Source organism: Nocardioides sp. T2.26MG-1 (assembly GCF_950101795.1).
In the GTDB taxonomy this organism is placed as follows: Bacteria; Actinomycetota; Actinomycetes; order Propionibacteriales; family Nocardioidaceae; genus Nocardioides.
In genome coordinates, this window is record NZ_CATNLZ010000001.1 from 851,697 (window position 1) to 907,967 (window position 56,271).

Genomic DNA, 56,271 nt, shown 5'->3' on the forward strand with positions numbered 1-56,271 from the left:
CGTGATGTGGGTGAAGCCCGAGGTCAGGATCTGCCAGTAGGCGCCGTCCACGAAGCCGGGCAGCCAGGTGCCGCCGCCACCGGTGCAGGCCGCGTCGCCGACCTGGATGTTGAGGAACCCGTTCTGGAGGTCACACGCGCCGTTGGGGCGCAGGCCGAGCAGGTCGCCCAGGCGGCTGCCCGCCCCGCCGGTGACCGTGATCGCGAACCAGACCGCGGCGTTGAGCGCGATCAGGACCGCGGAGGTCGCCGACGCGTTCGTCGGCCGCAGCCCACCGAACGCCGTACGCCCGGCGCGGGTGGTCTTGCGGCCCTCGGCGACGCAGTCGGGGCACTGGAATCCCACGGCGGCGTCGCGCATGCAGTCCGGGCAGATCGGCCGGTCGCAGCGCTGGCAGCGGATGTGCGTCTCGCGGCCGGGGTGCCGGTAGCAGGTGGGCACCCCGGCCGGAGGCGTCGACGGGTCGGTCACGCTGGGTCGTCCTCGGATCGGTGCCGGCTCGGTGCGGAGCTCAGCCGCGGATGATCTCGACGGTCTCGATCACGACCGGCTCGACGGGGCGGTCACCGGGACCGGTGGCCGTGCTGCCGATGGCGTCGACGACGTCGCGGGAGGCCTGGTCGGCGACCTCGCCGAAGATCGTGTGCTTGAAGTTCAGCCACGTGGTCGCGCCCAGGGTGATGAAGAACTGCGAGCCGTTGGTGCCCGGGCCGGCGTTGGCCATCGCGAGCAGGTAGGGCTTGTCGAAGGTCAGCTCGGGGTGCGGCTCGTCCTTGAAGGTGTAGCCGGGACCGCCGGTGCCGGTGCCGAGCGGGCAGCCGCCCTGGATCATGAACCCCTCGATGACCCGGTGGAAGCCGAGACCGTCGTAGAAGGGCCCGGTCCGGCCGTTGCCGGCGTCGTACGCCTTGGTGCCCTCGGCGAGGCCGGTGAAGTTGGCGACCGTCTCGGGAGCGTGGTCGGGCAGCAGGTTGAGCGTGATGTCGCCCCGGTTGGTCTTGAGAACGACCTGTTGGTCAGCCATGAGTGCCTCTCGCGTCGGGTGGGTACACCGCACAGGTGTAGTCGTGCCGTCCGATCCTCGCACGGCCCGCAAGCAGCCCGCCCGGCAGCCATCCCACTGTTCAGCCTCTGGTTCGCCCCCGGGTGACATGATCGAATGAGGCAGGACACGACGAGAGGAAGTGCCAGAGATGGGTCTGCGCAAGAAGAAGTCCCTGATCGACCAGGCCAGCGACACCGTCAACCAGTACGTCGACCAGGTGAAGCCCCAGATCGAGTCCGCGATGGCCTCGGCCCGAGAGAAGGCCGGGCCGGTCATCGCCGACGCGCGCACCAAGGCCGCCCCCGTCATCGCCGACGCCCGTGCGAAGGCGGCGCCGGTCATCGCCGACGCCCGGGCCAAGGCCGCGCCCGCGATCGCCTCCGGGGCCGCCCTAGCGGCGGAGAAGGTCGCCGCGGGCGCGAGTCTCGCCGCCGAGAAGGCCGCCGAGGCTGCGGAGACCGCGGCCGACAAGGTCTCCGAGGTCACCTCGCCGAAGAAGAAGAGGGGCGGCAAGGCGCGCAAGCTGCTGCTGCTCAGCGGTCTCGCGGCGGTCGCGGCGTTCGTGGCCAAGAAGCTGCAGGGCGGCGGCCAGAGCGACAACTGGCAGTCCTCCTACACGCCGACCCCGGCACCCAGCCCGGCTCCGGCAAGCCCCTCGGGCGGGCCGGCACCGACCGACACCCCCGACGACGAGGGTGGGGCGAGCCCCGACGAGGCGATCGCCGACCAGGCGGAGACGCCGCACTCGGTCACCACGCCCGACGAGCCGGCCACGGTCGTCGACGTGGACGAGCAGAAGTAGCCCGCCACACAGCACAGCTGCTCAGCAGCAGGTCAGCGCCGGCCCGGGGACAGGTCCTCGGGCCGGTTCTGCTGTATCCACGCGTCGATCTGCTCCCACCACGCGAACAGCCAGTCGATCCGCTCCTCCCGCCCGGCCGGGATCTCCGCGCGGGGCACCTGCCACCAGCGCATCACGATCCGCTTGTCCATCGGCAGCTCGCGCCAGACGTCCCCGACCGTGAGCAGATGGTCGAGCCCGGTGTGGGCGACCAGCACGACGTCGGCATCCGGGGCCGCGTCGAGCGCCGCGAGGAACCCGCCCGGCCGGGGCGCCAGCACGTGGACCATCCGCTCGGCCCGGGCGGCCATCCGCTCCATCCCGATCCGGCGCAGCCGGTCGATGGCCCGCTGCCGGCGCTGCGGGGTGAAGTTGCCGCCCTCGGGGAAGATCACGAACGCGTCGTTCTCGTCCAGCCCGGTGGCCAGAGCCGCGATCTGGTCCTCGAGCCGGTCCCCGTCCCCGGGGTTGGGCGTGATGAACCGCGCCGGGATCCGGTTGAGGAGCACGTCGATCGCGGGGTCCCACGCCAGGGTGTCCTTGAGCACCACGCGCGGCTCGCGGGAGTACCACGCCATCAGCGTGTGGATGAGCACGAACGAGTCGCCCGGCCCCGCGTGCCGGCAGCAGACGAGGATCGGCCGGCCCGGGTGCGCGTCGGGCGCCGGGCCCTCGGTCTCGATCCGCAGCCGCAGCACCCGCCGGGCCTCGCGGAAGAAGACCCACATGGTGCCCTGCACGAGGTCGTAGTGGATGCCCTCGTAGTACGGCGTGCGCAGCCGCCACCCGAAGCCCGAGGCGAGCCACAGGCCGAGCATCACCACGAGCAGCAGCGCCTCGCAGGTGAGGTACACGATCGCGACCCACATGATGCGCAGCGGCCGGAGCCGGCCGGGCAGCACCGGCGACAGCGCGGCGGCCCCGAACACCCACAGGGGCAGGGTCACCCACAAGAACCCGGTCAGCAGCACCACGGCGGGGGCGATCACCAGCCGCCGCAGCACCCGGATCACGCGTCGTCCGCCGACGCCGGCCCGAGGTGATCGTCGAGGTAGGCCACCGATGCCTCGTACGTCTCGTCGATGCGGGCCTGCACACCGGTGAAGTCTCGGCTGCCGAGCAGCGAGTCGTCGCGGCCCGACGTACCGCGCGCCGGGAGCACGTAGGCCTCGACGTCCTCGGGCAGCTCCTCCAGCTCGCGGATGAAGCGGTGCCGGCGGGCGATCTCGAACGACACCCGGGCCACCTCCCACGGCCGCCGGGGGACGGTCAGCGGGCGGTCGATCCGGCCGACCTGCAGCACGAAGACCCGGGCGGCGCCGAGGCGCACCGCGCGGCCGAGCGGGATGGAGTTCACGATGCCGCCGTCGAGGAAGTGCTCGTCCCCGACCCTGGCCGGCGGCAGGAGGCCGGGTACGGCGGCGCTGGCCACGACCGCGTCCACGAGCGGGCCGGAGTCGAACCAGTGCTCGGCGGCCCGCTCGATGCTGGCCGCGCACACCTGGAACCGGACCGGCAGGTCCTCGAACCTCAGGTCGCCGAACTCGTCCTGCAGCGCCTGCTTGAGCGGCTTGGCCGACCACAGGTGGGTGCCCGTCGACACGGCCCGCCGGACCGTGCGCAGCGGGCTGTCGCCGTACACCTGCTGGCTCTGGGGCTGGGACGTGCTCTGCCAGAGCTCGGTGAGCTTGCCGATCACGGCGGGGCTCGGGTCGCGGGCGACCATGGCGCCGTTGAGCGCCCCGACGCTGGTGCCGAGGACCAGGTCGGGCCGGATGCCGCGCTCGAGGAGCGCGCGCAGCATGCCGACCTCGACGGCGCCGAGCACGCCGCCGCCCCCGAGCACGAACGCCGTGGTCACGCGGTAGACGGTCCCACGAGCTCGGGGGTCTCGGCGCGGATCTTCTGGACGACCCGGTGCTCGACCCAGAAGATCAGCAGCGGGACCAGGCCGGCGATGAGCATCAGCAGGGTGAACGAGATCGACCAGCGCGCCCGGCGGGCGAGGAGGAAGGCGACCACGACGTAGATCATGAAGATCCAGCCGTGGAAGAGCCACAGGATGCTGAGGTCCTCTCCGAACTGCTGCAGGGTGCCGCCCTCGGTGAGGAGGTACTTCAGCGGCGCGGCCACGAGCGCGCAGACGGCGAGCAGCACGCCCACGACGAAGGCGAGCACCCGGTAGGACTGGAAGAGCTTCACGGGCTCAGCCTACGGACGTCGGCTCCGCGGGCTCGGGCGAGTCCCCGGCGGCGGTCTCCTCGCCCTCCAGGTCGCGCACCCAGCGCCACCAGATGAACACCGCGAACCCACCGAAGAACCACCACTCGATCGCGTAGAGCAGGTTGCGCAGGCCCGTGAGGGCGGCGACGGGCGGCAGCTGGTCGAGCGTGGCAGGCTCGAGCCCGGCCCCGGGCGTCTCCGCGACGCCGTACGCGCCGTAGAGGTCCTGGTCGACATGCTGGATGACGTCGGCGATGCGCAGCTGGGGCAGGACATCGTCACCCGGGTCGTCGTCGACCTGCCCGGTGCCCTGGGGCGGCTGCAGCCAGGCCTCGAGATCCGCGGTCCCGGTGGGGGGATCGGGGGCGTCCGCGGGGTCGGCCACCCAGCCGCGGACCACCGGGAGCGCCGCGGCGTCGCTGTCGCCCGCGCTGCCCACGGCGAGCGGGGTCACCACCCAGTAGCCGTCGTGCCCCTCGTGCTCACGGCCCGAGACGTAGACGGTCCCGTCGGGCACCCAGGTGCCGGTGACGGCCACCGGCTGCCCGACCCGGTTCCCGGGGAAGGGGTCGTCGGGGCCCATCACGTCGGCGAGCGGCAGCGGCGCGGCGTGGGTCAGGTCCGCGGCCTGCGCGCGGCGGTGCTCCTGCCAGGCACCGAGCTGCCAGAACCCCAGGCCCACGGCGGCCGCGACGAGCACCACGGCGAGCAGGTGCGCTCCCCAGTACCGCGGAGCGAGCGATCGGGGCACGCTGCCAGCGTACGCAGCGGCGGAATCCCCGGTGCACCGGGGAAGCTTCCGCTTCTCGGGGGTTGCAACGGCCGAGAAGCGGAGGAAGTGGCGGGGAAGTTCCCACCGGTGTGGTCAGACCACTTGACCACCGGTCAGGTCTCTGCCTAGCGTCCTCCCATGCCGCTGCAGCCCGTGAACCGCCGCTCCGTCCCCGACGAGGTCTTCGATCAGGTGCTCTCCGAGGTCGTCGACGGTGGCATCGGCGCCGGCGAGGCGCTGCCCAGCGAGCGCCGCCTCGCGGAGGTGCTCGGCGTCTCCCGCCCGGCCGTCCGCGAGGCGCTGCAGCGGATGGCGCAGACCCGGCTGCTCGACGTACGCCACGGCGGGGCCACCACCGTGCGCGACTTCCGCCGGTACGGCGGCCTCGACCTGCTCCCGCGGCTGCTGGTGCGCCGCGGGGAGCTCGACCCGGCCGTCGCCCGCAGCATCCTCGAGGCCAGGCTGGTCGTCGGGCCCGGTGTGGCCGCGCTCGCCGCGGAGCGCGGCGGACCCGCGTTGGAGGTGCTGCTCGGCGAGACCGTGGACGCGCTCGGTGGCACCGACGACGGGGTGGAGCGCCAGCTGCACGCCCTGACGTTCTGGGACCACGTCGTCGACGCCGCGGACTCGATGGTCTTCCGGCTGATGTTCAACAGCCTGCGCGCCGCCTACGAGCCGGCGCTCGTCGCGCTCGCCCCGCTGATGGCGGAGGAGGTCGGCCAGGTCGGTGCCTACCGGCTGCTCACCGCGGCCATCGGCGCCGGCGACCCCGAGACCGCCCGCGCGGCCGCCGACCGGGTGCTGCGCCCGGCCACCACCAGCCTGCTCACCGCACTCGCCGCGCTGGACGCGGACCAGGACCGGCCCTAGGGCCAGGAGGAGTCATGACCAAGTCGACGCCCGAGATCGAGGAGCTGGCCGCCCAGCGGCTGGCCGCCGACGAGCAGCGGATCACCGGTCCGCGCCGCACCAACATCTCGCTCGGCCAGGCCTGGAGCTCGTTCTGGCGGCACCCGTCCCCCTGGATGCTCGGCAGCTGCCTGCTGGCCGCGCTCGTGGGCCGGGTGGTCGTCGGCGGCGGCGCCTGGTGGGAGCTGGTCGTCCCTGTCGGCCTGGTCGCGGTGCTCCCCGTGGTCGAGTGGGTGGTGCACGTCGGGATCCTGCACTGGCGGCCGCGGCACCTCGGCCCGGTCACGGTCGACCCGCTCCTGGCCCGCAAGCACCGCGCGCACCACGCCGACCCGCGGGCAATCCCGCTGGTGTTCGTGCCGTGGCAGGTCGAGCTCTGGCTGTTCCCGGCGTACGCCGTCGTCGCGTGGCGGGTGATGCCGACCACCGCGAGCACCTTCACGCTGCTGGTCGCGGTCTTCGCGATCATGTCGTTCTACGAGTGGACCCACTACCTGCTGCACAGCGACTACCGGCCCCGCTCGCGGTGGTACCGCGCGGTGTGGCGCAACCATCGGCTCCACCACTACAAGAGCGAGCACTACTGGTTCACGGTCACCAGCGCCGGTACGGCGGACCGGCTGTTCGGCACCTACCCCGACCCGGCCACCGTCGAGACCTCGCCGACCGTGCGCGCCCTGCACTCCCGCGAGGGCCGCTGACCACCGCCCTCAGCCCAGGCGGTCCGCCAGGCTGCTCAGGTCGGCCAGCACCCGGCTCGCCCCCGCGGCCGTGAGCGGCGCCGCGGCGTGCGTGGTGGTGACGCCGACGACCTCGCCGACGCCGGCGGCGACCGCGGCTCGCACGCCCGCGGGAGAGTCCTCGACCGCCAGCGCGTCGGCGGGCGCAACCCCCAGCCGCCGGCAGGCCAGGTCGTAGCCCGCGGGATCGGGCTTGCCGTCGGTGACGTCCTCGGCCGTGACGACGACCTGCACGTCGGCCAGGGCCGCGAGCGTGCCGCCCGCCAGGCGACGTACCCACGCCGGTCCGGCGGACGTCACGATCGCCACCGGCACCCGGCGGCGAGCCGCCGCGGCGAGGAGCTCGGTGGCGCCGGGCACCGGGTCGGGCATCGCGGCGGCGTCGATGAGGGCCATCACCTCGCGAGCGAGGGCGTGGCCGTCCTCCCCCGCCCACGGCCCGGGCTCGGCCGCGAACACGTCCTCGGCCCGGCGGCCGGTGAACAGCGAGAGGTCCGGGACCGACCAGCCGCGCCCCTCGAAGAACCTCCGGTAGGCCGCGCGGTGCACCGGCTCGGTGTCGACGAGGGTCCCGTCGAGGTCGAGCAGCAGCGCGGCCGGCGTCCCCCGGTGGGTCATGGGGTGACGGTGAACAGGACCTCGCCCACGACGGCGACGGCACCGGCGGCCGGCCGCGGGACCGAGCCCTTCTGACGTTCCATGGCGACGACGGGGACCATCGTCGACATCCCCTGCTCGGCGATCGCCGCGGGGTCCCAGCGGACCATCGGGTCGCCGGCCGAGACCGTGGCGCCCTTCTCAGTGAGCAGCTCGAAGCCCGCCCCCTTGAGTCGCACGGTGTCGATCCCGAGGTGGACCAGCACGGCGACCCCGCCGGCGCCCATCACGACGAACGCGTGCGGGTGCACCACCATCACCTTCCCGGCGATCGGAGAGACCACCGTGACCTCGCCGGAGTCGGGGTCGGGATCGATGGTGACCCCCGGCCCCATCATCTCGGTGGCGAAGACCGGGTCCGGCGTCTCCGACAAGGGGAGCACCCGGCCCGGGCACGGCGCGAACACCGAGACCGTCACATCAGGTCCTCGATGTCCTCGGCGAGGTTGTCGGCCTCGGGGCCGACCACCACCTGTACGGCGTTGCCGCTGGCCATGACGCCGTGCGCGCCGGCGGCCCGGAGGGCCTTCTCGTCGACCTTGGAGCCGTCGTGGACCTCGGTGCGCAACCGGGTGATGCACGCCTCGATCTCGACGATGTTCTCGGCCCCGCCGAGTCCGGCGAGGATCTGCTCCGCCTTGCTGCTCATCTCGTGCTCCTCGGGTCCGTGGCCGCCCGGCCACTCCTTGACAAGGATGCCGGGTGTGACCATCCTCACTGGTACGTACCAGAACGTACCAACGATCCGACAGCGCGTCGAGGGGAGCTCCGTGGCGACGAGGCAGGCGAGTCAGGGGAGCCAGGCCACACGGGTGGTCACGGTGGGCCCGCGCCCCAAACACGCCCAGGTGCGCGACGCGCTCGCCGAACTGGCCACCACCGAGCTCGGTCCGGATGCGGCGATCCCGTCCGAGCGCGAGCTGATGGCGACGTACGCCGTCTCCCGCGACACGGTGCGCAAGGCGATCAACGCGCTCGTGGGCGACGGGCTCCTCGTCAAGGTCCACGGCCGCGGCACGTTCGTCGCCCGGCCCCGGCTGGAGACCCAGCTGCACCTCGCGTCGTTCAGCCAGGACATGCGCCGCCGCGGGTTCACCCCATCCACGCGACTCCTCGCGATCGAGCTCGCACAGCCGCCCGCGGAGGTGGCCAAGGCCCTCGGGCTCGACCGGACCGCGATGGCCTGGAAGGTGGATCGCGTGCGGCTCGCCGACGACGAACCGATCGCCCTCGAGAACGGCTGGCACCCGGCGTCCCTGCTCCCCGGACTGGACCGGCACGACCTGGGCGGCTCGCTCTACGAGCTGCTGGCTCACGAGTACGGCCTGGTCATCGACTCCGCTGAGCAGACGCTGTGGGGCGAGTCCGCGAGCGAGGTCGTGGCCGCCCGCCTCGACGCCCCCGCGCACACCCCCCTCCTGGTCTTCCGCCGTGTCTCGAAGGCCGGGCCGCGCCCGGTCGAGTACGTCGTGTCCCGCTACCGCGGCGACCGGTACGAGGTCCACATGTCGCTCGGTCGTGACAGCGACCCGGGCTCCACCACCGAAGGGAAGCAGCAGTGAGCACAGCAGATGCGGTCTCGGGCACTGAGCCCCGACGCCCCAGATTCAACCTCGCCCCGTTGCAGAAGTTCGGCCGCAGCCTGATGCTGCCGATCGCCGCCCTGCCGGCTGCGGCCCTGCTTCTGCGGCTCGGCCAGGACGACCTGCTCGGCAAGGATGGCCTCGAATGGGTCAAGGTGGCGGCCGTGATCGGGGCGGCGGGCAACGCCCTGTTCGCCAACCTCCCGCTGCTGTTCGCGGTCGGCGTCGCCATCGGCATGGCCAAGAAGGCGGACGGCTCGACGGCGCTGGCCGCGGTCGTGGGCTACCTGGTCTTCAAGGCCGTCGGCGACGCGATGTCGCCGTACATCCTGGACCTGGCGGACGACGGGACCCAGCCGCTGATCAACTACGGCGTCCTCGGCGGCATCGTGATGGGCCTGCTCTCGGCGTACCTCTGGCAGCGCTACCACCGGATCAGCCTGCCGCCCTACCTGGCGTTCTTCGGCGGCCGGCGGTTCGTCCCGATCATCACGGCGTTCGTGGCGATCGTCGTCTCGGTGCTGATGAGCCTGGTCTATCAGTGGTTCGACGCGGGCATCACCAACCTGGGCGAGTGGGTCACCGAGAACGACGTCATCGGCGGCTTCGTCTACGGCACCCTCAACCGGCTGCTGATCCCGCTCGGGCTGCACCACATCCTCAACAACCCGCCGTGGTTCGTCTTCGGCAGCTACGAGACCGGGGGCGAGGTCTACCACGGGGACATCGCCCGCTTCCTCAACGGCGACCCGACCGCGGGTGCGTTCATGACCGGCTTCTTCCCGATCATGATGTTCGCCCTCCCCGCCGCCGCGTTGGCGATCTGGCACGAGGCCCGTCCGGAGCAGAAGAAGGTCGTCGGCGGCATCATGCTCTCCGGCGCGCTGACGTCGTTCCTGACCGGCGTCACGGAGCCGCTCGAGTTCGCGTTCATGTTCGTCGCCTGGCCGCTCTACCTCATGCACGCGGTCCTCACCGGCAGCTCCCTCGCCCTGGTGAACGCCCTGGACATCAAGGACGGCTTCGGGTTCTCGGCCGGTCTGTTCGACTATGCGCTGAACTTCAACATCGCGACCGACCCGCTGTGGTTGGTCCCGATCGGGCTGGGGTACGCCGTCATCTACTACTTCAGCTTCCGGTTCGTGATCCGCAAGTGGAACCTGCGGACCCCGGGCCGCGAGGAGGAGGGTGAGGAGTCGTTGGTGATGGCGGATACGAGCGCCTAGTGCTCATCGGTGCCGACCGGGTCGTCACCCCGGCGCGCGTGCTCGCGCCGGGGTGGCTGCTCATCGACGGCGAGCGGATCGCGGCCGTGGGATCGGGCGATCCACCCGGGCCGCCCGACGTCGCACTCACGGGTGCCACCGTCGTGCCGGGCTTCATCGACGTGCACGCACACGGCGGCGGCGGGGCGTCGTTCGACGGTGGTGACGCGGACGCCGTGGCGACCGCCGTACGCACTCACCTGAGCCACGGCGCCACCTCGATGATCGCGAGCCTGGTGAGCGCCGACCAGGCCACCCTGCTCCACTCGGTACGGCGCCTCGCCGATCTCGCCGAGGACGGGCTGCTGGCCGGCATCCACCTGGAGGGGCCTTGGCTCAGCGCCCGCCGGGCCGGTGCCCACGACCCCAGCGTCCTGAGGGACCCCGCCCCCGCCGAGGTCGACGCGCTGATCCAGGCCGGCCGGGGACACCTCCGGATGGTCACGCTGGCACCGGAGCGGCCGGGTGGGCTCGAGACGATCCGGCGCCTCACCGCGGCCGGGGTCGTCGGCGCGATCGGGCACACCGAGGCGACGTACGACCAGACGTGCGCGGCCCTGGACGCCGGCGCAGGCGTCGGCACCCACCTGTTCAACGCGATGCCCGGCCTGCACCACCGCGCCCCGGGGCCGGTGGCCGCGCTGCTGGAGCACCCCGACGCGTACGTCGAGCTCGTCGCCGACGGCGTGCACGTCCACCCCGCAGCACTCCGGCTCGCCGCGCGCGCCAAGCCGCACCGCACGGTGCTGGTGACCGACGCGATGGCGGCCGCCGCGGCGGCGGACGGCGACTATCGGCTCGGTCGCCTCGAGGTGCGGGTCCGTGACGGAGTGGCCCGGCTGGCCGGCGGCGACACGATCGCCGGCTCGACGCTGACCATGGCGGCGGCCGTGCGGTACGCGGTGCGCGAGGTCGGGCTGACGATCCAGGACGCCGTCCGCGCGGCCACCGCGTCGCCGGCCGCGATGCTGTCGCTGCCGGACGTCGGGGCGCTGCTGCCCGGCTACCGGGCGGACGCGGTGGTGCTGGAGGGGGATCTCAGCGTGCGCCGGGTGCTGTCTCGCGGGCGCTGGGTCGGCTGACGTCTGGGTCGCTGCATCACCCTCTCCGGATCACGGCCCGCGCGGTCGCCGCGACGGCGAGGTCGACTCCTTCGACCCCGCCCCACCGCGCGCGTGTGGCACCGGCCAGCTGGTGGAGTACGTCGAGGGTCGCGCTGCGCGCCGGCGGCACCGAGGTCCGGTCGTACCCGCTGCGCCACCCGAGGGCGAACAGGAGCTCGCCGATCTCGGCGTGCCACTCCTGCCCCGGCGCGCCGCTGCCGACCACGGCCAGCGCCATCCAGCCCGCCTGCCGCTCGGCGTCCTTGGTGCCCAGGGGGAGTCGGCCGACGATGTGCCGCCACAGTGCCTGCGGGTCATGGCCACACCGAACGGCGACGGCGGTCGGGCTCAGTCGGCCCTTGCGGACACTGACCAAGCCGAGGGCGCGGGCGGTGTCGCGTACGACGGCAACGGGCGGCGTGTGGTCCTCGCGGTTGGCCTTGCCGATCCACCATGCGGCGATGCCGCTGCGCTCGGCGAACTGGGCGACGATCGCTGGCGGGAGGTAGCCCGCGGCGGTCAGCGCGACGCCGTCGCCGACGAGGTCGAGGAAGGTCCGATAGGTCTCGGTCAGTCGGCTCGCCTCGGCGTCGGTGACCTCGACTGGCCCGTGCGAGAGCGGACGAGCGAGCACCTCCCTCAGCAGGCGGATGCCACGGTGTTCGAGCTGCTCGGCCAGATCGGCCAGCTCCCCGGTGACCTCGACCGGCTCGGCGACCGCGGCTGCCAGGGCGGCGTTGACTTCGTCGACCTCGAACCGGTCCGGGTGCCAGTCGATCGGCAGCCAGTCGTGGGCGTGCGCGGCGCTGTCGAAGACCACGGGGAGCATCGCGTCGTCGTACCCACTGCGGACCCACGTGGCCAGCTCGTCGTGGCCGCCGAGGCCGCCGCAGTCCTCGGGTGGGCAGGCCATCCTCCCGCCGGTGCACCGCGCCACGGGCGGCGGCCCCTCGAGGACTGCCTCGACCACCAGCCGGTGGTCCCAGCCGTCGCCGAAGTCGTACTCGTACCAGAGCTCGTCGCCCACCCCGGCGACGAGCTGGTCGAGTCGCACGTCGTCCTCGAGCATCCCCTCGTCACCCTCGTCGAGATCGAACTGGGTGAGGAAGTACGGCGAGCGGTGATCTCCGCCGGTCCGGAACCGGTGCAGGTGGCTGTTCGTCCAGCCCATCGCGGCCTGGATGACGTCATGCACCCGCGGCAGGCCGAGGTCGCCGGGCAGCTCGAGCCGGCGCCACACCGGCGGCGTCGCGCCGTGCAGGTCGAGGCGCACCCGGAAGCCGCGGACGTCCGCCGGTACCGGGAGCACCGTCGGCGCCTCGTCACGCTCGAGCTTCTCGAAGATGCTGGACACCTGGCCGCTCCTCAGCGCCTCGAGGAGCGCCTGGGTCTCCTCGAGGCTGGCACTGGGCATCAGCTGCCGTAGCAGGCGCTGGACGTCGGTCGCTTCGGCCACGACGGTCAGTCAATCACCCTTGAGTCCGCGCTCGGCCGCATCCGCAGCGCGACAAGGACATCTCGAGGTTGTCCGAAGCGGCCACTTCCTCAGGCTTCGGCCACGGCCTAATCGTCGCCGCCGCGCAGCAGGCTCCCGACGATGGGCCGGTCCGAAACCCGTCCTGAGGAGAAGCAATGATGCGTACCACCCTGCGGAGACTGGTCCTGTTCGGAGCGGCACTGACCGCTGCCGTCGCACCCGTGCCCGCCGCGAGCGCGAGCGCCGGTGGCGAGTCGGGCTGGGAGCCGAGCTCGACGCCACCGTTCCACTTGGCGGCGGGCGAGAGCTGCTCGTTCGAGCTGCAGGCCGACGTCCTCTACAACCAGGAGATGACCCGCGTCGCGGAGCGGTACCCCGACGGCTCTCCCCGGGTGGTGGACACCCAGGGGTCGCTGGGCTTCCGCTTCACCAACCTCGACACGGGTGAGTCCATCCGCCGCGACACCTCCGGCACCCTGCACGCCACGATCCACGAGGACGGGAGCATCGACTTCCACTTCCAGGGCAACGGCCTGGCGGTGATCCGGTCGACGAACACGATCTATCAGCCGGGCGTGTACGTCGTGTCCGGGAACGCCGACTACGTCCGGCGCGCCGATGGACAGCGGGCGTTCACCGAGGTCGACGGCACCCTCGAGGACGTGTGCCAGACTCTCGACTGATGATCCAGCTGCGGCTCAGCGCCGCCGTACTGGCACGGACGAGGTTCGCGTACTCGCCGCTGGCCGAGGCGGCGAAGAGCCTCTACGTCGTGCACTCGGGCACCATCCATCCGCTCCATCGCGGCTGGTACGACCGGGTGCGCGGTGACCTGCGGCGAACCGACAGCGACCTGCTCCGGGCGGTCGTGCCTCCCGGCGGTCACGTGGCCGAGTTCCTCTTCGTCGGCGCCACCAGCATCGAGACCACCATCGAGGACCAGCTCCACCTGGTCGCGACCTGGCCGCACGCGCACTTCCTGTCCGAGCTCGAGCAGGCCTGGCGGGGGGTCGGCGTGACGCCGGCCGCCCGCCGGCAGCTCGAGGATCCGGACGCGCCCCAGCGCGTCGCCGAGGAGCTCGAGCGCTACTGGCAACGGGTGCTCGCGCCGTACTGGCCCCGGTTCCGCGCCCTGCTCGACGCCGATGTCGCCTACCGGCTGGATCGGTTGGCTCGCGGCGGCATCGGCGCACTGCTCTCCGACCTGCACCCGTCGCTGCAGGTCACCGACGAAGCCCTGCACATCAGGAGCGTCACCGACAGCGACATCGACGGGGACGGCCTCACGCTCGTGCCGTGCGTGTTCGTCTGGCCGCGGCTGTGGGTCGAGCTCGGTCTGCTCGGGGAGCCGAGTCTGACGTACGGCGCGCGCGGCATCGGCACCCTCTGGGCCGAGCGACCCGCCGAGCCCGATCGCGAGGACGCGCTCGGGGAGTTGCTCGGCCGGAGCCGGGCGGAGATCCTGATGGGCCTTCGGCTGCCGCGCTCCACGACCGATCTCGCCTACGAGGTCGGACTCACCGCCCCCACCGTGAGCGCCCACCTGTCCATCCTGCGACGCAGCGGACTCGTGACGTCATGGCGCAGCGGGCGCCGGGTGCTCTACCAGCGCACCGCACTGGCGTCGATGATGGTGTCCGCGGGCGCCGATGATGACCAGACGGAGGCCTCTGGCTGAGAAGCACCCGGGCCGCGAAGCAGGCCGCTACGGGAGGTTCCTCGAGCACTTGAGGGTCCGGCGTCAGTAGGCGAATACGTGGACGCTTAGCACGTCGATCTCCCGCCGGGGATCGCCGAAGAAGGCTCCCAGGCGGCGAGCGACAGTCTGGAAGGGGCGTTCGCGGGGCGAGCCGTCGCCCTTCCAGTTGTTGTGGGGGACGATCAGGAACAGGTGGTGGGCGTCGGTCGCGACATGCGCCTTCCATAAGTCCTTGAGGTCGTGGTTGTTGGTGATCGTCCCGCCGCGCTCGACCTCGGCGATGATCCCCCGTCCATCCGACAGTTCGAAGAAGAAGTCGGGTCTGGCATGGGTGACGAGACCGCTCTGCGGGGTCAAGACGACCTCTTCTCCGAAGCCGAGCTGTTCACGCAGCAGGATGGCGAAGTGGTCCTGGATCGCCTTGCTCTTTGCGCCATGGACGTGCAGGGTCGCGATCTCGGCCGTCGTGGCGACGATGTGCGCTGACAGTTTCTCAGCCAGGCGGTCAACGGCCTGCATCTCCACGGCCTGCTCAGGCGATAGGTTCGCCTTCACATGTCGCGCGTAGCCGTCCACCCGGCGCAGCTTCGCAGCTCGGCGTCGGAGAAGCTAGTTGCGCGTCTACGCGCCTTCACCGATCGCTCATCGCGCGCAGCAGTGGCGGCGGGAGATACAGGGACAGGACGAAGGAAACCGCACGGGGTGTCCCGCGGCTTCCCTGGTGGAGCCTAGGGGACTCGAACCCCTAACCCCCTGCTTGCAAAGCAGGTGCGCTACCAATTGCGCCAAGGCCCCGTGGTGGTCTCGACAAGCTCGACCATCGGGTGTGGTGCTCGACCGCCGGGTGTGCTGCTCGCAGCACAGGGAGGCCCGCAGGGGGCCGCCGGGGTCAGCGTCAGGCGCGGTCGACCGGGTCGGTCGCCTCGGCCCAGAGTGCCTGCTCCTGCTTGCTCTCGTCCATCTTGCGCTTGGCGAAGACGGCGCCGCCGACCGCCAGCAGGACGAGGAGGATCTTCTTCATCTGCACTCCCTGAGGTCGGGGGGTGAACCGCCCCGGCCGGGTCGGGGGGGTTCCAAAGGGGGGCGGAGCCCCCATTATGCGTGGGCCTAACAGGACTTGAACCTGTGACCTCTTCCTTATCAGGGAAGCGCTCTAACCGTCTGAGCTATAGGCCCGGGACCGAGGGGAGACACTACCGGACGCCCGAGGACTCCGACAAAACGAGGTACCTGGCGGCCCATCCCCGCGCGACACGCCGCTGCGTCCCGGCGTGTCGTGAGGGTTTCGGCTGTCAGCAGCCGAACCCCGCAACGGGTCAGCGGTCGTCCTCGGCGAGCGTGAGCTCGACGCCGCCGACCAGGGCCGCCGACATGTTGTAGAGGAACGCCCCGAGCGTGGCGATCGCGGTGATCAGCACGACGTCGACGACCGCGACCAGGATCGTGAATCCCATGACGCGGGACATCCCGACGTACTTCTCCACGTCCCAGTTGGCGGCGTCGTCGCCGCCGACCACGTCACGCACCGTGTCGTTGATCGAGTCCCAGACCCCGGCGGCGGACAGCACCGACCAGATGATGAACACCGAGACCACGGTGACGACCGCGAACGCGACCGCCAGCAGGAACGACGTCTTCATCACCGACCACGGGTCGACCCGGGTCAGCCGGAGCCGTGCCCGGCGAGGCGGCCGCTTGCCGGCGGCCGCCTTCGTGGCGGCCTTGCCGGACTCGGGTCGCGCGTTGGCGCGGTGCTCGTCGGCGGCGTTGCTCAGCTTGGCCGAGATCCGTTCACTGAGGGGCGCGCGTACGGCCGTGTCCTGGCGGTCGGTCATCAGCCGTCACTCTCCCCGTCGGTGTCCGGTCCGGTGTCACCCTCGCTGGCAGTCTCACCCGTCACCTCTGACGCGCCAGACGCCTCGATTGTTGCATCCGTACCCCGATCGGACGACTCGTCAACCTCGACGCCGTCGCCGTCCTCGTCCGAGGCGACCTGGTCGTCCTCGAGCTCCTCCTCGCGTGCCTCGACCGATCGGGCCACCACGGCGACCGCGTCACCCGACTTGGGCGTCACGAACTTCACGCCCATCGTCGAGCGGCCGGTGGGCCGGAAGTCGGCGTTGATCGGGCTGCGCACGACCTGGCCGTTCTGGGTGATCGAGAGGATCTCGTCGCCCTCGACGACGATGAACGCACCGACCAGCTGGCCGCGGTCCTCGTTCTGCAGCGACATCGCCTTGATGCCGAGGCCGCCACGCGACTGCAGGCGGTACTCCGAGATCCGCGAGCGCTTCGCGAAGCCGCCGTCGGTGATCGTGAAGACGTACTGCTCCTTGACGTCGGGCAGGTCGCCCGCCGCCGTGGACTCGCCCGCCGCCGAGGCCTTCGCCTCCGCGGCCTCCTCGGCCGCGACCTGCTCGGCACGGATCACGGACATCGAGAGCAGGGAGTCGCCGGAGCGGAACTTCATGCCCGCGACACCGGAGGTGGCCCGGCCCATCGGGCGCAGCTGGCTGTCGTCGGCCGGGAAGCGGATCGCCTGGCCCTTGCGGGAGACCAGCAGGATGTGGTCGTCGGCGTTGACCAGCTCGGCGCCGATCAGCTCGTCGTCGTCCTCGCGGAAGTTGATCGCGATCACCCCGGCCTGACGCGGGCTGTTGTAGTCGCCGAGGCGGGTCTTCTTCACCAGGCCGTTGCGGGTCGCGAGCACGAGGTACGGCGCCTGCTCGTAGTCGCGGATCGCCAGCACCTGCGCGATGTTCTCGTCGGGCTGGAAGCTCAGCAGCCCCGCGACGTGGCCGCCCTTGGCGTCGCGCGACGCCTCCGGGAGGTTGTAGGCCTTGGTGCGGTAGACCCGGCCGGCGGTCGTGAAGAACAGCAGCCAGTGGTGGTTGGTGGTCGCGATGAAGTGCTCGACGACGTCGTCGCCGCGCAAGCTCGCGCCCCGCACGCCCTTGCCGCCCCGCTTCTGGGTGCGGTACTGGTCGGCACGGGTCCGCTTGGCGTAGCCGCCGCGGGTGATGGAGACGACGAGGTCCTCGTCGGGGATCAGGTCCTCCATCGACAGGTCGCCGTCGGCCGCGATGATCTGGGTACGCCGCTCCTCGCCGTACCGCTCCACGATCTCGGCCAGCTCGTCGGCGACGATCTGCCGCTGCCGGGAGACGTTCGCGAGGATGTCCTGCAGGTCCGCGATCGTGCGCTCGATCTCGGCCAGCTCGTCGATGATCTTCTGGCGCTCCAGCGCCGCCAGGCGGCGCAGCTGCATGTCGAGGATCGCGTTGGCCTGGACCTCGTCGATCTCGAGCAGCTCGATCAGGCCCTGGCGGGCGTCGTCGACCTCGGGGGACCGGCGGATCAGCGCGATCACCTCGTCGAGCATGTCGAGGGCCTTGACCAGGCCACGCAGCACGTGGGCGCGCTTCTCGGCCTCGGCGAGGCGGTACTCGGTCCGGCGCCGGATGACGTCGATCTGGTGGATCACCCAGTTGCTGATGAACTGGTCGATGGTCAGCGTGCGCGGCACGCCGTCGACCAGCGCGAGCATGTTCGCGCTGAAGTTGGTCTGCAGCTCGGTGTGCTTGAGCAGGTTGTTGAGCACGACCCGGGCGACCGCGTCGCGCTTGAGCACGACCACCAGCCGCTGGCCGGTGCGGTCGGAGGTGTCGTCGCGGACGTCGGAGATGCCCTGCACCTTGCCGGAGTCGGCGAGCTCGGCGATCTTCAGCGCGAGGTTGTCGGGGTTGACCATGTAGGGCAGCTCGGTGATCACCAGGCAGGTGCGGCCCTTGGCGTCCTCGTCGACCTCGATCACCGCGCGCTGGGTGACCGACCCGCGCCCGGTGCGGTAGGCCTGCTCGATGCCCTGGCGGCCGACGATCAGCGCGCCGTTGGGGAAGTCGGGGCCCTTGATCCGCTCGATCAGCGCGTCCTGCAGCTCCTCGCGGCTCGCGTCGGGGTGCTCGAGCGCCCACCGCGCGCCCTCGGCGACCTCCCGCAGGTTGTGCGGCGGGATGTTGGTCGCCATACCGACCGCGATGCCGGCCGAGCCGTTGACCAGCAGGTTGGGGAACCGCGCCGGCAGGACCACCGGCTCCTCGGAGCGCCCGTCGTAGTTGGGCTGGAAGTCGACGGTGTCCTCGTTGATGTCGCGGACCATCTCCATGGCCAGCGGCGCCATCCGGCACTCGGTGTACCGCATCGCCGCGGCGGAGTCGTTGCCGGGCGAGCCGAAGTTGCCCTGGCCCTGCACCAGCGGGGCCCGCATCACCCAGGGCTGCGCGAGGCGGACCAGGGTGTCGTAGATCGCGGAGTCGCCGTGGGGGTGGTACTGACCCATGACGTCGCCGACCACGCGCGAGCACTTGGAGAACCCGCGGTCGGGGCGGTAGCCGCCGTCGTACATCGCGTAGAGCACGCGGCGGTGCACGGGCTTGAGCCCGTCGCGTACGTCGGGGAGCGCTCGGCCGACGATGACGGCCATCGCGTAGTCGATGTAGGCGCGCTGCATCGAGGTCTGCAGCTCGACGGGCTCGATGCGGCCGCCGGGGCCGGGGCCCTCGGGGGGAGTGCTGCCGCCGTCGGTGGGAGTCTCGGTCACGATGGTTCTTTCTGGTCGCTTCTACCGGTATCTAGCGCATCTTCTAGACGGCTAGATATCCAGGAATCGGACGTCCTTGGCGTTGCGCTGGATGAACGAGCGGCGCTGCTCGACGTCCTCGCCCATCAGGATCGAGAAGATCTCGTCGGCGTGCGCGGCGTCGTCGAGCGTGACCTGGAGCATGAGGCGCTGCTCCGGGTCCATCGTGGTCTCCCACAGCTCCTTGGCGTTCATCTCGCCCAGACCCTTGTAGCGCTGAACCGGGTTCTCCTTGGGGAGCTTCTTGCCCGCCTCCTGCCCGGCCCTCAGCAGCGCGTCGCGCTCGGAGTCGGAGTAGACGAACTCGTGCTCGTGCGGCTTGTTCCACCGCAGCCGGTACAGCGGCGGCTGGGCCATGTAGACGTAGCCGCCCTCGATCAGGGGCTTCATGAAGCGGAACAGCAGCGTGAGCAGCAGCGTGTTGATGTGGTGGCCGTCGACGTCGGCGTCGGCCATCAGCACCACCTTGTGGTAGCGCAGCTTGTCGATGTCGAACTCTTCCTGGATGCCGGTGCCCAGGGCGGAGATGATCGACTGGACCTCCTGGTTGCCCAGGACCTTGTCGATGCGGGCCTTCTCGACGTTGAGGATCTTGCCGCGGATCGGCAGGATCGCCTGGACCCGCGGGTCGCGGCCCTGGCGGGCGGAGCCGCCCGCGGAGTCGCCCTCGACGATGAAGACCTCGCACTCGGCGGGGTTGGTCGACTGGCAGTCCGACAGCTTGCCGGGCAGGCCGCCGCCGCCGAGCAGGCCCTTGCGGGAGCGGGCCAGGTCGCGCGCCTTGCGGGCCGCGATCCTGGCCGACGCCGCGGCCTGGGCCTTGCGGATGATGTCGCGGCCCTCGGCCGGGTTCTGCTCCAACCAGGCGCCGAGCTGGTCGTTGACGACGCGCTGCACGAAGCCCTTGGCCTCGGTGTTGCCGAGCTTGGTCTTGGTCTGGCCCTCGAACTGCGGCTCGCCCATCTTGATGGAGATGATCGCGGTCAGGCCCTCGCGGATGTCGTCACCCGAGACCCGGTCCTCGGGCTTCTTCATCAGGCCCCACTCGAAGCCCCAGTTGTTGACCAGCGAGGTGAGCGCCGAGCGGAAGCCCTCCTCGTGGGTGCCGCCCTCGTGGGTGTTGATGGTGTTGGCGAACGTGTGGACCGACTCCGAGAACGAGGTGTTCCACTGCATCGCCACCTCGAGGCTCATGTGGTTCTCCACCGTCTCGGGGGTGTGCGCCTCGAACGCGATGACCGTCGGGTTGGCGGCCTGCTTGCGCCGGTTGAGGTGCTCGACGTAGTCGACCAGGCCGCGCTCGTACTTGAAGACCTGCTCGAGCGCGCCGGCGTCGCCGCGCTTGATCGCGTCGTGGCCGGCGTCGTCGATCTCGTTGTCGACCGTCTCGTCCTCGACCGCGTCGAGGATCTCGGCGGCCGCGGGCCGCTCGTCGCGCACGACGATCTCGAGGCCCTTGTTGAGGAAGGCGTACTCGCGGATCCGAGCGGTGATGGTCTCGAGGGAGTACGTCGTGGTCTCGAAGATGTCGGGCGAGGCCCAGTAGGTGATCGTGGTGCCGGTGCGCTCGCCCGGCTCCATCGCACGGACCTCCTCGAGGGGGCCCTCGGGCACGCCGATCGCGAAGCTCTGGCGCCACAGGTGGCCGCGGTTGCGCACCTCGGCGACCACGCGCGAGGACAGCGCGTTGACGACGGAGACGCCGACGCCGTGCAGACCACCGGAGACCTTGTAGCCGCCGCCGCCGAACTTGCCGCCGGCGTGCAGCACGGTCAGTGCCAGCGTCAGCGCGGGCAGCTCCTGGCCGGGCGCGGTGTCGGTGGGGATGCCGCGGCCGTTGTCCTCGACGCGGACCGCGCCGTCGGCCATCAACGTGACCACGATGCGGTCGCAGTAGCCGGCGAGCGCCTCGTCGACCGCGTTGTCGACGATCTCCCAGATCAGGTGGTGGAGGCCGCGCTCACCGGTCGAGCCGATGTACATGCCCGGCCGCTTGCGGACCGCCTCGAGCCCCTCGAGGACCTGGATCGCGGAGGCGTCGTACTCGACTCCGTTGGGTCGGCGGTCGGCGGTCTCCGGTGCGGCCTCGTCGGCGGGGGTCTCGATCGGCGTCTCTGCCGGCTTCTCGATCGGGGTCTCGTCCGACACACACACCTCTTCGCGACGGGCCGCCGGCTCGGGGCCGGGGCGGTGACACACACGCACGTACCTGTGACATGCACGTCTCGGTGACATGCACAGGGCCGCCGCACGACAGGCTGACGACCCAACGGCCATGATAGCGCTCTGAGGGCCGTATCCCACGTCCATACCCCCGACCCTGGGGACAACGGCGACGAAAAGAGGGCCCTGAGCGGCTCGTGAGGGCCTCCGGGAGCGCCGAGCAGGGGTGGTGGTGGGTCCCCATACCTCCGAGCGCCCCGCAGATCGGCACACCGGCGCTCCGGCGGCCCGCTCCCGGATCAGCCGTAGGTGTCGCGGGGACCGCGCCCGTCGCGCACCGACCGGGGGCCCTTCTTCCAGCTCGGACCGTGCGGTCCGAGCACCTCGATGAGCGTCACCGTGCCGTGGCCGAGCTCCTGGTTGAGCCGGCGTACGACGGTGGGCGCGAGCAGCCGCAGCTGGGTCGCCCAGGCGGTCGAGTCGGTGCGCACGACGAGCCGGCCGTCGGCGAACGACTCCGGGGTGCAGTGCAGCGCGATCTCGGCGCCGACCAGCTCGGCCCAGCGGCCGATCACGCCGTGGACCCGGAGCTCGAGCGCCCAGCCGTGGTCGTCGACCAGCCGCGACAGCGTCGTGTCGAGCAGCTGGGGGTCGCGGTCGTCGGGGTGCGCCCCGGTGACCCGGCCGCGGCCGGGCGCGTCCTTCTTGCGCATCCTGCGGCGCGCGGCCGGGGTCGACTTCGCGGTCGCCCGGGTCAGCGCCTTCGCCAGGTCCAGGCCGTCGTCGTGGTGGACCTGCACCTCCTCCGGCTCCGGGGGAGGCAGCCCGCCGCCGGTCGTCTCGTCGTCAGTCGCCATCGACCCGGACCACCTCGCCGTTGCCGACGGTGAAGCGCGTCCCCGCCAGCGCGGCGGGCACGTCGGCGGCGACCGCGGCGGTGACCAGCACCTGCTCCGCGCCGGCAACCAGGTCGGCGAGCTGGGCCCGGCGCTCGGTGTCCAGCTCGGCGAACACGTCGTCGAGGATCAGGATCGGGTCGTCGCCGTCGGCGCGCAGCAGGTCGTACGACGCGAGGCGCAGCGCCAGCGCGAAGGACCACGACTCCCCGTGCGAGGCGTAGCCCTTCACCGGCAGCCGCCCCTCGCCCGGCCCGTGCCCCAGGCTCAGCAGCAGCTCGTCGCGGTGCGGCCCGACCAGGGAGACCCCGCGATCCAGCTCGTCGCTCCGGCGGCGCTCGACCTCGGCGAGCATCGCGTCGGCCAGGTCGCCGCGGCCGGTCCGGCCCTCGACGTCGAACGACGGCTTGTAGTCGATGTCGGCGTCGTCCCGGGTCGCGCCGCGGGCCACGGTCTCGTAGGCCTTGCCGACGTAGGGCCGCAGCGCCTCGACGAGGTCCAGGCGCTCTGCGAGCAGCTCCGCGCCGACCCGGGCGAGGTGCTCGTCCCAGACCGCGAGGGTCTCGGGCGGCGCCGACCGGCGGCCGGCCTGCCGTGCGGTCTTGAGCAGGGAGTTGCGCTGGCGCAGGATCCGCTCGTAGTCCGCGCGGACGCCCGCCAGGCGGGGTGCGCGCAGCACGAGCAGGTCGTCGAGGAACCGGCGCCGGTCGGACGGGTCGCCCTTGACCAGCGTGAGGTCCTCGGGCGAGAACACGACCGTGCGCACCAGCCCGACGAGGTCGCGGGCCCGGGGGAGCGGCGACCGGTTGACGCGGGCCCGGTTGGACCGCCCCGGGTTGACCTCGATCTCGAGTACGGCGGTGCGCCCGTCACGCACGACCGCCGCGCGCACCACAGCCTGGTCCGCGCCGGCCCGCACCAGCGGCGCGTCGCTCGCCACCCGGTGGGAGCTCAGCCGCGAGAGGTAGTCGATGGCCTCGACCAGGTTGGTCTTGCCCTGACCGTTGCGGCCGATGAACGCGGTGGCACCGGGGGACAGCTCGACCTCGGCCGTGGCGTAGGACCGGAAGTCGTGGAGCGAGAGGTGCGCGACGTACACGGCCGTGCGGATCAGCCGGGGTTGGCGTCGCCGCCGACAGGCGGCTCGGTGTGCACGGCGTGGCCGCCGAACTGGTTGCGCATCGCGGCGACCGCCTTCATCGCCGGGCTGTCGTCCTGGCGAGAGGTGAAGCGGGCGAACAGCGACGCGGCGATGACGTGCATCGGCACGGCGTTGTCGATCGCGGCCTCGACGGTCCACCGGCCCTCGCCGGAGTCCTCGGCGTAGCCCGCGATCTTGTCGAGGTGGCCGTCCTCCTCGAGCGCGGAGACCAGGAGGTCGAGCAGCCAGGAGCGGATGACGGTGCCGGACCGCCAGGAGTCGAAGACCTCGGTGACGTTGTCGACCAGGTCGACCTTCTCGAGCAGCTCCCAGCCCTCGGCATAGCTCTGCATCATGGCGTACTCGATGCCGTTGTGGACCATCTTCGCGAAGTGCCCGGCGCCGGGCTTCTTGCCCGCGTGGACGAAGCCGCCCTCGTCCGGCTTGAGCGCGTCGAGAGCCGGCTGCACCTTGGCGAGGTCCTCGTCGGATCCGCCGCACATCAGGGCGTAGCCGTTCTTGAGTCCCCACACGCCTCCCGAGACGCCGCAGTCCACGAAGCCGATGCCGCGGTCGGCGAGCAGGTCGGCGTTGACCTGGTCGTCGGTCCACTTGCTGTTGCCGCCGTCGACCACGAGGTCGCCCTCGCCGAGCAGGCCGGCCAGCTGGCGGATCGTGTCCCGGGTCGGGTCGCCCGACGGCACCATCAACCAGACGACCTTGGGGGAGGGGAGCCGCTCGACCATCGCCTCGAGGCTGTCGGCGTCGGCCAGGTCGGGGTTGCGGTCGAAGCCGACCACCGTGTGCCCCGCGTCGCGGAGCCGGGTGCGCATGTTGCCACCCATCTTGCCGAGGCCGACGAGTCCGATGTCCATCGCTGTTCCAATCTGCCGAGGCGCGGTCGGCCCCAGCCTAGGACCCGTACCCGAAGGCTCAGCTCAGCAGACGACGCGGCATCAGCAGGTAGCGGAACGACGAGTCGCGGTCGCCGTCGTCGACGGAGCCGCTGATCACCACGGGCTTGGACGCCTGGGTGAAGGCGAGCTCGACCACCGGCTGGTCGATGGCGGTGAGGCCGTCGAGCAGGAACTGGGGGTTGAAGCCGGTGGTGATGTCCTCACCGGAGATCGTCGCCTCGATCGACTCCGAGGCCTGGGCCTCGTCGCCGGATCCGGCGTCGAGTGTCAGGACGCCGTCGCTGAACGCCAGCTGGACGGCGGTGTTGCGCTCGGCGACGAGCGCGACGCGCTTGACCGACTCGACCAGCGCGGCCTTGTCGACGAGGGCGGTGGTCTGGTGCTCGCCGGGGAACAGGCTGCGGACCTTGGGGAACTCCCCGTCGAGGAGTCGGGTGGTCGTACGGCGCAGCCCGCCGGGTCCGTGGCCCTCGAAGCCGATGATCCCCTCACCGGAGCCGGTGGTCGCGAGCGCGATCGTGACCTCGCCGCCCCCGGTCAGCGACTTGGCGGTGTCGCCGAGCACGCGGGCCGGGACCAGCGCAGCGGCCGACTCGTCGGGGGTGCGCGGGCTCCACTCGAGCTCGCGCAGCGAGAGCCGGAACCGGTCGGTGGCCAGCAGCGAGATCGTCGAGCCGTCGATCTCGATCCGCACGCCCGTCAGCACCGGGAGCATGTCGTCGCGGCCCGCGGCCGTGACGGCCTGGGCGACAGCGTGGGCGAAGGCCTCGCTCTGCACCGTGCCCGTGGCGGCCGGCATGTCGGGCAGCGACGGGTAGTCGTCGACCGGCATGGTCTGCAGGCTGAACCTGGCCGAACCACAGGTCAGCGAGACCCGGGCGCCGTCGAGGACCATCTCGACGGGCTTGGCCGGCAGGCTGCGGCAGATGTCGGCCAGCAGCCGGCCGCTGACCAGGGCCTTGCCCTCGTCGCTGACGTCGGCGGCAAGGGTCGCGCGGGCGGAGGTCTCGTAGTCGAAGGTGGAGAGCACCAGGCCGTCGTCGCTCGCCTCGATGAGCAACCCGGCGAGCACGGGGACGCTGGGTCGAACGGGGAGGCTGCGAGCAGCCCAGGCGACGGCATCGGCGAGCACGTCGCGCTCGACGCGGAACTTCACGATGGTTCCTTCTGGTCGGCTCGGTGGAGCGGGGGGTCGAAGTCTAGGAGCAGGGGGACTCCGGTGGCTTGCTGGGATGCCGATCCTGCCATGCGGGGCCGACGCGTGGGAGTTGTCCCCAGGATGGGTCCCGGATGGACTTTCTCGGGGGATCGATCTGTCTGGAGGTACGGAGTAGTCATAGCGTCGGTGGAATCTGTGGACAACTCCCGTCCGCGCAGGTCAGCGCGGCGATTCGTCGTGCACAGGGGTTGTGGAACCAGACGGGGACGGCTGGTGGTCCGTGTGGAACCGGTCCCGACCGGGACGCACGAGAGGCCGGTCCTCCACAGGCTCTCCCGTGGTGATCGGCCTCTGCGCACCGCTGCGTGCACATCTGACAGCGGTGTAGTTCGGGGGCGCGTCGGAGCGTCGGCTACGCGACCGCGAGCGTCACCTCGATGTTGCCCCTGGTCGCGTTCGAGTAGGGGCAGATCTGGTGGGCCCGCGCCGCGGGGTCGCGGGCGACGACCTCGGTGCCGGAGACGTCGACGCCCGCCCGTCCCGCGACCAGGCGCAGTGCGGAGTGGAAGCACGCGGCGTACCCGGCGGCGAAGAGCTGCTCGGGGTTGGTGGCCCCGGCCGGACCGCCCATCTCGGGCGGCATGCGGACGTCGAGTTCGAGGATCGCGTCGGAGGACTGGACGTGACCGTTGCGGCCGCCCCCGGTGGCGACGGCAGCGGCTGCACCGGCTGCTGGACAACCTGGAGGCGAGCCGCCCCGGGCTCAGCCCTGGCGCGCCTGGAGCTTGACCCGGTTGGTGAGCTCGCTGACCTGGTTGAAGACCGCGCGGCGCTCGGCGAGCAGCTGGTTGATCTTGCGGTCGGCGTACATGACCGTGGTGTGGTCGCGGTTGCCGAACTGGGCGCCGATCTTGGGCAGGGAGAGATCGGTCAGCTCGCGGCAGAGGTACATCGCGATCTGGCGGGCCATCACGAGGTGCCGGCCGCGGCTAGGTCCGGTCAGCTCCTCGATGGAGAGCCCGAAGTAGGCCGCGGTCTGGGCGATGATCAGGGCGGCGGTGATCTCGGGCTCGCCACCCTCGGGGATCAGGTCCTTGAGGACGATCTCGGCCAGGGTCATGTCGACCTCCTGGCGGTTGAGGTTGGCGAACGCCGTGACCCGGATCAGCGCGCCCTCGAGCTCGCGGATGTTGGTCTGGATCTTGGACGCGATGAACTCCAGTACGTCCGGCGGGGCGGTGAGCCTGTCCATCGCGGCCTTCTTGCGCAGGATCGCGATCCGGGTCTCGAGGTCGGGGGGCTGGACGTCGGTGATCAGGCCCCACTCGAAGCGGTTGCGCAGCCGGTCCTCGAGCGCCTCGAGCCGCTTGGGGGCCCGGTCCGAGGTCAGCACGATCTGCTTGTTGGCGTTGTGGAGGGTATTGAACGTGTGGAAGAACTCCTCCTGGGTCTGGGTCTTGCCCTCCAGGAACTGGATGTCGTCGATGAGCAGCACGTCCACGTCGCGGTAGCGGCGCTTGAAGCGGTCCTGGCGGTCGTCACGGATCGCGTTGATGAACTCGTTGGTGAACTCCTCGCTCGACACGTAACGCACCTTGGCGCCGGTGTAGAGCGAGCGGACGTAGTGGCCGATCGCGTGCAGCAGGTGGGTCTTGCCGAGGCCGGAGTCGCCGTACACGAGCAGCGGGTTGTAGGCCTTGCCCGGCGCCTCGGCCACCGCGACCGCGGCGGCATGGGGGAACCGGTTGGAGGACCCGATCACGAACGTCTCGAACGTGTACTTGGGGTTGAGCCGGGTCTCGAGGGAGGTGGGCCGGCTGCCGAGGTCGGTGGGCTCGGGCGGCGGTGCGGCGACGACCGGGGCCACCGGCGGCTGCTCGATCCGCAGGTTTGTCGACAAGTCACTTTCTTGACTTATCGACCTCTCGACACTCTCGGGGATCGGCTCCGCGGACTCCTCCAGCTGGGGGTTGACCGTGACGGCGATCCGGATCTCGCGCCCGAACCGCACGGTGAGGGCGTCCTCCAGCTGGGCGCGCAGGCGCCCCTCGAGCTGGTTGCGCGTGAAGTCGTTGGGCACCGCCACGATCGCGGTGCTCTCGTGCAGCGTCACCGGCTCGCTGGCGCGCAGCCAGGCCCGCTGGTTGGGCTGCAGGTCGTCCACCACGCCGCGCCAGGCGACGCTGAGATCCGAGGTGCTCTGGTCCACCGCTCCCGCTTTCTGAGTCGTCTCCCGGTCGTCTTGCACGTGGGCCGGGACCCCATCGTCGGGGACGCTCACCGGTCCCCGCAGGAGAACCGGCGACCCGGAGGCACCGCCGTGCGTCCACAACTTTGTCCACAGGTTGTGAACCCGATCCCCTCCTTGTGGAGAGAGTCGGTCCGAGACCATCCCGCGGCCGTCTCGGATCGACATCTGTGCAGGTCAGGGGCGGTATCTCGCCGATGTGGCGGGCGTCACACGACCTGGTGGTCCGGGGGGCGACGAGGATGACGGGGAACCTCGGTCCCACTGAACGTAACAAGGCGTGCACGCCCGCGGCAAGCCGTCATCCACAGGCCGGTGCAGCCCGAGCGACCGGGTGGCCCGGGCGGGGCCGACGCTGGTTTGACCCTGTGGATCGCCAGCGCGTACCGTTGCTCGGTCACCCGGTGTCGACCGGTGCCGCATGTCCACGAAAGAGCAGTCCCCCCAAGGGGCCGCGTCGTGGGTGGGCGGTGCCAGCCGAAAGGCGCCTCAGGTGCTCCTCCCGGGGCACCGCACTGCCGCTCCGGCCCGGCGTGACTGCCCTGACCCACGATGGAGAGAACCCCGTGAGCAAGCGTACGTACCAGCCGAACAACCGCCGTCGCCACAAGGTGCACGGCTTCCGCCTGCGCATGCGTACCCGTGCCGGCCGCGCGATCCTGTCCTCGCGCCGCCGCAAGGGTCGCAAGAGCCTCGCCGTCTGACGGCCGGCTCTCCGCCCGCTCTCCGCGTCGGCCTCGTGCTGCCCGCGGCGCACCGCCTCACTGACGGCGCCACGTTCCGCGAGGCGATCCGTTCGGGTCGGCGCGCCGGATGCCGCACGCTGGTCGTCCACCTGTGGGTCGGCGATGCCAGCAGCGATGCCGGCGTTCGACCGGCCCGCGTCGGGTTCGTGGTGAGCAAGGCGGTGGGCAACGCCGTCGTCCGCAACCAGGTGAAGCGACGCCTTCGACACCTCGCCCGGGAGCATGTCTCGACGCTCCCGGGCTCTGCTGTGCTCGTGGTCCGGGCACTCCCGCCCGCGGCCACGGCCGGCTGGGCGGAACTCGGCGCCGACCTCGAGCGTTGCCTCCAACGGACCCGCGCGGAGGTGACCAGGTGAGGTACGACCCGGTCCGCTACCTGCTCATCGGCCTGCTGCGGGCCTACCGGCTGCTGATCAGCCCGCTGTACGGCCAGGTCTGCCGCTATCACCCCTCCTGCTCGGCGTACGCCCTGGAGGCGGTCGAGAAGCGCGGCAGCCTCGTCGGTGTCTGGCTGTCCGTGCGCCGCCTGGTGCGGTGCCACCCCTGGGCCGCCGGCGGCTACGACCCGGTCCCGACTCGCACGTCCCGCGTCACTGCGCGGTCCTCTTCCTCACCCCAGCAAGGAGCCTGATCCGTGGGAGCCCTCGGCGCAATCGGCCACTTCATCATGACGCCGCTGTACTACGGCATCTCCGCCGTCCTGGTCGGCTGGCACTGGCTGTTCAGCGAGGTCCTCCGGATGGACCCCGACGGGGGCGGCACCTGGGTGCTGTCCATCATCGGGCTCACCCTGACCGTGCGCGCGCTGCTGATCCCGCTGTTCGTCAAGCAGATCAAGTCCAGCCGCAACATGCAGCTCATCCAGCCCAAGGTCAAGGAGCTGCAGAAGAAGTACGGCCACGACCGGGAGCGTCTCGCCCAGGAGACGATGAAGCTCTACAAGGAGACCGGGACCAACCCGTTCGCCTCCTGCCTGCCGATCATCATCCAGATGCCGATCTTCCTGGCGCTCTTCCGGCTCCTCGACCACCACGCGGCCAACGGGTCGGGCATCGCCTTTCTCAGCGAGAAGCTCGCCTCGAGCTTCGGCAAGTCCGAGCTGTTCGGCGCGATCCCGCTGAAGGCGACGTTCCTCAAGCCGGAGGGCTCCACGGCGGTCCAGATCGTCGCTGCCCTCCTGGTGGTGGCGATGACCGCCACGACCTTCACCACGCAGCGCCAGCTGATGAGCAAGAACATGCCGCCGGACGCGCTCAGCGGCCCGTACGCCCAGCAGCAGAAGCTGCTGCTCTACGTGCTCCCCGTGGTGTTCGCGGTCGGCGGTATCGCGTTCCCGATCGGCGTGCTCTTCTACTGGACGACCTCCAACCTGTGGACGATGGGCCAGCAGTTCTACGTGATCCGCAACAACCCCGCCCCGGGGACCGCGGCAGCGAAGGCGAAGGCCGACCGCGACCGCGCGAAGGCGCTGCGCCACGGCCACGGTGCCGTGGCCGAGGGGGTCGCGACCGAGGTGGCCGAGGTCGAGGCTCCGCGCACCCAGGGTCGCCAGCAGCCGAAGAAGCAGTCCCGGGAGCAGCGGAAGAAGGCTGCGCCCCCGCGACCGGTGGCGGGCGCGAAGCCCAAGGCCCAGGCGCCGACGAAGCCGAAGGGCCAGCCCAACACCAAGCCCAAGAAGCAGGCGACCACCCCGCCGGCCAAGCCGAAGGCGAAGCCGAAGACCAAGCCCGATCCCGAGGGGGAGCAGCAGTGAGTGACGACGTGATGAGCGACGAGACGCCCGAGACCGCCGAGCAGGCGGCCGACGGCGCGGCGGACGAGACCACCGACGAGGTGCTCGACGAGCTGGCCGACACGGACGACCGCGACGAGGCCGAGGAGTCCGAGGAGGCTGCCGCGCCCGCCTCGCGCGCGTCGCGGGTCGAGCAGCTCGAGCAGGAGGGCGACATCGCCGCCGACTACCTCGAGGAGTTCCTCGACATCGCCGACCTCGACGGCGACCTGGACATGGACGTCGAGGGCGATCGCGCCGCGGTGTCGATCGTCGGTGCGGACCTCTCCCAGCTGGTGGGCGCCCGCGGCGAGGTGCTCGACGCGCTGCAGGAGCTCACCCGGCTCGCGGTCTACCGCGAGACCGGCGAGCGCTCCCGGCTGATGCTCGACATCTCCGGCTACCGCGCCCAGAAGCGTGAGGAGCTCGTGAAGCTCGCGGAGGAGACGGTGGCGCGCGTCCGTGAGTCGGGCGAGAGCGTGCGACTCGACCCGATGTCGCCGTTCGAGCGCAAGGTCGTGCACGACGCCGTGGCGGCCGCCGGCTTGTCCTCGGAGTCCGAGGGCGTCGAGCCGCGACGTCGCGTGGTGGTGCTCCCGGGCTGATGTCCCCCGACCATGTTTCACGTGAAACGCCCTCCGCGCCCGACGTGGCCCGGAGGGTGTTTGCGTTCGAGCGCCTGCCGCTGGCCGAGCGGTACGCCGAGCTCCTCGCGACCGACGGTGTCCTTCGCGGGCTGATCGGTCCCCGCGAGGCGCCCCGGCTCTGGGAGCGGCATCTCGTGAACTGCGCGCTGCTCGCCGACCAGGTCCCGCAGGCCGCCACTGTCGCCGACCTCGGATCCGGGGCGGGGCTCCCTGGCCTGGTGCTCGCGATCGCCCGGCCCGATCTGCGGGTGACGCTGGTCGAGCCGCTGCTGCGCCGGACCACGTTCCTGGAGGAGGTGGTGGCGGACCTCGGCCTCGGCTCGTCGGTGGAGGTGGTCCGCGGGCGTGCCGAGGCCCTCCACGGTGCACGACGCTTCGCGGTGGTGACCTCGCGCGCGCTGGCCCCCCTCGACCGCCTGCTGGGCTGGTCGATGCCGTTGGTGGAGCCGACCGGTGCGCTGCTGGCCATGAAGGGGTCCTCGGTGATCGAGGAGATCGCGGCTGCTCACGACGTGCTGGAGCGGCTGGGCTGTGCGGAGCCGGAGGTCCGGGTGCTCGGCGAGGACGCCGGGTCGTCCACCACCCAGGTGGTCCGGGTGGCCTGGGCAGATCCGGGACGGGTATCTTGGCCAGTTGCGACACCGCCCGCGGGCGGCGGTCCCCAGCAACGCGCGGGACGCAAGCGCGGCACATCGAACCGGAGGCGTGGGGCGTGACCGAGTTTTCCACCGGTGCTGAGTCGTCGGCTGAGCGTGGTTCTCCACAGGAGGAGCCAAGCTATCCACAGGCAGACGACTCCCGGCCGATCGACCCGAAGCCCGATGTTTCACGTGAAACCGATCCGCCGGGTCCCCTGATCGCCGGCTACCCGGTGCGCACCGCGGCCGACATCGCCGTGGCGGCGCCGGACTTCGAGCACGACCACGCGACGCCCCTGGCCCGCGCCGCCGAGCACGTGGTGCTGGCCCGCCACGGGGCCCGGCTCCGACCGGCGATGGGACGTCCGGCGGCGACCCGGATCCTGGTGGTCGCCAACCAGAAGGGCGGCGTCGGCAAGACCACGTCCACCGTGAACGTCGCGGCCGCGCTCGCCCAGCTCGGGCAGCGGGTGCTGGTCATCGACCTCGACCCCCAGGGCAACGCCTCCACGGCGCTCGGCGTCGAGCACCACCGGGGCGTCCCCTCGACGTACGACGCCCTCGTCGACGGCGTCGCGCTCGCCGACGTGGCGACGGTCAGCCCCGAGGTCGACGGTCTCACCGTGGTGCCGGCCACCATCGACCTCGCCGGCGCCGAGATCGAGCTCGTCTCCGTGGTCGCCCGCGAGAGCCGGCTGCGCCGGGCGATCCTGGGACACCCGGAGGTGGGGACCGCTGCCGAGCTCGGCGACGAGCGACTGGACTACGTGCTCATCGACTGCCCGCCGTCGCTGGGACTGCTCACCCTGAACGCCCTGGTCGCCGGCAACGAGATGATGATCCCGATCCAGGCCGAGTACTACGCGCTCGAGGGGCTGGGGCAGCTCCTCGAGACCGTCGAGATGGTCAAGGCGCACCTGAACCCGACGCTCGACGTGTCGACGATCCTGGTGACGATGTACGACGCGCGGACCCGCCTCGCCGCGGGCGTCGCCGAGGAGGTCCGCGACCACTTCGGCGACCAGGTCCTCAAGACCACGATCCCGCGGTCGGTGCGGGTCTCGGAGGCACCGTCGTACGGCCAGACCGTGATGACCTACGACCCCGGGTCCCCGGGGGCGCTGTCCTACCTCGAGGCTGCGCGCGAGATCGCGATCAAGGGAGCCGCGTCATGAGCACCCACCGTCCCCCGCAGCGCCGGGGACTGGGCCGGGGTCTGGGGTCCCTGATCCCCACGTCCCCGCAGCACGAGCAGGGTCCGGACGGGGCGGCCGGAGCGGACGACGCGCCCGGCCAACTCGCCCCGGGCTCGGACCTCGAGCTCGCGCCCGTGACCGGAGCGCACTTCGCCGAGGTCCCGGTGGGCCAGATCCGGCCCAACCGGGTCCAGCCGCGCCAGGTCTTCGACGAGGAGGCGATGGCCGAGCTGGTCCACTCGATCAAGGAGATCGGGGTCCTCCAGCCGATCGTGGTCCGCCGCCACGGTCCCGAGGACTACGAGCTGGTCATGGGTGAGCGGCGCTGGCGCGCCACCCAGCTCGCCGGCCTGGAGACCGTGCCCGCGATCGTCCGGGACACCGACGACGACGCGATGCTGCGCGACGCCCTCCTGGAGAACCTGCACCGCTCCCAGCTGAATCCGCTGGAGGAGGCCGCGGCGTACGCCCAGATGCTCGACGACTTCGGTTGCACCCACGAGGAGCTGGCCGGCCGGATCGGCCGCTCCCGCCCGCAGATCAGCAACACGATCCGGCTGCTCAAGCTCAGCCCCGCCGTGCAGCGCCGGGTCGCCGCCGGGGTGCTGTCGGCCGGTCACGCCCGGTCGTTGCTCGCGATCGACGACGCCGACCTCCAGGACCGCCTGGCGCAGCGGGTGGTCGCCGAGGGCATCAGCGTCCGAGGCCTCGAGGAGATCGTCGCCCTGCGCGATGTGAACCGGCCGGCCGCCCGCACGGCGCGGGCCAAGCCCGTCGCCCCCGGTCTCGCCGACCTCGCGGAGCGGCTCTCCGACCGGTTCGAGACCCGGGTCAAGGTGGACCTGGGCCGGGCCAAGGGCAAGATCACCGTCGAGTTCGCATCCCTGGACGACCTGCGCCGGATCGTGGACATCATGGACCCGCGCAACCGCACCGACCGCCCGATCTAGAGATACGTCGACCTAGCGATAAGTCGCTTTGTCGACAAAGAGACCTAGCGGCCCGGCTGCTTCTGCGCCTTGCGTTCGGCCCGGCGCCGCCTCTCCTCGGAGTCGAGCCGCGCCGCCTCCTCGAGCGTGGGCGCGCCTCCGCCGTACGACGCGGGCAGCCACCAGGAGCCCGGGGGCTGCTCGGCGGCCGGGTAGGACCGGATCGTCTCGTCGAGCAGGCCCGCCATCACGGACTTGAGCTCGGCGGTCTCGGCGACCGGGTCCGCGCCGGTGGGGTGCAGCGGCTCGCCGACCCGGATCGCGATGGTCTTGCCGCGCGACAGGTCGCGCGGGTGGTCCTTGGTGAGCATCCGCTGGGTGCCCCACAGGATCACCGGCAGCACCGGTACGCCGGCCGCGGCCGCGATCCGGACGGCACCGGTCTTGAACTCCTTGAGGACCATCGCCCGGGAGATCGTGGCCTCGGGGAAGATCCCGACCGCCTCCCCGGCGCGCAGGTAGTCCACCGCGGTGTGGAAGGACGCCAGCCCCTCGCCGCGGTCGACCTCGATGTGGTGCATCGAGCGCATCACCGCGCCGCCCACCGGGTGGTCGAAGATCTCCCGCTTGGCCATGAACCGCACCAGCCGGCCCGAGGGGTTGGCCGCGAGCCCGCCGTACACGAAGTCGACGTAGCCGATGTGGTTGCACGCGAGCAGCACGCCACCCGAGCGGGGCACGTGCTCGGTGCCGGTCATCACGAAGCGCTGGCCGAGCAGCCGGAAGCCGGTCTTGGCGGCCAGGATCACCGAGGGGTAGGTCAGGTCGCGCATGTCAGGACCGACCGCCCCGGGCCACGGCCGCCTGGACCATCGAGGCGCAGACCTTGCCGAGGTCGAGGCCTGCGGCCTGGATGGCCAGCGGCACCGTGGAGGTCTCGGTGAACCCCGGGGCGACGTTCACCTCGAGGAACCACACGCGGCCGTCGTCGTCGACGATGAGGTCGGAGCGGGACACGTCGCGCAGCCCGAGCACCTCGTGGGCCAGGAGCGCGACGCGGGCGACCTCCTGGGCCAGCTCGTCGGTCAGCGGCGCGGGCGTCACGAACTCCGTGGCGCCGGCGGTGTAGCGGGCGGTGTAGTCGTAGACGCCGCCGTCGGGCTGGATCGCCACCGCGGGCAGCGCCCGGGGACCGGAGCCGTCGTCGACGACCGGTACGGCGACCTCCAGGCCGACCACGAACCGCTCGAGCAGTGCGACGTCGCCGTACGCGAAGGCGTTGACCATCGCGGCGGGCAGCTGCTCGGCGGTGTGGACGACCGTGCAGCCCAGCGCGGAGCCGCTCTTGGTGGGCTTGACCATCAGCGGGAGCCCGAGGCGCTCGATCAGGGCGGCCATCACGGCCGCGGCGCCGAGCTCGCGGAACGTCTCGTGCGGCAGGCACACCGACTCGGGCGTCAGCAGCCCGGCTCGGGCGACGACGGCCTTGGCGACCGGCTTGTCGAACGCGACCCGGCAGGCGGCCGGCGGGGCGCCCACGTAGGGCACCTCCAGCAGCTCGAGGACCTCGCGGATCGCACCGTCCTCGCCGGTCTCGCCGTGCAGCATCGGGACCACGCAGTCGGGGCGGTCGTCTCGCAGGGTGGCGAGCAGCGCCGCGTCGACGTCGCGCTCGGCGACCTCGAGCCCGGTGCTGCGCAGCGCTTCGGCGACCCGGCGGCCCGAGCGGAGCGACACGTCCCGCTCGTGGGACAGGCCGCCGGCCAGGACGAGCACCTGGGCGTGAGACTGCGAGGTCGGCGGCGTTGTCGGGGGCACTTCTTCTCCACTCACGAGGGGGGTTCAGGTCAGGTCGGAGCTGGGGGCGTCGTAGCCGCTGCGGGCCTCGAGGCCGGATGCGGGGGCGCCCGCCCCGAAGGTCGCGCGCAGCTCCATCTCCGCCTCCAGGACACCGGCGAGCCGGCGTACGCCCTCGCGGATGCGCTCGGGGGTGGGGTAGCAGAACGACAGCCGCATCGAGCTCGAGCCGAAGCCGTCGGCGAAGAATGCCGTGCCGGGCACGTAGGCGACCCGGGCGGTGACGGCGCGGGGAAGCATCGCCTTGGCGTCGATGCCCGGCGGGAGGGTCAGCCACACGTAGAAGCCGCCGTCGGGGACGTTCCACCGGCAGCTGGCCGGCATCAGGTCGTCGAGCGCCTCGACCATCGCGTCGCGGCGCTCGCGGTACATCTCCCGGAACTGCTTGATCTGGCCCTGCCAGTCGTGACCGGAGAGGTACGCCGAGACCGCCATCTGAGAGAACTGCGGCGGGCAGAGGGTCGCGGACTCCTGGGCCAGCACGAGCTTCTCGCGCACCGCGTGCGGGGCCAGCGCCCAGCCGACCCGGAATCCGGGGGCGAAGGTCTTGGAGAACGAGCCGAGATAGATCACGCCCTCGGCCTCGTCGGCGCGCAGCGCCCGCATCGGCTCGTGGCTGAAGCCCAGGAGGCCGTACGGGTTGTCCTCCAGCACCAGGATGTCCTCGCGGCGGCAGATCTCGAGGACCTCGTGCCTCCGCGCGGCGGAGAGCGTCACGCCGGCGGGGTTATGGAAGTTCGGGATCGTGTAGAGGAACTTGATCGTCTTGCCGGCGGCCTTGGTCGCCGTGATCGCCTGCTGCAGCGCCTCGGGCACCAGACCGTCGGCGTCCATCTCGGCGTGCACCACGCCGCACTGGTAGGCCTTGAACACCCCGAGCGCACCGACGTACGACGGCGCCTCGCAGATGACCACGTCCCCGGGGTCGCAGAAGATCCGGGTCACCAGGTCGACCGCCTGCTGGGAGCCCACGGTGACGACCACGTCGTCGGGATGGGCCTCGATGCCCTCGAGGCGCATCACCTCGCAGATCTGCTCGCGCAGCTCGGGCACGCCCTGGCCGGAGCCGTACTGCATCGCGACCGGTCCCTGGGTGGCGACCAGCTCGGAGATCACCCCGCCGACGACGTCGAGCGGCAGCCCCGAGATGTTGGGCATCCCGCCGGCGAGCGAGACGACCTCGGGACGGGAGGCGACCGCGAACAGGGCCCGGATCTCGGAGGCGGTCATGCCCGCGGTGCGCGCGGCGTACCTGTCGACGTAGGAGTCGAGACGGGTGCTGGCGCGGACGGGCTGGCTCTCCATGACCCGTCTAGCATGAAGGATGCCGCGGCGGCTCGCAGCACCGGGACCGCGGAGTGGGAGGTTTTCGGTGTCTCGCAAGATCGTCCGGCTCACCCTGGACCACCTCGACACGTTCGCCACGCCCTGCCGCTCATGCCTGTTCTGGGAGCTCGACCCGGTGCGACGGGACCGGGTCGAGGGCGAGGCCGCCTGCGCCGCCAAGGACGCCTGGGTCTCGGAGGTGCTGCGCGAGTGGGGGTCGTGCGGGCGGGTCGCGCTGGTCGACGACGTCCCGGTCGGCTACCTCATCTACGCGCCCGAGGCGTACCTGCCCGGGGCCGCCGGCTTCCCGACCGCGCCGGTCTCGCCCGACGCGGTGCTGCTCACGATGGCGTACGTCGACCCCGCGCTGCGCGGCGGCGGGCTGGGCCGGATGCTCGTGCAGGGCATGGCCCGTGACCTCGTGCAGCGCGGCGGGGTCGCGGCGGTGGAGGCCTTCGGGGACACCGCGGGCCGCAGCGGCCGACACCTGCTGCCGGTGGACTTCCTCGGCAGCGTCGGGTTCAAGACCCACCGGGCCCACGTCACCACGCCACGGATGCGGATGGACCTGCGGATGGCCCTGAGCTGGAAGGACGAGGTCGAGGCCGCCCTCGAGCGCCTCGTCGGGGTGCTGCGCCCGGCGCCGAAGCCCAAACCCACCGCGCCGGCGCCGAAGGCGACCCGCGGCTGAAATCACATCGACCCGCCCGAAACTTTCGGGCGGGTCAACGTGGAGGCTGGTGGGTCAGGCGATGAAGTCGGCCAGCTCGTTGAGGATCGCGGCCTTGGGGCGGGCGCCGACGATGCTCTTCACGACCTCGCCACCCTGGTAGAGGTTGATCGTCGGGATGCCGGTGACCCGGTAGGACGATGGGGTGACGGGGTTCTCGTCGACGTTCATCTTGAGGAAGGTGATCTTGTCACCGTGGGTCGCGGCGATCTCGTCGAGGATCGGCGAGACCTGGCGGCACGGGCCGCACCACTCGGCCCAGAAGTCCACCAGGACCGGCTTGTCGGACTTGAGCACCTGAGCCTCGAACTCGGCATCGGTGACGGCGGCGATGTTGCCCACGGGGATTCCCTTTCGTTGAACGCTGAGGTCTACAGATATCGAACACCACGCCGGGGACGGATGTTCCCCGGCGCACCGGGTGCCGAGGGTCAGGCGCCGGCCATCTCCGCGTCGGCGCGCGCCTGGGCGTCGGCCGGGCTCGCGGCCGCGTGGTCGAGCTCGGCGAGGTAGCGCTCGGCGTCCAGCGCCGCGGCGCAGCCGGTGCCGGCGGCGGTGATCGCCTGCCGGTAGTGGTGGTCCACCAGGTCGCCGGCCGCGAACACGCCCGGCAGGTTGGTGCCGGTCGAGGGGTGGCTGGCGACGACGTAGCCGTTCTCGTCGAGGTCGACCTGGCCGTGCAGCAGCTCGGAGCGCGGGTCGTGGCCGATCGCGATGAACAGGCCGGTCGCCGGGAGGTTGCGGGTCTCGCCGGTCACGGTGTCGCGCAGCGTCACGGACTCGAGCCGGTCGTCGCCGTTGATCTCCTCGACCACGGAGTTCCACTCGATCTCGAGCTTGGGGTCGGCGAAGGCCCGCTCCTGCATGATCTTGGAGGCGCGCAGCTCGTCGCGGCGCACGATCAGCGACACCTTCGAGCCGAACCGGGTGAGGAACGTCGCCTCCTCGATCGCGGAGTCGCCGCCGCCGACGACCGCGATGTGCTGGTCGCGGAAGAAGAACCCGTCGCAGGTCGCGCACCAGGAGACACCGCGCCCGGAGAGCTCGTCCTCGCGGGGGAGGCCGAGCTTGCGGTAGCCCGAGCCCATCGCCAGGATCACCGCACGGGCCCGGTAGGTGTCGGTGGAGGTCTTGACGACCTTGACGTCACCGGTGAGGTCGACCTCGACGACGTCGTCGGCGACCAGCTCGGCGCCGAACCGCTCGGCCTGCGCCCGCATCTCGTCCATCAGGGCCGGTCCCATGATGCCGTCGCGGAACCCGGGGAAGTTCTCCACCTCGGTGGTGTTCATCAGCGCGCCCCCAGCGGTGACCGACCCCTCGAAGACCAGCGGCGCCAGGTTGGCCCGGGCGGTGTAGAGCGCGGCGGTGTAGCCGGACGGGCCGGAGCCGATGACGATCACGTTGCGGACGTCGGACATGGAGGACGACTCTCCCTCGGAGATGGATGGGGCGCAGTGGACCTGCGCTCGTAGAACCGAGCGTAGGGGAGGATTCTTCCCGGGCCGGGGCCGGCCGGCGCCTAGCTCGCTAGCGGTCGGGCAGGGTGATCGAGCGGGTCGGCTCGTCGCGGCCGCACAGGAACAGGTCGACCACCTGGGTCTCGCCGCGGGCCTCCCGGAAGACCAGCCCGCCGAGGTCGCCGTCGTAGCGCACCGGCACGAGCAGGCCGGCTCCCCAGCCGCGCGTGGAGCAGCTGGGCGACAGGACGCGGCCGAAGCTGAGCAGCGAACCGTCGAAGTCCTGGCTCGCCGAGGCGCTCTGGTCGGCCATGGTCATGTTCTTGGCGTCCACCTGGAGGCGCCGCACCTGGGCGCCGAACCGGTCCGCGGCGAGCCGCACCACGCGGGACTGGTACCCCGCGACGCCGGAGCCGAGCTCCGTCTTGCCCGGCTTCTCGGCCGACTCGGCCTGATCCCGGTCGGCGGTGCCCGCGTCGTCCCGCTGGCTCTCGGAACCGGCCGCCGGCTCGGGCGCGGCGCCGGCACCGTCCGCGGAGCTCGAGTCGGCGCCGTCGCCGGTGACGGTGAGGTCCGCCTGGTCGATGCCCACGCCGACCGCCACGACCGCGGCCGCCGCGACCAGGAGGTGGCGCACGGTGCGCCGGCGTCGGGCCGCGGCGAGGTCGGCGGCCCGGACGACCGAGTGGTCGGAGGCACGGCGGGGGCCGGCCCCGTCCTCGGACGCAAGGTCGGCGAGCACGCCGTCGAGCCGGGCGGCGACGTCGTCGGGCATCGGCTCGGTGTGCCGGGCGTCGGCGAGCAGCCGGCGGACCTGCTCCTCGGCGGGGGTCAGGCCGGGCGCCAGGTCGGGGTCGTGGGGCACTGCTGTCACCTCCTCGGGTGCGTGCTGGTGGCGGGCGGGGGGCCGGGCGGCGCGTGACGCCGGTCAGCTGTCGACCGGTGGCCCCCGAGGTGCGTCCGTGGATTCGACGGTCCGCAGCAGCCGCGGGTTCCCGGGCGCGGGGTGTCCCGGGTCACCGGGCGGGTCGGCGAGCAGCGGACCGAGGAGCTCGGCTAGGCGGACCCGGCCCCGCGAGCAGCGGGACTTCACGGTGCCGACCGCGCAGTCGAGCACCTGGGCGGCCTCGGCCACCGAGTAGCCCTCCATGTCGACGAGCACCAGGGCCGCGCGCTGCTCGGGCGGGAGGGCGGTGAGCGCCTCGATGACCAGCCGGCGCCGCTCGCTGCGGACCGTGAGGTCGGCCGGGTCCTCGGTCGCGGGTGTGGCGGAGGCCGCCGACCCGCGGTCGCGGTACTCCTCGAGGTCGTCGGGCAGCACCTCGGTGCGGCGCACCTTCGCCGCGCGGATCCGGTCGAGGCAGGCGTTGACCACGACCCGGTGCAGCCAGGTGGTCACTGCGGCGTCCCCGCGGAACGTCCCGGCCCGGCGGTACGCCGCGATCAGCCCGTCCTGGAGTCCGTCCGCGGCGTCCTCCCGGTTGCCCATCGTGCGCACCGCGACCGCCCACAGCCGGTCGCGGTGGCGCGTGAACAGCACCCCGAACGCGTCGGGGTCGCCGCCGACGTGGGCCGCGAGCAGCTCGCGGTCGCTGGGCTCGTCGTGGTGCTCGCTCATCCGCGGACCGTCACCTCGGCGACCGCGCCCCGGTAGCCGCCGGGGATGACGGGGAGGGAGGTGAGCCAGACGGTGAGGTAGCGCCCCGACGGGCTGCCGTCGATCGTCTGCCGGCTGCGAGCGGCGTCGGCGGTGCCGGTCGCGACCGGCGTCAGGTCGGCGACGGCCTCGGGCGCCTGGTCGGTGAGGTAGAGGGAGTAGCGGGTGGGGGCACCGACGAACGTCAGGTCGACCGAGGCGACCGAGTGGTCCGCGCCGAGGTCGAGGACCAGGCCGACGCCGTCCTTCAGGCCGCCGGGGCCGAAGTTCTGCAGGTAGGTCATGGTCCGCCAGGACGTTGCCGGATCGCCGTCGACGGCCAGCCCGGCCAGCTGCGGGTTCTCCTCGGGCGGGTTGCCCTGCGGGTCCAGGTCGGTGGCGGTGATGCCGGTGAGGGGCACCGGGGCGCTGCTGGTGGCCGGAGCCGTGGGGCGGGAGTCGTTGCTGTCGTCGGGTACGGCGCCGAGCGGTGTGCGGCCGCGGCCCAGGTTGAAGGCCACGACGATCGCGACCAGCAGCACCAGGCAGCTCGCGATCACCGCGGCGAGCCGCAGCCAGTTGCGTCCCGGCATGGTCTCGTCGGGCTCGTCGGGCTGCGCGACGACCGCCCCGGTGCCGGTCGACGGGCCGTCGTCCCACGGCCAGAACGACCCTCGGGAACCCGTGCCGGTGTGGTGGTGGCCCGGCCCCGAGGCGTTCCGCGGTCGCCGCGCCGGTCCGTCGGCGGGCTCGGGGGCGAACAGCGGTCGCTCCGGGGGCTCCTCGAACGGTGGCGGCGGCGGGGCCGGCTCGGCGCGGGCGGCGATCCAGGACACGTCGTCGGTGAGGTCGTCGAAGATCGGCAGCCCGGCCTCGGTCGGCAGCTCGGTGGAGAGCGGCGGGTCGGGACCGCGGTCGGGCTCCGGCTCGGGCTCCGGGTCGAGATCGGGCTCCGGTTCGGGCACCCGGACGCGCTCGCGGACCGGCGGGTCGGTGATCGCGGGCAGTGAGATGGTCTCGGTGTCGCGGTGCCCGGCCGCGGCCTCGGCCTCGGCCAGGCCGGTGGGGTCGCCGACGAACTCGGCGAGGTACTCCCCGATGCCGCGGGCGGTCGCGAGGTCGTGGGTCTCCCGCAGGCGGGCGCCCCAGCCGCCGGCGTACGGGTTGACCACCTCGTCGCACAGGGCGTCGAGCGGGCGCGGGATGCCGGCGCGCAGCTGGCGGGGCCGGAGCACCCGGCCCTGCTCGACCGGGGCGCGCGGCACGTCGGAGGGGGAGACCCCGGGCCACTTGCCGGTCAGCGCGCTGTAGAGCAGCCCGCCGAGGTCGGTGACGTCGGTGGACACGCGACCCGGGGGCAGGCCGTGCATGGCGGCGTCGACGGCGAACCCGATCAGGCGGACGGCGCCGCCGTGGTCGACCAGGACGTTCTCGGGGACCAGGCGACCGTGGGCGACGCCGGCGGCGTGGCCCTCGGCGATCGAGCCGGCCACCTCGGAGACCAGCCAGGCGGCGCGCCGGGCGCCGAGCGGGCCCTCGTTGGCGAGCATGATGTCGAGGGAGTCGCCCGAGCCCCACTCGTTGACGACGTAGCAGAGCCCGTCGGCCTTGTCCGCGTCGAGCACCCGCAGGAGCCGGCGGTCGTGCACCATCGCCGAGCGTCGGGCGGCCTCGAGCAGCGGGGCGGCGCGCTCGTCGTCCTCGGCGATCACGTGCAGCGCGACGTGGCGCTCGAGGACCCGGTCGTGGGCACGCCAGAACCGGCCGCCCCCGCTCTCGGCGAGCAGGTCGACCAGACGGTAACGGTCGGCGAGCACGTCGCCGGGCCGGATCGAGCTCGGCACTGCGCTCCCCTCGTCGCGTTCGGCTTCCACGGCCGGTGGCCCCGAGGGCCATCGTAGGGCGGATCGAACCTCAGCTGGGGACGCGGCTGCGGCGCACCCGGCCCAGGATCGTGTCGACGACCGTGGTGACCTCGCGCAGATGGAGCACTCGGGCGAGCGCGACGAACACGACCACGTCGACCGCCGTCACGCAGAACGCCCACACCGCGGCGATCGCCCAGTGCGGGTCGTCGGCGACCAGGTGCAGGAGGTACGCCGTGCCGGCCGCCGCGGCCGTCGAGAGCCCGGCGGCGATCGCGGTGCGGACCAGGAACCGGACCAGCCGGTCGGTGCGCAGGCCGCCGACCAGCCGGTGGAGGACGGCGTACGAGATCGCGGCGCCGACCAGGTACGACGCCGTGTAGGCGAGGACCAGGGCCGGCGAGGTGTGCTCGGCGTCGGTCGTGCGGACCAGCAGCAGGGCGGCCGCGATATTGGTGGCCCCGACCGCGCACTGGATCCAGAACACCGTGCGGGTCCGCTCCAGGGCGTAGAAGCCGCGCAGCATCAGGTAGTGGACGGTGAAGAAGGCCAGGCCGGCACCGAAGAGGCCGAGGGACGGCGCGTACAGCTCGTAGCTTGCGGCCGCGGCCCCGTGGCCCCACACGACGTTGGACAGGTCGGTCGCGATGACCGGGAGCAGGAGCGCGAACGGCAGCACGACGGCGAGCGCGCTGCGCAGCGTGTCGGTGAGCGAGCCCGCCAGTCCGCGCAGGTCGTTCTCGGCCGCGCGAGCGGAGAGCCGCGGCAGGATCGCGGTCGCCAGCGACACGGTCACCACGGAGTGCGGGACCATCATGATCAGGAACGTCGAGGAGTAGATCGAGTAGCCGGTGCCGTCCGCCGAGCTCGCCGTACCGCTCGAGGCGAGCCGGACCACCACGGTGTAGGCGACCTGGTTGACGATGACGAACAGCACCGTCCAGACCCCCAGCCGCAGGGTGTGCCCGAGACCGGTGCCACGGAAGTCGAACCGGGGCCGATAGGTGAAGCCGGCCTTGCGCAGGTAGGGCACCAGGATCACGAACTGCGCGGCGATGCCGAGGGTCGAGCCGAGGCCCAGGACGAGCTCCTGGTCGGAGCTGAACGCGCCGAGCACGTCCTCCGCGGGCCCGAAGACCAGGAGGTAGACGGCGAGCACGCCCACGGAGATGACGTTGTTGGCGATCGGTGCCCACATCATCGGGCCGAACCGTCCGCGGGCGTTGAGCACCTGGCCGACCAGCACGAACATGCCGTAGAAGAACACCTGCGGCAGGCAGTAGCGCGCGAAGTCCACCACCGAGTCCCGCTGCGCCGCCAGCGCGGGCTCGTTGAAGTCGGAGTCGAGGAACAGCCGCATCAGCCACGGCGCCGCGACCACGAGGAGCACGGTCACCGTGCCCAGGAAGAGGGCGGCGAGCGTGATCACCCGGTTGGTGTAGGCCTCGCCACCGTCGGGATCGTTGCGCATCGCGCGGACCAGCTGCGGCACGAGGACCGCGTTGAAGATCCCGCCGGCCAGCAGGATGTAGAGCATGTTCGGGATCGTGTTCGCGATGTTGAACACGTCGGCGTGCAGCTGGGCGCCGAGCGCCGCGGCCAGGAGCGTCGAGCGGACGAAGCCACTCATCCGCGACACCACGGTGCCGGCGGCCATCACGGCACTGTTGGCGAGGACGCGGTCCTGCTCGGACGCCCGCTCCGCGCCCTGGGCGTCGCTCATGAGCGGGCCGCCGTCCGGATCCGGCGGACGAGCCGCATCAGGATCGCGCCGAACAGCAGCGCCACCCCGGTGCCCATGATCAGCCAGATCACGTTGCTCACCCGGTTGGCACGGATCGGGAGGTCGTCGGAGGAGCCGAGCGGCACGTCGTCGACGTCGGTGAGCTGCAGGGTCACGTTGCGGATGCCGACGCCCGACGAGGAGGCGTTGAGCAGCACGGTCGTCCGGCTGTCGGCGGCGATCTCGATCGTCTCGGTCGGCGCGACCACCTTCAGGGGCGGGTCGGCGACCGCGCGGACCTTCACGCTGACCGCCTGGTCGAGGGAGTTGCTCACCGTCGCGGCGAAGCGGCCGCTGCCGCTGGAGAGGATCACCGCCTTCGGGGCGTCGATGCGGACCCCGCGCAGCCGGGTCTCGATCCACGCCCGCGACTGGTTGGCCGAGGCCTGCGTGCTCTGGGGCCGGCGCCGGCTGGAGTAGGAGGTGTCGGAGAGGGCCTCGTCGCGGACCTCGTCGGCGACCTGGTCGTTGCGGGTCAGCAGGTTCTGCAGGGTCTCGCCGGCCTGGACCAGGTCGCCCGCGGCGGTGAACGCGTCGGCGTCGAGCTCGAGCCGGCGCTGGCCGTCGGGGTAGTGGAGCCGGTCGGCCGGTACGTCGAGGCCGGGCCGGCGGGAGATCGCGTCCACGCTGGTGAGGTCGAGCCAGTCGACGTCGAGGCCGGCGAAGAACCCGCTGGTCGACTGGGAGGACCACGTGGTGGGCAGGGTCACCACCAGGGGCTTGCGTCCGGGGGTGAGCAGCCGGACCGCGGCCTCGCTCAGGATCCGCTGCCGAACCGCGAGCGGGGTCATCCGCCCGGTGGGCCCGGGGCCGCCGGAGGCCGCGCCCGACGACGACACCACGAGGGTGCGGCCCTCGGTCCGGGCCACCGACGGCGCCTTCGCCCCGATCAGCCGGTCCGTCACCAGCACGGTGCTGCCGGGCTCGGCCAGCCGGATGCCGCCGGCGTCGATGAACCCGCTCGGGGACGAGACGACGGGCGAGGTCGGCAGCCCCCACGGCTCGAGCCGGTCGCCGGCGCGCTTGCGGGCCGTCCGGTAGGCCGCCGGGTCGTACTTCGCCGCGGCGGCGACGTCCACGTCGCCGTACGGGAGCGAGAGGATCTCGTGTCCCTCGAGCCCGTCGTGCAGCGCCTCCAGCCAGTCGGAGCCGGCGGTCGCCGCCTCCTGGAGCTCCGGGCTCAGCTCCGTCTCTCCGTCGCCGCTGTCGCCGGCGTCCTCGGACGGCGAGGCGCTCGCGCCCGGTGAGGCGGACCCGCTCTCGCCGGGGTCGCCCTGACCGTCGCCCTCGTCGCCGGTCGTCGGGCCGAGGGAGCGCGGCGGGTTGCCGGCGACCAGCCGGCGGACCGCGTCGGGCACGGCGGGGTCGACCAGCCACGTGATCGGCGTGGAGCCGGCCGCCAGGCCGAGGTCGACCAGCGAGCGCAGCGGACCGCCGGAGCCGAGGGTGTAGGCCCAGCCGCCCACGTCGCCGATGCTGCCGTCGGGTGCGTGCGTGACCTGGTGGCGGATCGGCACGACCAGGGCCGTCTGGACGGTCTTCTGGGCCTGGTTCTTCCGGGGCGGCTCCACGAGAGGGAGGAACGTGCGGGCCCGGCCGTCGGCGAAGTCGTCGGTGCCGGCGTCGGTCGTCCCGAGGGCGTGCACGCCGAACCAGTACACGCCCTCCGCGTCGACCTGGAGCTCCGCGCGCGGGATCAGCAGCGAGTACGTCGCCGACGCACCCGGCGCGAGCTCGTCGACCTTGTTGTAGGTCCCCTCGGTGAGGATGCGGCCGCCCAGGAACGCGTCCTGGTCCGTCTCGGCCGCCTCGGCGAGCTCGGCGGACGTGGTCATCGGCTCCTCGGAGACGAACGCATAGATCCCGATGTCGGTCCAGGTCTCCACGTCACGGTTCGTGACGGTGCCGGTGACCCGGATCGGGCCGTTCTTCGGGATCGTCGACGGGGAGAGTGTGTCGATCGTCACCGCCAGCGGGGTCGCGGGCGCCCGCCGGGCCCGTGGCGCCTCGGCGTGGGCCGCGGTGGGCGACAGGACGAACGCCGCGACCGAGGCCACCGCCGCGAGGGCAGGCAGCAGCGACAGCGGGCGAAGCACGCCACGACTGTAGTGGTCCGACCTGTGCGTCTCCGGGCGGCCGGGCCGGGGACGGGCGCCACAGCCTCTAGACTCGACTCCCGTGCCCGAAGCCCCGCCTCCGTCCCTCTCCATGGTCGACGCCCAGCGGGCGGTCACCGAGGAGCTGGACCGGATCGCGCCCGTGATCGACGCGCTCGGCGAGCGGTTCGCCGCGGCGGGTCACGAGCTGGCGCTCGTCGGCGGGCCGGTGCGCGACGCGATGCTCGGCCGCCAGCACAACGACCTCGACTTCGCGACGTCCGCGCGGCCCGAGCAGACCGAGGCGCTGCTCAAGGGGTGGGCCGACGCGATCTGGGACATGGGCCGTGCGTTCGGCACCATCGGCTGCCGCAAGGACGACTGGCAGGTCGAGATCACGACGTACCGCTCCGAGGCCTACGACCCGAGCTCGCGCAAGCCCGCCGTCGACTTCGGCGACACCCTGGCCGGCGACCTCGGGCGCCGCGACTTCACCGTCAACGCGATGGCCGTGCTGGTGCCGGGACGCGTCGTCGAGGACCCGTACGGCGGGGTCGTCGACCTGGCGCACCGGGTGCTGCGCACCCCCGGTCGGCCCGAGGACTCCTTCTCCGACGACCCGCTGCGGATGATGCGGGCGGCGCGGTTCGCCGCGCAGCTCGGCTTCGGCGTCGACCCCGCGGTCGTCGAGGCGATGACCGCGATGGCGTCGCGGATCGAGATCATCTCCGCCGAGCGGGTCCGCGACGAGCTGGTCAAGCTCGTGTGCGCGCCGTACCCACGCCTCGGGTTGCGGCTGCTCGTCGACACGGGCCTGGCCGCGCTGGTGCTGCCCGAGCTGCCCGCGCTGGCGCTGGAGCGCGACGAGCACCACCGGCACAAGGACGTCTACGAGCACACGCTCACGGTGCTGGAGCAGGCCATCGACCTCGAGCCGCGGCTGCCCGGTGGCGGGCCCGACTTCGTCGCCCGCTTCGCCGCGCTCATGCACGACGTCGGCAAGCCGCGCACCAGGCGGTTCGTCGACGACGGCACCGTGACCTTCCACCACCACGACGTCGTCGGCGCCAAGATGACCCGCAAGCGGATGAAGGCGCTGCGCTTCTCCAACGACGAGATCGAGGCGGTCAGCAAGCTCGTCGAGCTGCACCTGCGCTTCCACGGCTACGGGACCGGTGAGTGGACCGACTCCGCCGTACGCCGCTACGTCCGCGACGCCGGCGACCAGCTGGAGCGGCTGCACGTGGTGACCCGGGCGGACTGCACGACGCGCAACCAGCGCAAGGCGGACCGGCTGCGGCGCACGTACGACGACCTCGAGGCCCGGATCGCCCGGCTGCGGGAGCAGGAGGAGCTCGACTCGCTGCGCCCCGACCTGGACGGCAACCAGATCATGGAGATCCTCGGGGTCGGACCCGGTCGCCAGGTGGGCGCCGCCTACAAGCACCTCCTCGAGTTGCGCATGGACCGCGGCCCGATGAGCGAGGACGAGGCCCGGGCCGCGCTGCTGGCCTGGGCCGCCGAGCAGGAGCAGCCGCCGTAGGGTGCGGTCATGACGGAGTCACCGATCGCTGAGCAGATCACCGGGGACGTGGCCGCGGGGTACCGGTTCGAGGGCCCGGCTCTCGAGCTCGGCGGGCTGATGCTCGACGCCGACCAGCTGGTCGACGTCCCGGTCCGGATCCCGCTCGCCATGCTCAACCGGCACGGCCTGGTCGCCGGCGCGACGGGCACCGGCAAGACCCGGACGCTCCAGCTGCTGGTCGAGCAGCTCAGCGCCCAGGGGGTGCCGGTCTTCGCAGCGGACATCAAGGGCGACCTGTCCGGCCTGGCGCAGCCGGGCGAGGCGAGCGACAAGCTCGCTGCTCGCGCTGCGAGCCTCGGGCAGCAGTGGACCGCGACCGGCTTCCCGGTGGAGTTCTACGCGATCGGCGGGGTCGGGTCCGGGCTGCCGCTGCGGGTGACGATGAGCGCGTTCGGCCCGACGCTGCTCAGCAAGGTGCTCGGCCTCAATGACACCCAGGAGTCCAGCCTCGGCCTGGTCTTCCACTACGCCGACCAGGCGGGCCTGCCGCTGCTCGACCTCGCCGACCTGCGCGCGGTGCTCACCCACCTGCTCAGCGACGAGGGCAAGGCCGAGCTCAAGGCGCTCGGCGGCCTCTCCTCGGCGACCGCCGGCGTCATCCTGCGCGAGCTCATCGGCCTCGAGGACCAGGGCGGCGACGTGTTCTTCGGGGAGCCGGAGTTCGAGTCCGCCGACCTGCTCCAGCTCGCCGCCGACGGCCGCGGCCTGGTCTCGCTGGTCGAGCTGCCGCAGCTGCAGGACCGGCCGGCGATCTTCTCGACGTTCCTGATGTGGCTGCTCGCCGACCTGTTCCACGACCTGCCGGAGGTCGGCGACATCGACAAGCCCAAGCTCGTGTTCTTCTTCGACGAGGCGCACCTGCTGTTCGCCGACGCGTCGAAGGCGTTCCTCGACCAGGTCGCCCAGACCGTGCGGCTGATCCGGTCCAAGGGCGTCGGGGTGTTCTTCGTGACCCAGAGCCCCACCGACGTGCCCGACCCGGTGCTCGCCCAGCTTGGCTCCCGGGTCCAGCACCAGCTGCGCGCCCACACCCCGAACGACGCGAAGGCGCTCAAGGCCACCGTGGCGACGTACCCCACGAGCGGGTACGCCGACCTCGGCCAGGTCATCACGAGCCTCGGGATCGGCGAGGCCGTGGTGACCGTGATGAACGAGCGGGGCGCGCCGACTCCGGTGGCGTGGACCCGGCTGCGTGCCCCCGAGGCGCGGATGGACCCGTGCGATGCGGACGTGGTCACCGCGACGGTGGCGGCGAGCCCGCGCGCCGCGAAGTACCAGGCGAGCATCGACCGCGAGTCCGCCCGCGAGATCCTCGCCGACCGGCTCGAGCAGGGTGCGGCCAAGCAGGAGCAGGAGGCCGCGCCGCCTCCAGCTCCCGACGCGGGCCGGCACATCCCGGTGCCGAAGCCGCCGAGGGGTGGCTCCAAGCAGGCGCCGAAGGACGACAGCATGGTCGAGCAGGTCGTGAAGTCGGCGGCGTTCAAGGACTTCATGCGCACCGCGGCCCGCGAGATCGCGCGCGGGGTGTTCAAGACCGGGCGGCGCTGACCGCGGCGACTCGTCAGGTCACGTCGCTGCGCTGGAGCGCGTATGCCCCGGCGACCCCGAACGCGACCGCCCAGCAGGCGAGCACCACGCCGGCCGTCACCGGCGCGAGGCCGTCCGTGCCCGGGATCCGGCCGAGCGCCCGGCCGGCCGCGAACGGCAGCCACTGGCCGACCTCGTCGGACAGCTGGGCCACCAGCCCCTCGACCAGGGCCATCCAGGCGAGGGCCGCGCCCACCGCGGTGGCGGGGTTGCGCACCAGGGCACCGATGCCGACTCCGATGGCCGCGAACGCGACGTTCCAGAGGACGCCGCCGGCCAGCGTCCGCCAGACGTCGCCGTCACCCCAGGGCACGCTGACGCCGTCGGCGGACAGCGCCACCGCGGTCGCGGCGTACGCCACGCTCGCCGCCACCAGCCCGCAGGCCAGCCCGAGCAGCGTGTAGACGACCACCTTGGCGAGGAGGACCGGGCGGCGCCGGGGCGTGGCGAGCAGTGCGACGGTGATCGTGCGGTGCCGGTACTCGCTGGCGACCGCCGTGATACCGAGGACCAGCGGGAAGAGCGAGACCAGGCCGACGTGGGCGACCGCCTTCGCCGCCAGGCCCGGCTCGCTGGTGTCGGAGTTCATGATCAGGCCGACGACCCCGAGGACCAGCGCGGCCTGCGCCGCGAGCAGGATCCACCAGGGTGCGCGGACCGTCCGGAGCGCCAGCAGCTCGGCGCGCAGCAGCCTGGTCATGCGCCCACCTCCGCCGCCGGTGCCGTCAGCCGCAGGAACGCCGCCTCGAGGGTCTCGCCGTACGCCGTGAGCTCGGCCATCGTCCCGTCGAACCGGAGCCGGCCCGCGCCGAGGATCACCACCCGGTCGACGCTCTGCGCCAGCTCGGCCAGCACGTGGCTGGACACCACCACCGTGCGACCCTCGGCCGCGAGGGAGCGCAACAGACCACGCAGCCACGCCATGCCGGCCGGATCCAGCCCGTTCGCGGGCTCGTCCAGCACCAGCACCTCGGGGTCACCGAGGAGCGCGGTCGCCAGGCTGAGCCGCTGCCGCATGCCGAGGGAGTAGCCACCCACCCGGCGGCCGGCGGCGTCGGTGAGCCCCACCTGGTCGAGGACCTCGTCGACCCGTCGTTCGGGGATGTCGCCGAGCCGGGCCGCGAGCCGGAGGTGGTCCCGGCCGCGCCGCCCTGGATGGCATGCGCCGGACTCGAGCACCGCCCCGACGGTGCGCAGCGGCCTCGCCAGCTCGACGTACGGCCGGCCGTCGACCAGGGCCTGGCCGCCCGTCGGCCGGACCAGGCCGAGCGCGACCCGCAGGGTCGTGGACTTGCCGGCACCGTTGGGACCCAGGAAGCCGGTGACGCCCGGGACGAAGTCCGCGGTCAGGTCGTCGACGGCCCGGGTCGGTCCGAAACTCTTGCTGAGCGCGCGTAGCGCCACCTCGGTCATGGGGGTCTCCCTCGGCTGTCGCGTCCGTCGGTCGGACGCGTCTCGAGCCTCCCGCCGGCCGGCCGCGAGCGCGTCCACCCGGCGCGGCAACCCGGACTGCCGCGGACGCGGTACGCCGCACCTACCACCGCCGACGGACGTACACCGGGGCTCCCGGGCCCTACCGTGGGGGCATGACCCGAGTGCTGCGGTCTGCCTGGGGGCACGTGCAGCGACACCGCGGCCGGCACGCCGACATCGCGGTGGCCGCCCTGCTGCTCGTGGTGGTGCTCGTCACGACCGCCACCGACGCGGCGCGCGGTCCCGCCCTCGGCGTCGCGGAGCTCGTGGTCGCCGCGCTCGCGTGCGGGTCGCTGGTCCTGCGGCGCCGGCACCCGCTGCTCGTGCTCGGCATCGCGACCGTGGCCGCGGAGACCTACCTGGCGCTGCTGCACGGTGACGGGGGCGACCTCGTCCTGGCGGCGCCGCTCATCGCGCTCTACACGCTCGCCGAGAGGACCGGGCGACGGCCCACCCTCGTCGTGGGCGGACTCGTGGTGCTGGTGCTCGGCGGCGTGCACGTGCTGATCAAGCCGGAGTCGTGGATCGGGTCGGAGAACATCGCGCTGGCGGCGCTCGGCGCCCTGGCCGTCGCCTCGGGCGACGCGTCCCGGCACCGGCGCGCGTACCTCGCCGAGGTGGAGGAGCGGGCGGCGCGCGCCGAGCGGGACCGGGAGCTGGAGGCCCGGACCCGGGTCACCGAGGAGCGCCTGCGCCTCGCCCGCGAGCTGCACGACGCGGTGGGACACCAGCTGGCCCTGGCCGCGGTGCAGGCCGGGGTGGCCGACCACGTGCTCGAGACGCAGCCCGGCGCGGCGCGCGATGCACTCGCCCACGTCCGCACCGCGTGCCGCGACGCCCTGACGGAGCTCCGGGCCACCGTGGGCCTGCTGCGCGCCGAGGACGGGTCGCGACCACCCGCGCCCTCGGTGGGGCTCGACGGGCTCGCCGACCTGGTCTCGGGGTTCGCCCGGTCGGGCCTGCAGATCGAGGAGCACCGCACCGGCCGGCAGCGGGCCCTTCCCCCGGCCGTCGACCTCACGGCGTACCGCGTCATCCAGGAGGCGCTCACCAACGCGAGCCGCCACGGCTGCGGGACGCACGTCGTGCTGCGCCTCGACTACGGCACCGACGCCATCGAGCTGCTGGTGGAGAACCCCGTCGAGGCGGGGGCCCAGGCGCCGAGCACCGCCGGCCACGGGATCGTCGGCATGCGCGAGCGGGTCGCCGCCCTCGGCGGCAGCCTCGAGGCGGGTCCGGACCGGCGCGGGGCGTTCCGGGTGGCGGCCCGGCTGCCGCTGGACGTCCGGAGCGTCGCCTGATGATCCGGGTCCTGCTCGCCGACGACCAACCGCTGATCCGCAACGGGCTGCGGGTGCTGATCGACTCCGAGCCCGACCTCGAGGTCGTCGGCGAGGCCGGTGACGGGTGTGAGGTCGTCGAGCTCGCCCGGGCAACCCGCCCCGACGTCGTGCTGATGGACATCCGGATGCCGGGCGTCGACGGCATCGAGGCGACTCGCCGGATCGTCGCGGACCCGGACCTGGTGGACACCCGGGTGCTGGTGCTGACGACGTTCGAGGTCGAGGAGCACGTCTTCGAGGCGCTGCGCAGCGGGGCGAGCGGGTTCCTGGGCAAGACGGTGGAGCCCGGGGAGCTGCTGGCCGGGATCCGGGTGGTGCACCGCGGCGAGGCGCTGCTCTCCCCGGCGGCCACGACGAGCGTGGTCGCCCGCTTCCTCCGGCTGCCCGAGCCCGGCCCCGTCGGCGACCCGGAGCTCCTGTCGCCGCTGACGCCCCGCGAGCGGGAGATCGTGGGTCACGTCGCCGACGGGCTCACCAACGACGAGATCGCCCGCCGGCTGGTGCTGAGCCCGGCGACCGTGAAGACCCACGTCAACCGAGCGATGACGAAGCTCGGCGTACGGGACCGGGCCCAGCTTGTGGTCCTGGCCTACCGGTGCGGTCTCGTCGGGAACCGGCCGGAGACCGGCCCGCTGGGCTCCAGCGGGCCGGCGTCCGGCCTCGAGCGTCCGCGCTAGGGTCCTAGAACCGGAACCGGTCGACGTACGCGCGGCCCTCGAGCACCACGAGCCGGAGCCGGTGCTTGCCCGCGCCCAGTCCGCGCAGGGTCTTGTGGAAGGCGAGCGCCGGTGTCCGGTTCAGGTTGTGGAAGCTGATCGTGCCGACCCGGCGGCCGTCGACGATGAGCTTGGCCTTGCCGCCGTGGACCGAGCGGCCGAAGAACACGTCGGCGCGCGGGCCGGTCACCGTCAGCGCCATCGTGTCGCGGCCGGGACCGCGTCCGGCGTTGTCGCAGTAGCGCCCCCAGCGGTCGGACCGTACGACGCGCCAGCTGCCGTGCCGGGCGACCTTGGCCGAGCCGCAGCCGACCGTGGTCCGAGCGCCGGGGCCCTGGCCGGGTCCGGTCGGGTCGCCGGTGACCCGGACCGTCACGGTGTCGGCGTCGGTCGCGCCCTCGGGGTCGGTCACCAGGAGGGTGACGTCGTAGGTGCCCGGCTTGTCGAAGGCGTGCCGCACGGTCATGCCGACCGCGTCCTTGCGCGACCCGCCGTCACCGAAGTCCCACGTGTACTGCAGGTCGCCGGGGGTCTCGACGTCGGTGCTGCCCGAACCGGAGAACACGATCCGGTCCCCGGTGCTCGCCGCGGTCCTCGAGGCGCGGGCCTTCGCTGTGGGCGCGGTGTTCGCCGGCGGGGCCGGCTCGGGAACGTACCCGTAGTTGAAGACGCCGCAGCCCGAGCCCATGGTGAACGTCACCGCGCCGGTCAGGTTGCCGTCCGAGGCGGCCGGACCGAGGTCCGTGCCGGACATCGAGTCGACGTGGAAGCCGAGGCAGCCGTAGCCGAACTCCCAGTTCCCGGACGTGCTCGAGGGGTCCTCGTAGTTGTCGACGTGCGGCTTCGCCGCCGCGTCGGAGTACGACGCCCTGGCCGGCGCGGCCGTGAACGCCGCGTCGTTCAGGTCGGGCGTGGAGCTGCCGGGCTCGGGGGTCGAGTCCAGCGGCGACTGGGCCGGCGGGTCGTCGGTGCCGGCGTTGCCGTAGCCGTGCGCCTCGTCGGTGTAGGAGAGGTAGAGGCCCGGCTCCCACCCGATCGGGTCGCGGTCGATCTGGCCGTGGCCGTCGAGGTCGAAGCCGGAGCGGTCGCGCATCTCGAGGTAGTAGGCGTGGTCCTGCACGGACTCGGCGCCCGCCTGGAGGTACTTCCACCCTTGGGTGCACTGCTGCGCGGTCGTCAGGTCCTCGCGGCAGCCGCCGTTGAAGAACCGTGCGTCGTCAGGTCCGCCGTCCTTCTCGAGGTCGGTCTGGAGCAGGACCTGCTCGCCCGACGGCGTCGTGGCGGTGACCTTGAGGTCGTCGATGAACCAGCCCGGCCGGGCCAGGCCCGGGTCGGTCGCATAGCTGAACCGCAGCGCGCCGTTCGGCTTGCCGGCGAGGTCGCTGATGTCGTAGCTGTCCGAGACGAACACCGCGTCGGGGGTCTCGCCGAGCTTGCGGTCGGTGACCTCGCTGCCGGCGGCGTACGAGCCGCTGGTCCCGGTCAGGCCGTTGTCGTACTTGGCCTGGCAGTTGTTCTGGTTGGGGTTGCCGGCCAGCGGGTCGGTGTTGGACGTCGTGAAGCCCTTGTCCGAGGGGTGCGAGGCGTAGGTCTTGCCGCCGTCGGTGGTCGTCAGGACGAAGCCGTAGTCGTAGTCCCACTCGATGTCCCAGCTGGACTTGAACGAGAGCGTGACCTTGCTGCCCGCCGGGAGCGTCGCGAGCGCCGGGATGGACAGGTCCAGGTTGTGGCCGCCGTCGGGCGCGCATCCGAAGTCGTTGCCCGAGCCGGACCACCAGGCGTGGGTCTTGGTGGCCTTCTCCCCGCTGTCGAACGCGGCCGGGTCGAGCAGCTGCCGTCCGGGGAGCTTGGCGACGAACATCTGGGAGTTGTGCACGGTGCCGTCGACGCCGTTGGTCAGCGTGTACGGCGTGCCGTCAGGCCGGCGCCAGTGGATCGTGCCGGTGTCCTGCTTGGAGTCGGTCATCTCGGGCACGGTGCGCGTCGTCCCGGGTGCGAGCACCTCGGGGACCACCCAGCCGAGCTCCTGACGGGAGTAGGCGTCCATGTTCTGCGACTTGTCGGTGGCCATCAGGTTCCAGTCGCCGTAGGTCTCCCGGCTGCCGGTGGAGTAGAAGTCGGGCAGGCCGAGGGAGTGGCCGTACTCGTGGGAGATGACCGAGGCCTTGTCGATCGCGGTCTCCGGGTTGACGTTGTAGGGACCCACCCGGACGAAGACCTTGAGGGCGTCACCCTTGTCGGCGGTGGTCATGGTCTTGCGGCCGGCGTCGGTGTACCAGAGCGGCCGACCCTCGAGGTCCTTGAGCTGGTCGTCGGTGGTGTAGCCGGGGAGGCCGGTGTCCGGGTCGGTGTAGTAGTACTCCAGCGAGGACGAGTGCGGCCAGACGTTGTCGTAGGGCAGGTCGGTGTAGTCGCAGCCGGCGACGGAGAGCTGGGAGGAGCCGTTGCCGCCGCAGCCGGCGAAGACCGCCATGAAGAAGTCGACCACGCCGTCCTTGTCGGTGTCGTAGTCGGAGTAGTCGATCTCCGGGTCGGCGATCGCGGCGGCGTCGTACACGAGCTTGCCGGCGGGACCGCAGCCGGAGTCGATGCTCTGCAGGGCTCCGACGCCGGCGAGCGCGCCGATGAGTGCGGAGCCGTTGGCGTCGTCGCCGTAGTAGTCGGTGCTGCCTGGCAGGTTGTAGATGCCGTCGGTGATCCGCTCCGGGTAGACGGGCGTGCCCTGGGCCGGGATCGGCGAGTCGGCGAAGGTCAGTCCGTGGCAGGTCTGCCCGGCCTGGAGCTTGGTGAAGTCGAAGCCGCCGTCGTAGGCGAAGTCCTTGTGGTCGATCCCGGCCGAGGGCACCGTGCCCTCGGGGAACAGCTGACCGAGCGACATCTCCTGGTAGAGGTTGAACGTCGACCCCGCGTTGGCCGGGTCGTTGATCACGGACTCGAGGGAGTCTCCGGTGTGGCCGGCCTGGTAGCTGCGGTCGGTGTACTGCACCGGGACGACGGGGAAGGGGCGGTCGCCGTACCGCGCGGTGTCGTAGACGTCCGACGGCGGGATCACCTTCGGCCCGTGGCTGGTCGCGCTCTTCGAGGTGGTGCCGACGCTCACGAGCGCGGTCGTGGAGATGTCGCGCCAGACGATCTCGGGGTTCTGGGCGGTGGTGTCGGCCACGCTCTCGAGGACCAGGGTCTTGGTCTGGCCGGCGAGCACCGGCGGGACGGCCCAGATCACGCTCGTCCCGTCGGAGGCGATCGCCGCACCGGAGCCGGCGTCCGTGATCGTCGAGCCCTCGGGTGCCGTGACGGTCACGGTGGCGCCGGACACCGGCGCGGCGCTCGTGTTGGTGACGATGATCCGGGAGGGGTAGGTGTCGCCGGGCTTCACCCAGCCGACGGAGGAGACGAAGCTGTTCTCGACC

Annotated in this window: 53 protein-coding genes, 2 tRNA genes and 2 pseudogenes (2 of these 57 running past the window's edge); 21 read left to right on the forward strand and 36 right to left on the reverse strand. The window is 72.2% G+C overall.

The window, feature by feature from the left end:
• Positions 1 to 471 carry the 5' portion of a rhomboid family intramembrane serine protease gene (locus QQZ14_RS04195; RefSeq protein WP_284532930.1) on the reverse strand. Its footprint begins 459 nt before the window's first position, so 471 of the gene's 930 nt are visible here — the first part of the coding sequence; its start codon is at positions 469 to 471; its stop codon lies off the left edge, out of view.
• A gap of 40 nt (positions 472 to 511) precedes the next feature.
• Positions 512 to 1,024, reverse strand: a complete 513-nt coding sequence (locus tag QQZ14_RS04200) for a peptidylprolyl isomerase (protein WP_284532931.1) — start codon at positions 1,022 to 1,024, stop codon at positions 512 to 514.
• 169 nt (positions 1,025 to 1,193) lie between these two features.
• Here QQZ14_RS04200 and QQZ14_RS04205 point away from each other — a divergent pair, with 169 nt between their 5' ends.
• Positions 1,194 to 1,847, forward strand: coding sequence for a hypothetical protein (locus QQZ14_RS04205; protein WP_284532932.1), 654 nt, complete (start codon positions 1,194 to 1,196; stop codon positions 1,845 to 1,847).
• Between the two features lie 32 nt (positions 1,848 to 1,879).
• On the opposite strand, the gene QQZ14_RS04210 is transcribed toward QQZ14_RS04205, so the two are convergent.
• From QQZ14_RS04210 to QQZ14_RS04225, 4 genes are read right to left on the reverse strand one after another with little or no spacing between them, the layout of a single operon-like run.
• Positions 1,880 to 2,899, reverse strand: coding sequence for a 1-acyl-sn-glycerol-3-phosphate acyltransferase (locus QQZ14_RS04210; RefSeq protein ID WP_284532933.1), 1,020 nt, complete (start codon positions 2,897 to 2,899; stop codon positions 1,880 to 1,882).
• Positions 2,896 to 3,747, reverse strand: a complete 852-nt coding sequence (locus QQZ14_RS04215) for a patatin-like phospholipase family protein (RefSeq protein WP_284532934.1) — start codon at positions 3,745 to 3,747, stop codon at positions 2,896 to 2,898. The genes QQZ14_RS04210 and QQZ14_RS04215 overlap by 4 nt, the downstream gene beginning before the upstream one ends.
• Positions 3,744 to 4,088: a DUF3817 domain-containing protein gene (locus QQZ14_RS04220; protein ID WP_284532935.1), complete on the reverse strand. Its 345-nt coding sequence runs from the start codon at positions 4,086 to 4,088 to the stop codon at positions 3,744 to 3,746. Before QQZ14_RS04220 ends, QQZ14_RS04215 begins: the two co-directional genes overlap by 4 nt.
• 4 nt (positions 4,089 to 4,092) lie before the next feature.
• Complete coding sequence (locus QQZ14_RS04225; RefSeq protein ID WP_284532936.1) at positions 4,093 to 4,860, reverse strand: SURF1 family protein; 768 nt, start codon at positions 4,858 to 4,860, stop codon at positions 4,093 to 4,095.
• Positions 4,861 to 5,019: 159 nt separating this feature from the next.
• Between QQZ14_RS04225 and QQZ14_RS04230 the strand changes: the two genes are divergently transcribed.
• Together QQZ14_RS04230 and QQZ14_RS04235 are read left to right on the forward strand one after the other, a co-directional pair.
• A complete protein-coding gene (locus QQZ14_RS04230; RefSeq protein WP_284532937.1) occupies positions 5,020 to 5,751 on the forward strand; it encodes a FadR/GntR family transcriptional regulator in 732 nt (243 codons plus the stop codon).
• Between the two features lie 14 nt (positions 5,752 to 5,765).
• Positions 5,766 to 6,491 (forward strand): sterol desaturase family protein, encoded by a 726-nt coding sequence (locus QQZ14_RS04235; RefSeq protein ID WP_284532938.1) that lies wholly within the window; start codon positions 5,766 to 5,768, stop codon positions 6,489 to 6,491.
• A 9-nt stretch (positions 6,492 to 6,500) separates the two neighbouring features.
• Here QQZ14_RS04235 and QQZ14_RS04240 read toward each other — a convergent pair whose 3' ends face one another.
• The 3 genes from QQZ14_RS04240 to QQZ14_RS04250 are packed head-to-tail and all read right to left on the reverse strand — an operon-like array spanning position 6,501 to position 7,836.
• On the reverse strand, positions 6,501 to 7,148 hold the full coding sequence (locus QQZ14_RS04240; RefSeq protein ID WP_284532939.1) for an HAD family hydrolase: 648 nt from the start codon (positions 7,146 to 7,148) through the stop codon (positions 6,501 to 6,503).
• Entirely contained in the window at positions 7,145 to 7,606 is a 462-nt protein-coding gene (locus QQZ14_RS04245) for a PTS sugar transporter subunit IIA (protein ID WP_284532940.1), read from the reverse strand. The genes QQZ14_RS04240 and QQZ14_RS04245 overlap by 4 nt, the downstream gene beginning before the upstream one ends.
• A complete protein-coding gene (locus tag QQZ14_RS04250; RefSeq protein ID WP_284532941.1) occupies positions 7,603 to 7,836 on the reverse strand; it encodes a PTS glucose/sucrose transporter subunit IIB in 234 nt (77 codons plus the stop codon). Before QQZ14_RS04250 ends, QQZ14_RS04245 begins: the two co-directional genes overlap by 4 nt.
• 121 nt (positions 7,837 to 7,957) lie before the next feature.
• On the opposite strand from QQZ14_RS04250, the gene QQZ14_RS04255 reads away from it, so the two are divergent.
• Genes QQZ14_RS04255 through nagA form a run of 3 tightly spaced genes read left to right on the forward strand, consistent with a single transcriptional unit; the run spans position 7,958 to position 11,117 of the window.
• On the forward strand, positions 7,958 to 8,749 hold the full coding sequence (locus QQZ14_RS04255) for a GntR family transcriptional regulator (protein WP_284532942.1): 792 nt from the start codon (positions 7,958 to 7,960) through the stop codon (positions 8,747 to 8,749).
• Complete coding sequence (locus tag QQZ14_RS04260) at positions 8,746 to 9,996, forward strand: PTS transporter subunit EIIC (RefSeq protein ID WP_342395218.1); 1,251 nt, start codon at positions 8,746 to 8,748, stop codon at positions 9,994 to 9,996. Before QQZ14_RS04255 ends, QQZ14_RS04260 begins: the two co-directional genes overlap by 4 nt.
• A complete protein-coding gene (gene nagA, locus QQZ14_RS04265) occupies positions 9,996 to 11,117 on the forward strand; it encodes an N-acetylglucosamine-6-phosphate deacetylase (RefSeq protein WP_284532943.1) in 1,122 nt (373 codons plus the stop codon). The genes QQZ14_RS04260 and nagA overlap by 1 nt, the downstream gene beginning before the upstream one ends.
• A gap of 16 nt (positions 11,118 to 11,133) precedes the next feature.
• Here nagA and QQZ14_RS04270 read toward each other — a convergent pair whose 3' ends face one another.
• The gene (locus QQZ14_RS04270) at positions 11,134 to 12,594 is read right to left on the reverse strand and encodes a plasmid pRiA4b ORF-3 family protein (protein WP_284532944.1); all 1,461 of its coding nucleotides are present in this window, start codon (positions 12,592 to 12,594) and stop codon (positions 11,134 to 11,136) included.
• Between the two features lie 176 nt (positions 12,595 to 12,770).
• Between QQZ14_RS04270 and QQZ14_RS04275 the strand changes: the two genes are divergently transcribed.
• The gene (locus tag QQZ14_RS04275) at positions 12,771 to 13,298 is read left to right on the forward strand and encodes a hypothetical protein (protein ID WP_284532945.1); all 528 of its coding nucleotides are present in this window, start codon (positions 12,771 to 12,773) and stop codon (positions 13,296 to 13,298) included.
• Positions 13,298 to 14,293, forward strand: a complete 996-nt coding sequence (locus QQZ14_RS04280; protein WP_284532946.1) for an ArsR/SmtB family transcription factor — start codon at positions 13,298 to 13,300, stop codon at positions 14,291 to 14,293. The genes QQZ14_RS04275 and QQZ14_RS04280 overlap by 1 nt, the downstream gene beginning before the upstream one ends.
• Before the next feature lie 63 nt (positions 14,294 to 14,356).
• Here the strand turns inward: QQZ14_RS04280 and QQZ14_RS04285 are convergent, their stop codons facing one another.
• The 13 genes and pseudogenes from QQZ14_RS04285 to dnaA all read right to left on the reverse strand — a co-directional run bounded on the left by QQZ14_RS04285 (position 14,357) and on the right by dnaA (position 27,477).
• Positions 14,357 to 14,890, reverse strand: a complete 534-nt coding sequence (locus tag QQZ14_RS04285; protein WP_284532947.1) for a hypothetical protein — start codon at positions 14,888 to 14,890, stop codon at positions 14,357 to 14,359.
• Between the two features lie 143 nt (positions 14,891 to 15,033).
• A tRNA-Ala gene (locus QQZ14_RS04290) sits at positions 15,034 to 15,109 on the reverse strand.
• Between the two features lie 100 nt (positions 15,110 to 15,209).
• A complete protein-coding gene (locus tag QQZ14_RS04295; protein ID WP_284532948.1) occupies positions 15,210 to 15,335 on the reverse strand; it encodes a DLW-39 family protein in 126 nt (41 codons plus the stop codon).
• Between the two features lie 81 nt (positions 15,336 to 15,416).
• Positions 15,417 to 15,490 (reverse strand) — tRNA-Ile (locus tag QQZ14_RS04300).
• A gap of 140 nt (positions 15,491 to 15,630) precedes the next feature.
• Positions 15,631 to 16,149, reverse strand: coding sequence for a DUF3566 domain-containing protein (locus tag QQZ14_RS04305; protein ID WP_284532949.1), 519 nt, complete (start codon positions 16,147 to 16,149; stop codon positions 15,631 to 15,633).
• A complete protein-coding gene (gene gyrA / locus QQZ14_RS04310; protein ID WP_446740473.1) occupies positions 16,149 to 18,824 on the reverse strand; it encodes a DNA gyrase subunit A in 2,676 nt (891 codons plus the stop codon). Before gyrA ends, QQZ14_RS04305 begins: the two co-directional genes overlap by 1 nt.
• A 141-nt stretch (positions 18,825 to 18,965) precedes the next feature.
• Complete coding sequence (gyrB, locus tag QQZ14_RS04315; protein WP_446740469.1) at positions 18,966 to 21,101, reverse strand: DNA topoisomerase (ATP-hydrolyzing) subunit B; 2,136 nt, start codon at positions 21,099 to 21,101, stop codon at positions 18,966 to 18,968.
• 314 nt (positions 21,102 to 21,415) lie between these two features.
• Entirely contained in the window at positions 21,416 to 21,973 is a 558-nt protein-coding gene (locus tag QQZ14_RS04320; RefSeq protein ID WP_284532950.1) for a DUF721 domain-containing protein, read from the reverse strand.
• Positions 21,963 to 23,111 (reverse strand): DNA replication/repair protein RecF, encoded by a 1,149-nt coding sequence (gene recF, locus QQZ14_RS04325; RefSeq protein WP_284532951.1) that lies wholly within the window; start codon positions 23,109 to 23,111, stop codon positions 21,963 to 21,965. Before recF ends, QQZ14_RS04320 begins: the two co-directional genes overlap by 11 nt.
• 11 nt (positions 23,112 to 23,122) lie before the next feature.
• Entirely contained in the window at positions 23,123 to 24,028 is a 906-nt protein-coding gene (gnd, locus tag QQZ14_RS04330) for a phosphogluconate dehydrogenase (NAD(+)-dependent, decarboxylating) (RefSeq protein WP_284532952.1), read from the reverse strand.
• Between the two features lie 58 nt (positions 24,029 to 24,086).
• A complete protein-coding gene (dnaN, locus tag QQZ14_RS04335; RefSeq protein WP_284532953.1) occupies positions 24,087 to 25,226 on the reverse strand; it encodes a DNA polymerase III subunit beta in 1,140 nt (379 codons plus the stop codon).
• Positions 25,227 to 25,641: 415 nt separating this feature from the next.
• Positions 25,642 to 25,944 (reverse strand): annotated as a pseudogene (locus QQZ14_RS04340) (OsmC family protein); the annotation flags it as partial.
• Between the two features lie 48 nt (positions 25,945 to 25,992).
• Positions 25,993 to 27,477: a chromosomal replication initiator protein DnaA gene (gene dnaA / locus QQZ14_RS04345; protein WP_446740474.1), complete on the reverse strand. Its 1,485-nt coding sequence runs from the start codon at positions 27,475 to 27,477 to the stop codon at positions 25,993 to 25,995.
• A gap of 566 nt (positions 27,478 to 28,043) precedes the next feature.
• Between dnaA and rpmH the strand changes: the two genes are divergently transcribed.
• The 8 genes and pseudogenes from rpmH (at position 28,044) to QQZ14_RS04385 (ending at position 33,425) form a co-directional block, all read left to right on the forward strand.
• Positions 28,044 to 28,181, forward strand: a complete 138-nt coding sequence (gene rpmH, locus QQZ14_RS04350) for a 50S ribosomal protein L34 (RefSeq protein ID WP_011758123.1) — start codon at positions 28,044 to 28,046, stop codon at positions 28,179 to 28,181.
• A 35-nt stretch (positions 28,182 to 28,216) separates the two neighbouring features.
• The gene (rnpA, locus tag QQZ14_RS04355) at positions 28,217 to 28,579 is read left to right on the forward strand and encodes a ribonuclease P protein component (RefSeq protein WP_284532954.1); all 363 of its coding nucleotides are present in this window, start codon (positions 28,217 to 28,219) and stop codon (positions 28,577 to 28,579) included.
• Positions 28,576 to 28,854: a membrane protein insertion efficiency factor YidD gene (gene yidD, locus QQZ14_RS04360; RefSeq protein ID WP_284532955.1), complete on the forward strand. Its 279-nt coding sequence runs from the start codon at positions 28,576 to 28,578 to the stop codon at positions 28,852 to 28,854. The genes rnpA and yidD overlap by 4 nt, the downstream gene beginning before the upstream one ends.
• A 3-nt stretch (positions 28,855 to 28,857) precedes the next feature.
• Positions 28,858 to 29,811 (forward strand): annotated as a pseudogene (gene yidC / locus QQZ14_RS04365) (membrane protein insertase YidC); the annotation flags it as partial.
• 161 nt (positions 29,812 to 29,972) lie between these two features.
• Positions 29,973 to 30,599: a R3H domain-containing nucleic acid-binding protein gene (locus QQZ14_RS04370; protein WP_284532957.1), complete on the forward strand. Its 627-nt coding sequence runs from the start codon at positions 29,973 to 29,975 to the stop codon at positions 30,597 to 30,599.
• A 56-nt stretch (positions 30,600 to 30,655) separates the two neighbouring features.
• Positions 30,656 to 31,357, forward strand: coding sequence for a 16S rRNA (guanine(527)-N(7))-methyltransferase RsmG (gene rsmG, locus QQZ14_RS04375; protein ID WP_284532958.1), 702 nt, complete (start codon positions 30,656 to 30,658; stop codon positions 31,355 to 31,357).
• A 155-nt stretch (positions 31,358 to 31,512) separates the two neighbouring features.
• A complete protein-coding gene (locus tag QQZ14_RS04380) occupies positions 31,513 to 32,454 on the forward strand; it encodes a ParA family protein (protein WP_284532959.1) in 942 nt (313 codons plus the stop codon).
• Positions 32,451 to 33,425, forward strand: a complete 975-nt coding sequence (locus QQZ14_RS04385) for a ParB/RepB/Spo0J family partition protein (RefSeq protein ID WP_284532960.1) — start codon at positions 32,451 to 32,453, stop codon at positions 33,423 to 33,425. The genes QQZ14_RS04380 and QQZ14_RS04385 overlap by 4 nt, the downstream gene beginning before the upstream one ends.
• Before the next feature lie 44 nt (positions 33,426 to 33,469).
• Here the strand turns inward: QQZ14_RS04385 and QQZ14_RS04390 are convergent, their stop codons facing one another.
• From QQZ14_RS04390 to QQZ14_RS04400, 3 genes are read right to left on the reverse strand one after another with little or no spacing between them, the layout of a single operon-like run.
• Positions 33,470 to 34,237 (reverse strand): lysophospholipid acyltransferase family protein, encoded by a 768-nt coding sequence (locus QQZ14_RS04390; protein ID WP_284532961.1) that lies wholly within the window; start codon positions 34,235 to 34,237, stop codon positions 33,470 to 33,472.
• A 1-nt stretch (position 34,238) separates the two neighbouring features.
• Entirely contained in the window at positions 34,239 to 35,222 is a 984-nt protein-coding gene (locus QQZ14_RS04395) for a D-alanine--D-alanine ligase family protein (RefSeq protein WP_284532962.1), read from the reverse strand.
• A gap of 24 nt (positions 35,223 to 35,246) precedes the next feature.
• Positions 35,247 to 36,566: an aminotransferase-like domain-containing protein gene (locus tag QQZ14_RS04400; protein ID WP_284532963.1), complete on the reverse strand. Its 1,320-nt coding sequence runs from the start codon at positions 36,564 to 36,566 to the stop codon at positions 35,247 to 35,249.
• Positions 36,567 to 36,633: 67 nt separating this feature from the next.
• On the opposite strand from QQZ14_RS04400, the gene QQZ14_RS04405 reads away from it, so the two are divergent.
• Complete coding sequence (locus tag QQZ14_RS04405; RefSeq protein WP_284532964.1) at positions 36,634 to 37,278, forward strand: GNAT family N-acetyltransferase; 645 nt, start codon at positions 36,634 to 36,636, stop codon at positions 37,276 to 37,278.
• A 54-nt stretch (positions 37,279 to 37,332) separates the two neighbouring features.
• On the opposite strand, the gene trxA is transcribed toward QQZ14_RS04405, so the two are convergent.
• The 7 genes from trxA to QQZ14_RS04440 form a co-directional block, all read right to left on the reverse strand.
• The gene (trxA, locus tag QQZ14_RS04410) at positions 37,333 to 37,659 is read right to left on the reverse strand and encodes a thioredoxin (RefSeq protein WP_284532965.1); all 327 of its coding nucleotides are present in this window, start codon (positions 37,657 to 37,659) and stop codon (positions 37,333 to 37,335) included.
• 89 nt (positions 37,660 to 37,748) lie between these two features.
• Positions 37,749 to 38,738, reverse strand: coding sequence for a thioredoxin-disulfide reductase (trxB, locus tag QQZ14_RS04415; protein WP_284532966.1), 990 nt, complete (start codon positions 38,736 to 38,738; stop codon positions 37,749 to 37,751).
• 109 nt (positions 38,739 to 38,847) lie between these two features.
• On the reverse strand, positions 38,848 to 39,642 hold the full coding sequence (locus tag QQZ14_RS04420) for a hypothetical protein (RefSeq protein ID WP_284532967.1): 795 nt from the start codon (positions 39,640 to 39,642) through the stop codon (positions 38,848 to 38,850).
• A 63-nt stretch (positions 39,643 to 39,705) separates the two neighbouring features.
• Positions 39,706 to 40,395 carry an RNA polymerase sigma factor SigM gene (gene sigM, locus QQZ14_RS04425; RefSeq protein ID WP_284532968.1) on the reverse strand — a complete coding sequence of 230 codons (690 nt, stop codon included), beginning with the start codon at positions 40,393 to 40,395 and terminating at the stop codon, positions 39,706 to 39,708.
• The gene (locus QQZ14_RS04430) at positions 40,392 to 42,257 is read right to left on the reverse strand and encodes a hypothetical protein (protein WP_284532969.1); all 1,866 of its coding nucleotides are present in this window, start codon (positions 42,255 to 42,257) and stop codon (positions 40,392 to 40,394) included. The genes sigM and QQZ14_RS04430 overlap by 4 nt, the downstream gene beginning before the upstream one ends.
• A 70-nt stretch (positions 42,258 to 42,327) precedes the next feature.
• The gene (murJ, locus tag QQZ14_RS04435; RefSeq protein ID WP_284532970.1) at positions 42,328 to 44,001 is read right to left on the reverse strand and encodes a murein biosynthesis integral membrane protein MurJ; all 1,674 of its coding nucleotides are present in this window, start codon (positions 43,999 to 44,001) and stop codon (positions 42,328 to 42,330) included.
• Positions 43,998 to 46,157: a DUF6049 family protein gene (locus QQZ14_RS04440; protein WP_284532971.1), complete on the reverse strand. Its 2,160-nt coding sequence runs from the start codon at positions 46,155 to 46,157 to the stop codon at positions 43,998 to 44,000. Before QQZ14_RS04440 ends, murJ begins: the two co-directional genes overlap by 4 nt.
• 112 nt (positions 46,158 to 46,269) lie before the next feature.
• Between QQZ14_RS04440 and QQZ14_RS04445 the strand changes: the two genes are divergently transcribed.
• Entirely contained in the window at positions 46,270 to 47,700 is a 1,431-nt protein-coding gene (locus QQZ14_RS04445) for a CCA tRNA nucleotidyltransferase (protein WP_284533090.1), read from the forward strand.
• 9 nt (positions 47,701 to 47,709) lie between these two features.
• Positions 47,710 to 49,290: a helicase HerA-like domain-containing protein gene (locus QQZ14_RS04450; RefSeq protein WP_284532972.1), complete on the forward strand. Its 1,581-nt coding sequence runs from the start codon at positions 47,710 to 47,712 to the stop codon at positions 49,288 to 49,290.
• Between the two features lie 13 nt (positions 49,291 to 49,303).
• Here the strand turns inward: QQZ14_RS04450 and QQZ14_RS04455 are convergent, their stop codons facing one another.
• Complete coding sequence (locus tag QQZ14_RS04455) at positions 49,304 to 50,029, reverse strand: ABC transporter permease subunit (protein WP_284532973.1); 726 nt, start codon at positions 50,027 to 50,029, stop codon at positions 49,304 to 49,306.
• The gene (locus tag QQZ14_RS04460; protein WP_284532974.1) at positions 50,026 to 50,742 is read right to left on the reverse strand and encodes an ABC transporter ATP-binding protein; all 717 of its coding nucleotides are present in this window, start codon (positions 50,740 to 50,742) and stop codon (positions 50,026 to 50,028) included. The genes QQZ14_RS04455 and QQZ14_RS04460 overlap by 4 nt, the downstream gene beginning before the upstream one ends.
• Positions 50,743 to 50,915: 173 nt before the next feature.
• Here QQZ14_RS04460 and QQZ14_RS04465 point away from each other — a divergent pair, with 173 nt between their 5' ends.
• Together QQZ14_RS04465 and QQZ14_RS04470 are read left to right on the forward strand one after the other, a co-directional pair.
• The gene (locus QQZ14_RS04465; RefSeq protein WP_284532975.1) at positions 50,916 to 52,103 is read left to right on the forward strand and encodes a sensor histidine kinase; all 1,188 of its coding nucleotides are present in this window, start codon (positions 50,916 to 50,918) and stop codon (positions 52,101 to 52,103) included.
• Entirely contained in the window at positions 52,103 to 52,822 is a 720-nt protein-coding gene (locus QQZ14_RS04470; protein WP_284532976.1) for a response regulator, read from the forward strand. The genes QQZ14_RS04465 and QQZ14_RS04470 overlap by 1 nt, the downstream gene beginning before the upstream one ends.
• 4 nt (positions 52,823 to 52,826) lie before the next feature.
• Here the strand turns inward: QQZ14_RS04470 and QQZ14_RS04475 are convergent, their stop codons facing one another.
• Positions 52,827 to 56,271, reverse strand: the 3' portion of a protein-coding gene (locus QQZ14_RS04475; RefSeq protein WP_284532977.1) for a PKD domain-containing protein. 179 nt of this gene lie beyond the right edge of the window; 3,445 of the gene's 3,624 nt are visible here — the last part of the coding sequence; its start codon lies beyond the right edge, outside the window — the gene reads right to left on this strand; its stop codon occupies positions 52,827 to 52,829.

Coding starts and splice junctions, on each gene's coding strand:
- QQZ14_RS04200 (WP_284532931.1), bottom strand. CDS start 1,024: ATGGCTGACCAACAGGTCGTTCTCAAGACCAACCGGGGCGACATCACG.
- QQZ14_RS04205 (WP_284532932.1), top strand. CDS start 1,194: ATGGGTCTGCGCAAGAAGAAGTCCCTGATCGACCAGGCCAGCGACACC.
- QQZ14_RS04230 (WP_284532937.1), top strand. CDS start 5,020: ATGCCGCTGCAGCCCGTGAACCGCCGCTCCGTCCCCGACGAGGTCTTC.
- QQZ14_RS04235 (WP_284532938.1), top strand. CDS start 5,766: ATGACCAAGTCGACGCCCGAGATCGAGGAGCTGGCCGCCCAGCGGCTG.
- QQZ14_RS04240 (WP_284532939.1), bottom strand. CDS start 7,148: ATGACCCACCGGGGGACGCCGGCCGCGCTGCTGCTCGACCTCGACGGG.
- QQZ14_RS04250 (WP_284532941.1), bottom strand. CDS start 7,836: ATGAGCAGCAAGGCGGAGCAGATCCTCGCCGGACTCGGCGGGGCCGAG.
- QQZ14_RS04275 (WP_284532945.1), top strand. CDS start 12,771: ATGATGCGTACCACCCTGCGGAGACTGGTCCTGTTCGGAGCGGCACTG.
- QQZ14_RS04280 (WP_284532946.1), top strand. CDS start 13,298: ATGATCCAGCTGCGGCTCAGCGCCGCCGTACTGGCACGGACGAGGTTC.
- QQZ14_RS04295 (WP_284532948.1), bottom strand. CDS start 15,335: ATGAAGAAGATCCTCCTCGTCCTGCTGGCGGTCGGCGGCGCCGTCTTC.
- QQZ14_RS04305 (WP_284532949.1), bottom strand. CDS start 16,149: ATGACCGACCGCCAGGACACGGCCGTACGCGCGCCCCTCAGTGAACGG.
- gyrA (WP_446740473.1), bottom strand. CDS start 18,824: ATGCAGCGCGCCTACATCGACTACGCGATGGCCGTCATCGTCGGCCGA.
- QQZ14_RS04320 (WP_284532950.1), bottom strand. CDS start 21,973: ATGGCGACTGACGACGAGACGACCGGCGGCGGGCTGCCTCCCCCGGAG.
- gnd (WP_284532952.1), bottom strand. CDS start 24,028: ATGGACATCGGACTCGTCGGCCTCGGCAAGATGGGTGGCAACATGCGC.
- QQZ14_RS04385 (WP_284532960.1), top strand. CDS start 32,451: ATGAGCACCCACCGTCCCCCGCAGCGCCGGGGACTGGGCCGGGGTCTG.
- QQZ14_RS04390 (WP_284532961.1), bottom strand. CDS start 34,237: ATGCGCGACCTGACCTACCCCTCGGTGATCCTGGCCGCCAAGACCGGC.
- QQZ14_RS04400 (WP_284532963.1), bottom strand. CDS start 36,566: ATGGAGAGCCAGCCCGTCCGCGCCAGCACCCGTCTCGACTCCTACGTC.
- trxB (WP_284532966.1), bottom strand. CDS start 38,738: ATGTCCGACGTCCGCAACGTGATCGTCATCGGCTCCGGCCCGTCCGGC.
- sigM (WP_284532968.1), bottom strand. CDS start 40,395: ATGAGCGAGCACCACGACGAGCCCAGCGACCGCGAGCTGCTCGCGGCC.
- murJ (WP_284532970.1), bottom strand. CDS start 44,001: ATGAGCGACGCCCAGGGCGCGGAGCGGGCGTCCGAGCAGGACCGCGTC.
- QQZ14_RS04445 (WP_284533090.1), top strand. CDS start 46,270: ATGGTCGACGCCCAGCGGGCGGTCACCGAGGAGCTGGACCGGATCGCG.
- QQZ14_RS04450 (WP_284532972.1), top strand. CDS start 47,710: ATGACGGAGTCACCGATCGCTGAGCAGATCACCGGGGACGTGGCCGCG.
- QQZ14_RS04455 (WP_284532973.1), bottom strand. CDS start 50,029: ATGACCAGGCTGCTGCGCGCCGAGCTGCTGGCGCTCCGGACGGTCCGC.
- QQZ14_RS04460 (WP_284532974.1), bottom strand. CDS start 50,742: ATGACCGAGGTGGCGCTACGCGCGCTCAGCAAGAGTTTCGGACCGACC.
- QQZ14_RS04465 (WP_284532975.1), top strand. CDS start 50,916: ATGACCCGAGTGCTGCGGTCTGCCTGGGGGCACGTGCAGCGACACCGC.
- QQZ14_RS04470 (WP_284532976.1), top strand. CDS start 52,103: ATGATCCGGGTCCTGCTCGCCGACGACCAACCGCTGATCCGCAACGGG.